The 57,316-nt window shown below is 70.9% G+C and carries 49 protein-coding genes and 1 pseudogene (1 of these 50 cut by a window edge); 26 read left to right on the top strand and 24 right to left on the bottom strand.

The genetic code is table 11. The features are described 5' to 3' along the window. Together ACFQS1_RS34810 and ACFQS1_RS34805 are read right to left on the bottom strand one after the other, a co-directional pair. Positions 1–483 carry the 5' portion of an IS110 family transposase gene (locus ACFQS1_RS34810; protein ID WP_378976268.1) on the bottom strand. It extends 39 nt beyond the left edge of the window, so only the first 483 of its 522 coding nucleotides appear in the window; the start codon lies at positions 481–483; its stop codon lies off the left edge, out of view. Between the two features lie 231 nt (positions 484–714). Next, complete coding sequence (locus tag ACFQS1_RS34805; protein ID WP_378976267.1) at positions 715–1,746, bottom strand: Gfo/Idh/MocA family protein; 1,032 nt, start codon at positions 1,744–1,746, stop codon at positions 715–717. Between the two features lie 150 nt (positions 1,747–1,896). Between ACFQS1_RS34805 and ACFQS1_RS34800 the strand changes: the two genes are divergently transcribed. Next, positions 1,897–2,721 carry a methyltransferase domain-containing protein gene (locus ACFQS1_RS34800; protein ID WP_378976266.1) on the top strand — a complete coding sequence of 275 codons (825 nt, stop codon included), beginning with the start codon at positions 1,897–1,899 and terminating at the stop codon, positions 2,719–2,721. Positions 2,722–2,728: 7 nt separating this feature from the next. On the opposite strand, the gene ACFQS1_RS34795 is transcribed toward ACFQS1_RS34800, so the two are convergent. Next, positions 2,729–3,391 (bottom strand): YqeB family protein, encoded by a 663-nt coding sequence (locus tag ACFQS1_RS34795; RefSeq protein WP_378976265.1) that lies wholly within the window; start codon positions 3,389–3,391, stop codon positions 2,729–2,731. Between the two features lie 107 nt (positions 3,392–3,498). Here ACFQS1_RS34795 and ACFQS1_RS34790 point away from each other — a divergent pair, with 107 nt between their 5' ends. Together ACFQS1_RS34790 and ACFQS1_RS34785 are read left to right on the top strand one after the other, a co-directional pair. After that, the gene (locus tag ACFQS1_RS34790; protein ID WP_378976264.1) at positions 3,499–4,635 is read left to right on the top strand and encodes a sensor histidine kinase; all 1,137 of its coding nucleotides are present in this window, start codon (positions 3,499–3,501) and stop codon (positions 4,633–4,635) included. Then, the gene (locus ACFQS1_RS34785) at positions 4,623–5,282 is read left to right on the top strand and encodes a response regulator transcription factor (protein WP_378976271.1); all 660 of its coding nucleotides are present in this window, start codon (positions 4,623–4,625) and stop codon (positions 5,280–5,282) included. The genes ACFQS1_RS34790 and ACFQS1_RS34785 overlap by 13 nt, the downstream gene beginning before the upstream one ends. A 2-nt stretch (positions 5,283–5,284) precedes the next feature. Here the strand turns inward: ACFQS1_RS34785 and ACFQS1_RS34780 are convergent, their stop codons facing one another. Then, entirely contained in the window at positions 5,285–5,638 is a 354-nt protein-coding gene (locus tag ACFQS1_RS34780) for a hypothetical protein (protein WP_378976263.1), read from the bottom strand. A gap of 80 nt (positions 5,639–5,718) precedes the next feature. On the opposite strand from ACFQS1_RS34780, the gene ACFQS1_RS34775 reads away from it, so the two are divergent. The 4 genes from ACFQS1_RS34775 to ACFQS1_RS34760 all read left to right on the top strand — a co-directional run bounded on the left by ACFQS1_RS34775 (position 5,719) and on the right by ACFQS1_RS34760 (position 7,709). Further along, positions 5,719–6,006 carry a hypothetical protein gene (locus tag ACFQS1_RS34775; protein ID WP_378976262.1) on the top strand — a complete coding sequence of 96 codons (288 nt, stop codon included), beginning with the start codon at positions 5,719–5,721 and terminating at the stop codon, positions 6,004–6,006. A 233-nt stretch (positions 6,007–6,239) separates the two neighbouring features. After that, positions 6,240–6,488, top strand: a complete 249-nt coding sequence (locus ACFQS1_RS34770; protein ID WP_378976261.1) for a hypothetical protein — start codon at positions 6,240–6,242, stop codon at positions 6,486–6,488. 37 nt (positions 6,489–6,525) lie between these two features. Beyond that, on the top strand, positions 6,526–7,407 hold the full coding sequence (locus ACFQS1_RS34765) for a helix-turn-helix domain-containing protein (protein ID WP_378976260.1): 882 nt from the start codon (positions 6,526–6,528) through the stop codon (positions 7,405–7,407). 149 nt (positions 7,408–7,556) lie between these two features. Then, the gene (locus tag ACFQS1_RS34760; RefSeq protein ID WP_378976259.1) at positions 7,557–7,709 is read left to right on the top strand and encodes a hypothetical protein; all 153 of its coding nucleotides are present in this window, start codon (positions 7,557–7,559) and stop codon (positions 7,707–7,709) included. Positions 7,710–7,786: 77 nt separating this feature from the next. Here the strand turns inward: ACFQS1_RS34760 and ACFQS1_RS34755 are convergent, their stop codons facing one another. The 4 genes from ACFQS1_RS34755 to ACFQS1_RS34740 all read right to left on the bottom strand — a co-directional run bounded on the left by ACFQS1_RS34755 (position 7,787) and on the right by ACFQS1_RS34740 (position 12,744). Next, positions 7,787–9,265, bottom strand: a complete 1,479-nt coding sequence (locus ACFQS1_RS34755; protein ID WP_378976258.1) for a glycoside hydrolase family 130 protein — start codon at positions 9,263–9,265, stop codon at positions 7,787–7,789. A gap of 8 nt (positions 9,266–9,273) precedes the next feature. Beyond that, complete coding sequence (locus ACFQS1_RS34750) at positions 9,274–10,356, bottom strand: glycosyltransferase (protein WP_378976257.1); 1,083 nt, start codon at positions 10,354–10,356, stop codon at positions 9,274–9,276. After that, positions 10,353–11,504 (bottom strand): glycosyltransferase, encoded by a 1,152-nt coding sequence (locus tag ACFQS1_RS34745; protein ID WP_378976256.1) that lies wholly within the window; start codon positions 11,502–11,504, stop codon positions 10,353–10,355. The genes ACFQS1_RS34750 and ACFQS1_RS34745 overlap by 4 nt, the downstream gene beginning before the upstream one ends. Positions 11,505–11,724: 220 nt before the next feature. Next, a complete protein-coding gene (locus ACFQS1_RS34740; protein ID WP_378976270.1) occupies positions 11,725–12,744 on the bottom strand; it encodes a glycosyltransferase family 4 protein in 1,020 nt (339 codons plus the stop codon). A gap of 82 nt (positions 12,745–12,826) precedes the next feature. Here ACFQS1_RS34740 and ACFQS1_RS34735 point away from each other — a divergent pair, with 82 nt between their 5' ends. Beyond that, positions 12,827–14,521, top strand: coding sequence for a glycoside hydrolase family 13 protein (locus tag ACFQS1_RS34735; RefSeq protein WP_378976255.1), 1,695 nt, complete (start codon positions 12,827–12,829; stop codon positions 14,519–14,521). On the opposite strand, the gene ACFQS1_RS34730 is transcribed toward ACFQS1_RS34735, so the two are convergent. Then, on the bottom strand, positions 14,503–15,381 hold the full coding sequence (locus tag ACFQS1_RS34730; protein WP_378976254.1) for a TetR/AcrR family transcriptional regulator C-terminal domain-containing protein: 879 nt from the start codon (positions 15,379–15,381) through the stop codon (positions 14,503–14,505). The two genes, ACFQS1_RS34735 and ACFQS1_RS34730, sit on opposite strands and share 19 nt — an antisense overlap. Before the next feature lie 119 nt (positions 15,382–15,500). Between ACFQS1_RS34730 and ACFQS1_RS34725 the strand changes: the two genes are divergently transcribed. Next, positions 15,501–16,697 carry an FAD-dependent monooxygenase gene (locus ACFQS1_RS34725; RefSeq protein WP_378976253.1) on the top strand — a complete coding sequence of 399 codons (1,197 nt, stop codon included), beginning with the start codon at positions 15,501–15,503 and terminating at the stop codon, positions 16,695–16,697. 2 nt (positions 16,698–16,699) lie between these two features. Here the strand turns inward: ACFQS1_RS34725 and ACFQS1_RS34720 are convergent, their stop codons facing one another. After that, entirely contained in the window at positions 16,700–18,277 is a 1,578-nt protein-coding gene (locus ACFQS1_RS34720) for a CocE/NonD family hydrolase (RefSeq protein ID WP_378976252.1), read from the bottom strand. 54 nt (positions 18,278–18,331) lie between these two features. Between ACFQS1_RS34720 and ACFQS1_RS34715 the strand changes: the two genes are divergently transcribed. Then, the gene (locus ACFQS1_RS34715) at positions 18,332–18,964 is read left to right on the top strand and encodes a TetR/AcrR family transcriptional regulator (RefSeq protein WP_378976251.1); all 633 of its coding nucleotides are present in this window, start codon (positions 18,332–18,334) and stop codon (positions 18,962–18,964) included. 117 nt (positions 18,965–19,081) lie between these two features. On the opposite strand, the gene ACFQS1_RS34710 is transcribed toward ACFQS1_RS34715, so the two are convergent. The 3 genes from ACFQS1_RS34710 to ACFQS1_RS34700 all read right to left on the bottom strand — a co-directional run bounded on the left by ACFQS1_RS34710 (position 19,082) and on the right by ACFQS1_RS34700 (position 23,061). Beyond that, positions 19,082–19,411 carry a hypothetical protein gene (locus ACFQS1_RS34710; protein ID WP_378976250.1) on the bottom strand — a complete coding sequence of 110 codons (330 nt, stop codon included), beginning with the start codon at positions 19,409–19,411 and terminating at the stop codon, positions 19,082–19,084. Between the two features lie 97 nt (positions 19,412–19,508). Beyond that, a complete protein-coding gene (locus tag ACFQS1_RS34705) occupies positions 19,509–20,573 on the bottom strand; it encodes a serine hydrolase domain-containing protein (protein WP_378976249.1) in 1,065 nt (354 codons plus the stop codon). A 262-nt stretch (positions 20,574–20,835) separates the two neighbouring features. Further along, positions 20,836–23,061, bottom strand: coding sequence for a putative bifunctional diguanylate cyclase/phosphodiesterase (locus ACFQS1_RS34700; protein ID WP_378976248.1), 2,226 nt, complete (start codon positions 23,059–23,061; stop codon positions 20,836–20,838). 252 nt (positions 23,062–23,313) lie between these two features. Here ACFQS1_RS34700 and ACFQS1_RS34695 point away from each other — a divergent pair, with 252 nt between their 5' ends. Together ACFQS1_RS34695 and ACFQS1_RS34690 are read left to right on the top strand one after the other, a co-directional pair. Next, positions 23,314–25,287, top strand: coding sequence for an N-acetylmuramoyl-L-alanine amidase (locus ACFQS1_RS34695; protein ID WP_378976247.1), 1,974 nt, complete (start codon positions 23,314–23,316; stop codon positions 25,285–25,287). A 43-nt stretch (positions 25,288–25,330) separates the two neighbouring features. Further along, the gene (locus ACFQS1_RS34690) at positions 25,331–25,696 is read left to right on the top strand and encodes a VOC family protein (protein WP_378976246.1); all 366 of its coding nucleotides are present in this window, start codon (positions 25,331–25,333) and stop codon (positions 25,694–25,696) included. Positions 25,697–25,735: 39 nt separating this feature from the next. Here the strand turns inward: ACFQS1_RS34690 and ACFQS1_RS34685 are convergent, their stop codons facing one another. Both ACFQS1_RS34685 and ACFQS1_RS34680 read right to left on the bottom strand, forming a co-directional pair. Further along, positions 25,736–26,140 carry a VOC family protein gene (locus tag ACFQS1_RS34685; protein WP_378976245.1) on the bottom strand — a complete coding sequence of 135 codons (405 nt, stop codon included), beginning with the start codon at positions 26,138–26,140 and terminating at the stop codon, positions 25,736–25,738. Positions 26,141–26,197: 57 nt separating this feature from the next. Next, entirely contained in the window at positions 26,198–27,118 is a 921-nt protein-coding gene (locus ACFQS1_RS34680) for an NADP-dependent oxidoreductase (RefSeq protein WP_378976244.1), read from the bottom strand. Between the two features lie 161 nt (positions 27,119–27,279). Here ACFQS1_RS34680 and ACFQS1_RS34675 point away from each other — a divergent pair, with 161 nt between their 5' ends. The 5 genes from ACFQS1_RS34675 (at position 27,280) to ACFQS1_RS34655 (ending at position 31,071) form a co-directional block, all read left to right on the top strand. Beyond that, complete coding sequence (locus ACFQS1_RS34675; protein ID WP_378976243.1) at positions 27,280–27,855, top strand: hypothetical protein; 576 nt, start codon at positions 27,280–27,282, stop codon at positions 27,853–27,855. Further along, positions 27,845–28,477, top strand: a complete 633-nt coding sequence (locus ACFQS1_RS34670; protein WP_378976242.1) for a bifunctional 4-hydroxy-2-oxoglutarate aldolase/2-dehydro-3-deoxy-phosphogluconate aldolase — start codon at positions 27,845–27,847, stop codon at positions 28,475–28,477. Before ACFQS1_RS34675 ends, ACFQS1_RS34670 begins: the two co-directional genes overlap by 11 nt. Further along, positions 28,474–29,403 (top strand): sugar kinase, encoded by a 930-nt coding sequence (locus ACFQS1_RS34665; protein WP_378976241.1) that lies wholly within the window; start codon positions 28,474–28,476, stop codon positions 29,401–29,403. Before ACFQS1_RS34670 ends, ACFQS1_RS34665 begins: the two co-directional genes overlap by 4 nt. A gap of 173 nt (positions 29,404–29,576) precedes the next feature. Continuing rightward, positions 29,577–30,161, top strand: a complete 585-nt coding sequence (locus tag ACFQS1_RS34660) for an isochorismatase family protein (protein ID WP_378976240.1) — start codon at positions 29,577–29,579, stop codon at positions 30,159–30,161. A gap of 7 nt (positions 30,162–30,168) precedes the next feature. Further along, a complete protein-coding gene (locus ACFQS1_RS34655; RefSeq protein ID WP_378976239.1) occupies positions 30,169–31,071 on the top strand; it encodes a GlxA family transcriptional regulator in 903 nt (300 codons plus the stop codon). A 19-nt stretch (positions 31,072–31,090) separates the two neighbouring features. Here ACFQS1_RS34655 and ACFQS1_RS34650 read toward each other — a convergent pair whose 3' ends face one another. Beyond that, a complete protein-coding gene (locus tag ACFQS1_RS34650; protein WP_378976238.1) occupies positions 31,091–31,531 on the bottom strand; it encodes a hypothetical protein in 441 nt (146 codons plus the stop codon). Positions 31,532–31,606: 75 nt separating this feature from the next. Beyond that, on the bottom strand, positions 31,607–32,044 hold the full coding sequence (locus ACFQS1_RS34645) for an OsmC family protein (protein WP_378976237.1): 438 nt from the start codon (positions 32,042–32,044) through the stop codon (positions 31,607–31,609). A gap of 114 nt (positions 32,045–32,158) precedes the next feature. On the opposite strand from ACFQS1_RS34645, the gene ACFQS1_RS34640 reads away from it, so the two are divergent. Continuing rightward, a complete protein-coding gene (locus ACFQS1_RS34640) occupies positions 32,159–32,983 on the top strand; it encodes an LLM class flavin-dependent oxidoreductase (protein ID WP_378976236.1) in 825 nt (274 codons plus the stop codon). Between the two features lie 6 nt (positions 32,984–32,989). Here ACFQS1_RS34640 and ACFQS1_RS34635 read toward each other — a convergent pair whose 3' ends face one another. The 5 genes and pseudogenes from ACFQS1_RS34635 to ACFQS1_RS34615 form a co-directional block, all read right to left on the bottom strand. Further along, positions 32,990–33,556, bottom strand: a complete 567-nt coding sequence (locus tag ACFQS1_RS34635) for an O-methyltransferase (RefSeq protein ID WP_378976269.1) — start codon at positions 33,554–33,556, stop codon at positions 32,990–32,992. Further along, positions 33,551–34,108, bottom strand: a pseudogene (locus ACFQS1_RS34630) (nucleotidyltransferase family protein); the annotation flags it as partial. The gene ACFQS1_RS34635 and the pseudogene ACFQS1_RS34630, both read right to left, overlap by 6 nt. A gap of 120 nt (positions 34,109–34,228) precedes the next feature. Further along, on the bottom strand, positions 34,229–35,413 hold the full coding sequence (locus tag ACFQS1_RS34625) for a hypothetical protein (RefSeq protein ID WP_378976235.1): 1,185 nt from the start codon (positions 35,411–35,413) through the stop codon (positions 34,229–34,231). Then, the gene (locus ACFQS1_RS34620) at positions 35,410–35,811 is read right to left on the bottom strand and encodes a polysaccharide biosynthesis C-terminal domain-containing protein (RefSeq protein ID WP_378976234.1); all 402 of its coding nucleotides are present in this window, start codon (positions 35,809–35,811) and stop codon (positions 35,410–35,412) included. Before ACFQS1_RS34620 ends, ACFQS1_RS34625 begins: the two co-directional genes overlap by 4 nt. Positions 35,812–35,953: 142 nt before the next feature. Beyond that, positions 35,954–36,127 (bottom strand): CsbD family protein, encoded by a 174-nt coding sequence (locus tag ACFQS1_RS34615; protein ID WP_378976233.1) that lies wholly within the window; start codon positions 36,125–36,127, stop codon positions 35,954–35,956. Between the two features lie 279 nt (positions 36,128–36,406). Here ACFQS1_RS34615 and ACFQS1_RS34610 point away from each other — a divergent pair, with 279 nt between their 5' ends. The 4 genes from ACFQS1_RS34610 to ACFQS1_RS34595 all read left to right on the top strand — a co-directional run bounded on the left by ACFQS1_RS34610 (position 36,407) and on the right by ACFQS1_RS34595 (position 39,675). Then, the gene (locus ACFQS1_RS34610) at positions 36,407–36,781 is read left to right on the top strand and encodes a VOC family protein (RefSeq protein ID WP_378976232.1); all 375 of its coding nucleotides are present in this window, start codon (positions 36,407–36,409) and stop codon (positions 36,779–36,781) included. Positions 36,782–36,942: 161 nt separating this feature from the next. Beyond that, on the top strand, positions 36,943–37,896 hold the full coding sequence (locus tag ACFQS1_RS34605) for a hypothetical protein (RefSeq protein WP_378976231.1): 954 nt from the start codon (positions 36,943–36,945) through the stop codon (positions 37,894–37,896). 10 nt (positions 37,897–37,906) lie between these two features. After that, positions 37,907–39,052, top strand: a complete 1,146-nt coding sequence (locus ACFQS1_RS34600; protein ID WP_378976230.1) for a sensor histidine kinase — start codon at positions 37,907–37,909, stop codon at positions 39,050–39,052. Then, entirely contained in the window at positions 39,049–39,675 is a 627-nt protein-coding gene (locus tag ACFQS1_RS34595) for a response regulator (protein WP_378976229.1), read from the top strand. The genes ACFQS1_RS34600 and ACFQS1_RS34595 overlap by 4 nt, the downstream gene beginning before the upstream one ends. A 120-nt stretch (positions 39,676–39,795) precedes the next feature. Here the strand turns inward: ACFQS1_RS34595 and ACFQS1_RS34590 are convergent, their stop codons facing one another. Next, entirely contained in the window at positions 39,796–39,918 is a 123-nt protein-coding gene (locus tag ACFQS1_RS34590; protein ID WP_127501833.1) for a ribosomal protein bL36, read from the bottom strand. Between the two features lie 185 nt (positions 39,919–40,103). Between ACFQS1_RS34590 and ACFQS1_RS34585 the strand changes: the two genes are divergently transcribed. The 3 genes from ACFQS1_RS34585 (at position 40,104) to ACFQS1_RS34575 (ending at position 43,254) form a co-directional block, all read left to right on the top strand. Then, positions 40,104–40,325, top strand: coding sequence for a hypothetical protein (locus tag ACFQS1_RS34585; RefSeq protein WP_378976228.1), 222 nt, complete (start codon positions 40,104–40,106; stop codon positions 40,323–40,325). Between the two features lie 27 nt (positions 40,326–40,352). Beyond that, complete coding sequence (locus ACFQS1_RS34580; RefSeq protein ID WP_378976227.1) at positions 40,353–41,969, top strand: S8 family serine peptidase; 1,617 nt, start codon at positions 40,353–40,355, stop codon at positions 41,967–41,969. Positions 41,970–42,219: 250 nt separating this feature from the next. Continuing rightward, the gene (locus ACFQS1_RS34575) at positions 42,220–43,254 is read left to right on the top strand and encodes a S1 family peptidase (protein WP_378976226.1); all 1,035 of its coding nucleotides are present in this window, start codon (positions 42,220–42,222) and stop codon (positions 43,252–43,254) included. A 408-nt stretch (positions 43,255–43,662) separates the two neighbouring features. On the opposite strand, the gene ACFQS1_RS34570 is transcribed toward ACFQS1_RS34575, so the two are convergent. Further along, entirely contained in the window at positions 43,663–49,836 is a 6,174-nt protein-coding gene (locus tag ACFQS1_RS34570; RefSeq protein WP_378976225.1) for a LamG-like jellyroll fold domain-containing protein, read from the bottom strand. A gap of 259 nt (positions 49,837–50,095) precedes the next feature. On the opposite strand from ACFQS1_RS34570, the gene ACFQS1_RS34565 reads away from it, so the two are divergent. Beyond that, positions 50,096–57,229, top strand: a complete 7,134-nt coding sequence (locus tag ACFQS1_RS34565; protein WP_378976224.1) for a polymorphic toxin-type HINT domain-containing protein — start codon at positions 50,096–50,098, stop codon at positions 57,227–57,229. Positions 57,230–57,316: the final 87 nt, after the last annotated feature.

The following is a 57,316-nucleotide window of genomic DNA, read 5'->3' as shown; positions in this document are numbered from 1 at the left end:
CAGGAACGGCGACCACGTCATCCGCGGGTGGGGGTCAGACCGCAGTCGATCTCGCATCCGGTCACGTGGAGCCTGCTCACGCCGCGGCCTGGGCTTGGGCGAGGGCACGGATGCGCCCGTCGCGCAGGCCGTAGTAGACCAGGGTGAGCAGCTGCGGGTGACCGCGACGGTGGCGATGTTCCGGCCCCCGGCGTCGGCGATCCGGGCCCGGGAGGAGACCAGCCGCTCGCGCAGTTCCCGCACCGCAGGCGGCGCCACGTATGCTTCCGGGAGCCGGTTCATCCGCAGCAGATCGGCCGAATCCGCGGCGTCGTGCTGGTCGTTCTTGACCCGCCGGTAGGCGAATCCGTTCACCCCGAGCGTGTGCGCGAGATGGACCTGCGCGCCGGCATCCTGGAGCACGTCGACGGCCCAGTACCAGCTGTAGGTGGCCTCCAGGACCACGTCCGGATGCTCCCCGGCCTTCGCGATCTTTGCCGCCAAGGTCAGCGGATCGTCGTCCCTCGAAAGGGGGCATCGGAGGCGGTCGGCAAGGTAACCCCGCAGCTCCAGCCCCGTTGGCTGACCCCTGGATTGCTGGTTCGGTGATGGTGGGCGTGCGCGCGGGGCCGTAGGCCTTGAGCATGTGCGCGCGGCCCGGCTTCGGCCGGGCCGCCTTTGATTACGTGAAGCAGTTCTGGACCGGGGCCGTTCGTGGTCAGATCCCTCGCCTGTTCAGAGCCTGATCGTTGTTCCGGTGCGGGCGCTTTCCCGCGCGGCGTCCAGGACGGCCATGTTACGCAGGACGTCGGCCGGGTCGACCGGCAGCGGACCGTCACCGCGTACGGCGGCGGCGAACGCCGGATAGTACGAGTCCCAGCGGCCCCGCTCGGTCGGCACCGGCGCACTGGTCGCGCCGCGGTGCAGCCGGCCCCAGCCGTGCTCGGGCTCCACGCCCCACCGGTCGCCCAGCGCCGCGGGCGACTTCCCGGACTTCAGCAGGGCCTCCTGGTGGTCCATGCCGTCGACGCCGTTCACCACGTAGGAGCCGGTGGAGCCGCTCACCCGGAAACGCGGGCCCGGGGCGGCCTGGCGCCAGCTGCCCCACAGGTGCGACTCGACGCCGCTGACGTGGTGCAGGGCCATGAAGAAGTCGTCGTCGAGGTCGCCGTTGCCGCGGATCTCGGCGAAGACGCGTACGGCCGGGCCGTGCAGCAGGTGCGCCTGGTCGACCAGGTGCGAGCCGAAGTCGAGCAGGGTGCCGCCGCCGGCCGCCGGGACCTTGCGCTGCGGATCCCAGCGCTCGAAGCGCGACTCGAAGCGGCGGATCGTGCCGAGCGCGTTCTCGGCGATCAGCTTGCGAAGCGTCAGCAGGTCGGAATCCCAGCGGCGGTTCTGGTAGGCGCTGAGCAGCACGCCCTGGGCGCGCGCCGCATCGACCACCTCCTGCGCGCTCGGCGCGTCGAGGGTGAACGGCTTGTCGACCACCACGTGCAGGCCGGCGGCGATCGCCTCGCGGGCCAGCTCGGCGTGGGTGGCGGCGGGCGTGGAGATGCTGACCGCCTCGGCGCCGGCCTTCTTGAGATCGGCGATCGAGTCGAACGCGGTCGCGGTGGGGTGCTGGGCGGCCAGCTCGGCGCGGCGCTCGGGCGACCGGGTGACCACGCCGACGAACTCGACGTTCTCCGCCGAGGCCAGCAGGGGAGCGTGGAAGATGCGCCCGCCGGAGCCGTAGCCGACAAGCCCGAACTTGACCGCGTCAGTCATGCGAAGAGCCTGCCACAACGGTTTGCCGTCCGCCGATCAAGGGTGCCCGGACGCGCATCTGCACGGATACGAGAGCGCCCGGTGATCCTTCCTGTCGGATGCGTGACCGCTGCCAGCGGAAAGCGTCGCCGGTGCGTCAACATTTGCCGCATGAAGCCCGTGCAGATGGAACGCACCCCCTTCGCCGACCTCGACGGTCTGCCCAGTGAGATGACCGCCATGCTGCTCGCGGCGCTCGAGGCGATGGGCCATCACCCCGAGATCAGGCGGGTGCGCGACACCGCCTTGCAGGCGCTGCGGCCCGAGCCGGGCGCCCGGCTGCTGGACGCGGGCTCCGGCGCCGGCGACGTGGCGCGCTGGCTCGCGGCGAAGGTGGGGCCGGCGGGCGAGGTCATCGCCCTGGACTCCTCGGCCGCGACCATCACGGCCGCCCGGCAGCGGCACGACGGCAGCAATGTCCGATACCTGACCGGCGACGTCGCGGCGACGACCCTGCCGGCCGACAGCGTCGACGGCGTCTGGTGCGAGCGGGTGCTCCAGCACGTCGACGACGCCGACGTGGTGATCGGCGAGCTGATCCGGGTGACGCGCCCGGGCGGCCGGATCTGCCTGATCGACACCGACTGGGGCTCGCTCGCCTTCGACGGCGTGCCGGCCCGGCTCGCCCGGACAGTGGTGGCCACCATGCACGGCCGGCTCACCCCGCACCAGGCCGACATGGGCCGCACGCTGCGTCGCCGGCTGGTCGGCGCGCGGCTCGCCGAGGTGACCGCGACGCCGGTGACCTGTGTCTTCGGCGACCCGGCCTCGGCCGCGGTGGTGCTGCCGATGGTCAACCCGATGGTGCCGCAGGAGGCGTGGATGACCCCGCCGGGCGTACGCGATGAATGGTTCTCCTACGTCGACGCCGCCGGCCACCGCGGCGATTTCCTGGCCATCCTGACGATCTGGGTGGTCACCGGCACGGTCGTCTGAGCATGTTTTAACCGTCGGCGGGCCGCCAGTGCTGCCGTTTCCGGTCGTCGCGGACGACGTAGCCGAGACGACCCAGCTCGGATCGCAGCTCCCGCTTGTCGGCGTCGTCGCCGGCGTCGAGGGCCTTCTGCCGGGCGGCGAACAGCGCGTGCGCCGCGGCCGGGAGCTCGGGCAGGCCGGGCACCCACCGGCGGTAGGACGACAGGTAGGGGTCCTGGTCCGCCCAGGCTATGCCGTTCGCCGCGAACGCGGCCCGCAGGCGGTGGGCGGAGAGATGGCACGGCTCGCGCGCCAGCTCGCGGCCGGTGCGGCCGAGCAGCACCAGCTGGTCGCGGTCGGGAAAGGCGACGGTCACGTCGGCGCGCGGCACCGCGACGGTGGCGCCGGGGCGGGACAGCACCACCTCGGCCAGGGTGATCCGCACGGTCAGCGACTCGCGGTCGACCAGGCCGGCCAGGATGAGCCCCAGCAGCGCGCCCAGCGCCGTCGCCGCGATCGTGGCGGCCGGCTCGGGCAGCTCCCGAGCCAGGCTGAACGGGCCGGGCAACGGCAGCCACCCGGCCACCCTGATCACCAGGTAGAGGAGCGCGGCGCCGAGCGCCGGGAGGCACAGCCACACCAGCACCCTGGCCCACCACGGTGTCGGCACGTTCGTCGTCTGCTGGAGCACGGTCCGAGTCTTCGCGACGGCGGCGCCGGCCCGATACCGACCGAGGGCGATATCCGATCGACTAAAGTCGGCTGCCCGCCGCGGGCCCGCGCCGGTAGCTTCGAGGCATGGCACGGCGGAGCGCGCGCACTTGGCTGCTGGAGGGCTCTCTCGCGGTCCTCGCGACGCTGCTCGGCCTGTTTTTCGTTTGGCAGTCGGTCGGCGAGGGCGATGGCGCCCCGTTGCCGCTCGAGGCGATCGGCGGCGCGTTCTCCTTCGCCGGGCTCCTGCTCTTCCGGCGCAGCCACCCGGTGGGGCTCACGCTCGCGCTCATCCCGTTCGGCATCCTGCTCGGCATGCCGATGGGCGCCACGCCGATCGCGCTGTTCTCGGTGGCGCTGCACCGCCCGGCCCGCGTCACGATCGCCCTCGCGAGCCTGCACGCCATCTGCGTGGCGACGGTGTACGGCCTGGTGCTCGGCCTGACCCGGCAGTATTACGAGTCCGTCGCGTTCGTGGTGCTGCTGCACGTCAGCCTCGTCGCGGTGGCCATGGTGATCCGGGCCCACCGCCAGCTGGTCGCCTCCTGGGCCGAGCGCGCCCGCCAGGCCGAGGAGGGCCAGCGGCTGCGGATCGAGCAGGCCCGGCTGGCCGAGCGCGAGCGCATCGCCCGCGAGATGCACGACGTTCTCGCCCATCGGGTCTCGCTGCTCGCGCTGCACGCGGGCGCGCTGGAGGTACGGCGCGACGCCCCGGCCGACGAGCGGCAGGCGGCCGGCGTGATCCGGAAATCGGCCCATGACGCCCTGGAAGACTTGCGGATGCTGCTGGGCATGCTGCGCGCGCCGGCCGAGGACCGCCCCCAGCCGACCCTCGACGACGTGCCGGCCCTGGTCGAGCAGTCCCGCCTGGCCGGCGCCGACATCAGCTTCGCGATGACTCCCGCCGAACGGGAGGACGACGTTCCCCCGCAGACCGGGCGGCACGCGTACCGGATCATCCAGGAGGGGCTCACGAACGCGCTCAAACACGCCCCCGGCGCCCCGGTGCGGGTCAACGTCGACGTCGTCTCGCCCCGCGGGCTGGACCTGCGGATCGACAACGACCTCGCCTGGGACGGACGGCACGTGGAGCCGATCCCCGGGGCCGGCGCGGGCCTGATCGGCTTGCGCGAGCGGGTCCAGCTGGCCGGCGGCCGGCTGGAGCACGGCCCGACGCCGTCCGGCCAGTTCAACCTGCGGGCGTGGCTGCCATGGCAGACGTGACGCCGGTGCGGGTGCTCATCGTCGACGACGACCCGCTGGTGCGGTCCGGGCTGTCGATGATGCTGGCCGCGTTCGACGAGATCCAGGTGATCGCCGCGATCTCGGACGGAACCGAGGTGGCGGCGGCGGTGAACACGTACCGGCCGCAGGTGGTGCTGATGGACATCCGGATGCCCGGGCTGGACGGCCTCACCGCGACGGCCGACCTGCGGAGGCGCCGGGATCCGCCGGAGGTAGTCGTGCTGACGACCTTCGATACCGACGAGCACGTGCGGCGGGCCATGCAGGTGGGCGCCAGCGGGTTCCTGCTCAAGCACGAGCCGCCGGGCGACATCGCGCAGGCTATCCGCCGGGCCGCCGAGGGCGAGCCGATCTTCACGCCGTCGGTGCTGCGAAAGGTGATGGGACTCGCCGGCGAACACGGCCGCAGTCAGGGGCGCGACCGTGCCTTGGAACGGCTGCGCCGGCTCAGCCCGGGCGAGACCGAGGTGGCCCGCCTGATCGCGGACGGGCGAACCAACCAGGAGATCGGCGTCGAGCTGCGGATGAGCACGGCCACCGTCAAGGCGTACGTGACCAGGATCTTCACCAAGCTCGGCCTGACCAACCGGGTCCAGGTGGCGATCCTGGTGCACGAGTCGCGCTGACCTCACCGCGGCTTCTCCAACTCCGGACACGGGTACGGCTCATTGACCGGCGCGTCCGCGGGGATGCCGGCGAAATGCTCGTTCAACTGGGCGTACGGGTTGTGCTTGGGATTGCGGGCCGCCCGCACCACCTCGCGCTCCTGACGCCGCACGGCGACGGCGAACCGCAGCGACGTCCACAGCCGCAGCCTCCGCGACGAGTCGAGCGCGGCGAGCACCCGCGCCAGCGACTCACGCTCCGGCGCCGGCACGAACGTCAGGACGAGGATGAGCGGAAGCACGGCTGCCACGATCTCGCTGAGGATGAGCAGCAAGACCAACGCAGCGATGATCCCGGCCAGTGCGGTACTGGTCATCGGCTTCTCCTGTCGCCAGAGACGAGGGCGAGGGGACCCGCCCGGCAGGGACCGGACGGCGGTGCGGAGCCGCTCAAAGTGTGCTGACCCCCGGCGGCGGCCACCAGTACGAGCGCCACCCCGACCGCGACGGTGAGAACGAGCGTCGCCATCACCATCTGGAGGACCGCGTTCAGCGGCATGAATGCCCGGCGGAGGTAGCGGAGCAGACGCAGAGCCACGACCAGGCAGACGGCGGCGACCAGCAGATAGACGACCGGCGGGCAATACGTACAGCGTCGCGGAGGTCGTTGCCCGCCGAGAGTGTGGAGAGGGAAGACAGCATGGTCAACCTCCGGTTCAGGCCGCATAGCACCGTCGGGGCCTGACCGCGTCGTCTCTTGGAAGGCAACACGCTGCGAAGCGATGCCGGCCTTTGTGCTACCTGTCCGTGACCCTTGTCTATGAATATCCATGGCTATCCACGTGATCGCAAGAGTCATGCGCATGTGTGAATACCGGAATCCCTCCGCCCTCATGCCTCCCGTGGGTGTCACCGGCCTCGGAGTATGGTTGTATAGCCTCATGCACGCCGGGCGCATAATTGCTGTATCGTCCGTCTGTGACAAATCAACCTTTAACGGTCGTTCAGCCTGCCGAATCGGCCGGCACGGGGCCGCAGCTCACCCTCCTCACCAAGCTCTGTGGCGGGACGAGCTGCCCCACCATCTACCGCACCGAGCGCGACACCTACGTGATCCAGGGTTATACCGTGACCGCCGAAACTGCCGGGTTGGATCTGCCGGCCGGCGAGCAACTGGTGGAGATTCCGGCCGACCTGCTTGCCCAGGCGGTGAAGGCGGCCGGCTGAGCACCGCAACGACGAATGCCGAGAGGGGGCGAGTCACGTGACCGACTCGCCTCACCTCGCCGGCGGCTTCGACGAGCCTGTCGGCACCGCGCTGGCTCGCTGGCGCCGGGCCAAGCAGATCTCGGGCCAGGCGCTCGGGGAGCGGGTCGGCATGAGCCAGGCGACGATCTCCAGGTTGGAGAACAACATCTCCAATCCGGACCCGCAGGTGGTCCGCCGCGTCGCCGAAGCCCTCGCGTTACCCGCGGAGGAGGTCGAGCGTCTCGTCGGGCTGGTCGATCGGCCGAGCGAGGCTCTGATCGATTGGCAGTCGACTCAACCAGGACTCGCCGATCGGCAGCATTTCGTGCGAAGACTCGAGAACGCCGCCCGCGACACACGCATCTTCCAGGCCGCCGTGGTTCCCGGTCTGCTGCAGACGAGCGAGTACGCCCGCGCCGTGCTGACGGCCCTGCGAATCGAGCTCGCCGACGATCAGATCGCCGATTCGGCGCTCGCCGTCTCGGAGGCGGTCGCGGTGCGCATGCAGCGAGCCCTTGCGCTCGACGAACCGGATCGGACGTTCCATTTCTTGATCGCCGAGGATGTGCTGGGTCACCAGGTGTGCCGGCCGGTCGACATGATCGCCCAGATCGCGCGGTTGCGGGAGGTTGCCGCGTATCCGAACGTCAGCTTCCGGATCATCCCGCAGGACGCCGAGTGGCCGATCCCGCCATTCCACGGCTTTGTTCTCATGGATGACAAGAGCTTGATCGTCGATCTCTTCAACACCGGGCTGCTGTCGCGCGGGCGCCGCATGGTCGGCCACTACCGGCGCGTTTTCGAAGGCCTTGACGGGATCGCGACCAGTGACATCGACTCGATCCTTGACGACTACGAGAAGCGGTACCTCCGGAGGCTCTCCCATAGTGTCGCTTGACTGTTTGTAACGATCTGGTTTCCTTCCGTACCGTGAGTGTCATGACGACCCAAAAGGATCCCGTCGCCACAAGGGAGGAGCGTGCGGCCACAGCTGAGTCGCCTCTCCGTGTTCTGGCCGGCCAGTGCGGCGGCGGCTCGTGTCCCACCGTGTACGGCACCGATCGTGCGACGGTCGTGGTGCAGGGCTACGTCGTGAACGGCGACAACGCCGGTGTCGAGGTGCCCGTCGGCGAGCACCTCGTCGAGATCCCGACCGAGATCTTGCTCGCCGCAGCCGACAAGATCCGTAACCAGGCCTGAGACAGCGTCGTCACCGGGCACAGCGCTCCCGGCGGCCCGCCCGCCGCCGGGTCGAGGGGGCGGCGGGCGATGCGATGTCAGTGGCCCGTCGGGACCATGCGGCTTATCAGTTGGTCGAGGGCGATGCTGGCGAAACCCACCCGCACGTCGCTGGCGCCGTACGGAAGCCAGAAGCGGCCGTCGTGGATGAGGCCGCCGCAGGAGTAGAGCACGTTCGGGACGTAGCCCTCGCGTTCCACGTCGTCGGGCTGGATCAGGCCCCCGGGGAGGTCGGCGATCACCCGCTCCGGGTTCTCCAGGTCCAGCAGCATGGCGCCGATCGCGTAGCGGCGCATCGGCCCCACGCCGTGGGTGAGCACCAGCCAGCCCTCCGGCGTCTCCACCGGGGAGCCGCAGTTGCCCACCTGGACCAGGTCCCACCCGCGGTGCGGGACCAGCAGCGGCACGGCCTGCTGCCAGCGGTGCTGGTCGTCGCGGATACTGAGGCCGAGTGTCTCGCCGTCGGCGCGGCACAGGGCCAGCTTGCGGCCGCCCACGTAGCGCGGGAACAGCGCCATGCCCTTGTTGCGGGCCGCCGGGCCGTGCAGCTGGGTGACCTCGAAATGACGCAGGTCGCGGGAGAAGATGACCCGCCCGGAGATGCGGCGGCCGTCGTAGGCCGTGTAGGTGGCCTGGTAGGCGAGCCGGCCGTCGGGGTCGACGACCTGGACGAAGCGGGCGTCCTCCATGCCGTTGCTCTCGGCGCGGGTGGCGGGCCACATGACCCGCTGGTGCAGGGGTACGGCGCAGGGGAAGGTGACCGCGTAGTCCTCGGCGACGATGTGCCGGATCCGGTCGAGCGTCTCCTGGGTCATCGGGCGGGTGTGCAGCTCGGCCGGGATGTGGGTCATCACATCCTCGAACTCCTCGTCGGTGTAGCGCTCGGGCAGCGCGGACACCACGTACGCCGAGGCCTCGTTGTCGATCTCCCCGTCGATCAGCGCGGCCGAGAGCTGGAAGCGCATGTGCATCGCGCCGACCCGGTGGCCGATCATGAGGGGGCCGCCGCGCTCCTCGAGCCGGATGGTGTCGCCGGCGCCGAGGATCGCCGAGCAGAAGCCGACCGACGAGATGTGGCCCTCGCCGATCTGGCGCAGGCTGATCGCGACCCGCAGCTCGCCGGGCTCGAGGCCGGCCTGGTCGGGGTGCGGCACCATCGACGGGTTGCACAGCGCCGCCGCCTCGACCGAGAACTCGTGGCTGAAGTACGCGCCGATCAGCGTGCGGGCCGTCGGGGCCAGCTCGATCTCCGGCGGCACGCGGTGCTGCACCAGCTCGTAGTGGTGCTGGAACGTCGACAGCAGGTCGTGATGCCGGCCGGCGAAGTTGCTCAGCACGTCGTCGAGCAGCCGGGCGGTCTCGGTCTCGTCGAGCTGGAGGATGCGCTCGATCAGGCCGGAGGCCCGGTTCTGCACCATCTGGACGTCCTCGCCGGGCACGAACAGCTTGATCACCACGCGCCGGTCGTCCGGCCGCATGACGATGTCGTGCCGGGTCACCAAGGTCTTCTTTTTCATGGTTGCGGTCACGCTAGGCCGCCTGACGGTCGGGTCGCGCTCCGGGTCGCCAGCGTGCGGGCATGCTGCAGGGTCGACACGAGCGCGAGGGTGGATTCGGCTCCTTGGTTCACATTAGGACCATCTGCCGTCAATCCGTCATAACATCCGCCGCTCAGGGGGTCGTACATGACGGTCTGCGTGTCGTTGTCACCCAGGAACCAGGCGATCGAGCGAAACAGCGGTTCATCCCATCGGTCGTCGCCGGTGATCGCGGCGGCGGTGGCGCACGCGTCGGCGGTAGCGGCGGCCTCGATCGGCTGCTGGTCGAAGCGGTGCTTCGGCTCGCCGTGGCGCCACCCGCCGACCGGGACGGTGGAGAGATGGCCGCCGTTGTCCTGCTCGCGGCACAGCCAGGCGAGCATCCGCAGGCCGGTCCGCAGCAGCGGCTCGTCGCCGAGCAGGTCGCCGGCCGCGATCACCACCTCGGCCATCGTCGGGTTGGCGTAGGTCAGCAGCGGCTCCGGCCAGACCCAGGACGGGTCGGGCCCGGGCGGCCCGACCGCCGCCGCGGCGTCGCTCAGCAGCGCCGCCGCGTCCCGGTCGCGCGGGTCGGCGCGCAAGACCTCGGCGGCGCCCAATCCGGCGTACGCCATCGCCCGTGGCCACGGCGAGCGTTGCCGCGCACCCACCCGGAAGGCCAGCCGGGCCTCGCGCGCGATCCACGGCGCCGTGGATCGCGCCGCGGCCGTGCCCAGTCCCCAGAGCGCGCGCCCCCACCAGTCGCCCAGCCCGGGCTCGTCGGTCCACCGCCGGTCGTAGCCCATCCGGTTGCGGAACGCGCCGGACGGATCCTGCGCGTGGGTCAGGAAGGCCAGGTAGCGCTCGGCCAGCGTGACCACCTGCGGCGCCGGGCGGGGCTCGCGCGCGGCGACCAGCAGGCCGCGGCCGACGTCGTCGACGCAGTAGCCGTGCTCGCGCCGCACGGTCGCGTGGCGCGCGTGCTCGAGCAGCCCGGTGTCGTCGGAGAGCCGGGCGATGTGGCTGAAGCTGGGCGGTGGGATGTCGGCGAGGCGAAGGGGCGGCGGAACGAGCCGCAAGCCGGCACTCACGCCGGCACGGATGCCGCGACGGGGGCCGCCGCCGGCGACAGCAGGCGGCCGGCCAGCGCCTGATACCGGGCGGCCACCGCCGGCCATCGCAGCGTGGGCCCGCCGGCGATCCCGGTCAGCCGGCCGGCCGGCCAGGGCGCGGCGATCAGATGCCGGATCGCCGCGGCCATCGCCGCCGGATCCTGGTGCGGCACCAGCAACCCGGGCCCGTCGGCGAGCAGCTCGACTGCGTGCGGGAACTCGGTCGCCACCACCGGCACCCCGGCGCCGACCGCCTCGATCAGCACCCCCGAGGTGACCTGCTCGGTGGAGTCGTAGGGCAGCACCACCGCGTCGGCCGAGCGGATCAGCCGGGACAGGCCGGCCTGGTCCAGGTACTCGTCGCGCCAAATCACCTCGTCGGTCACCCCGAGCGCGCCGGCGAGGGCTTTCAGCGAGTCCCGGTACGCGTCGCCGAACTGTTCCAGCACCTTCGGGTGGGTGCGCCCGGCCACCGTGTAGACCGGCGCCGGCGACAGGTCCCGCAACAGCGCCAGCGACCGCAGCGCCCACTCGATGCCCTTGCCCGGCCCGAGCAGCCCCCAGGTCAGCAGATGCGGCCGGTCGTGGTCCTCGCGGGGCGCGCTCTCGTGGCTCGCGGTCCCGTGCGGGATCACCGAGATCTTGCGCGGGTCGACGGCGTACCCCGCGGTGAGCCGCTGCCGCGCGGTGTCGGTCATGGTGACCAGCGCGTCGGCGGTCGCCCCGATGCGCTCGAGGACCTGCCGCTGGAGCGGGTCGGGGTGGCTGAGCACGGTGTGCAGCACCACGATCGAGGGGATCTTGAGGGCGCGCAGCAGCGGCAGCACCTCGGCGCCGGCGTCACCGTGGTAGATCCCGTACTCGTGCTGGATGATCGCCACGTCGAAGCGGTTGAGCGCGTTGGCGGCCGCGGCCCAGCCGCCCGGGTTGTCGGTGTGCCAGGTGTGCACCACCCGCGGCGCGTCCCGGTCGAGGTCGATGCCGCCGCTCACGTTGTCGCCGGCCAGGAGCCGGACGACGCCGGCGCCGCCGGCCGGGTCGAGCTGGGCGGCGAGTGCGGCGGTGAATGTGGCCAAACCGCACTGGGTGGGCGGATATGTGCTCAGAAAGCCGTAAGTGGCGGGCATGACAGGCCTTTCTCGGTTCGCGGCTGCCTCCCCGCAGCACGACTCTGCGCGCGCGGAGGACGAAGCCCGGCCCGCGCGCAAACGCCATTGCGACGCTCCGGGAATTGCCCGGACGAGCGCCGGAATTCAAGTGAGGGTTATTCACGCCGATGGTGATCCGAACGTTAAGCGCACCGTTGCCGCAACTCACCGCGGGTCGTGAATAGCACTCATTGTGACGTTAACAAGATTCGCCTATTGGGCTGACGATTTTGCGGTAAATTGCCAGGTAGTCGTCGACCATGCGGTCGGCGGAGAACCGTTCCCGGGCGCGCCGCGCGCACTCTCCCCGGTCTATTCCCGCGATGCCCGCCACCGCGGCGACCGCCCCGGCGACATCGGTCACCAGGCGCCCGGTAACGCCCTCGTCGACCACTTCCGGCATCGAGCCTTTCCGGTACGCGACGACCGGCGTCCCGCACGCCATCGACTCCACCACGGAAAGGCCGAACGGTTCCGCGAACCGGATCGGGTGCAGCAATGCCGCCGCGCCGCCGAGGATGCGCCCGCGATCGGCCGGCCCGACCGATCCGAGGTAGACGACCCGGTCGCCGTCGATGTGCGGCGCGACCCGGGACTCGTGGAAGGCGCGATCCTGGACGATCCCGCACAGGATGAGCCGCCGGCCGGCCCGGGCCGCGATCTCGATGGCCAGATCGGTGCCTTTGTCCGGATGGATCCGGCCGAAGCACACCAGGTCGTCCGAGGGGGAGTGCGCTATCGGCAGCGCCGAGAGGTCGATCCCGTGATGCACGGTGCCGGCGTACGACAACCGGGGGGAGCGGTCGCTGTCGGAGATCGAGACGTAGTGCGAGCCGGCTCGCGCGTACGCCGGCAGGATGTTCTGCCCCGAGAAGCCGTGGATGGTGGTGAGCAGCGGCGCCCGGCAGTGTTGCGAGAAGGCCAGCGGCAACCAGTCCAGATGGTTGTGCACGAGATCGAACTCGGCGGACCGGGACAGCGCGTGGCTGACGTGCAGGGCCTCCCAGACCCGGCCGTCGAGCTCGTCGCTCTCCTCGTACCCGGCCGGGATGACCCCGTCGAGGGCCGCCTTGGTGACCGAGTCGAGCGTCGCGAACAGCGTGACGTCGACGCCGCGCTCGGCCAGTCCCTCGGCGAGCAGGCTGGTGATCAGTTCCCACGGGCCGTAGTGCAGCGGCGGCGTGCGCCAGGCGATCGGCCCCAGCAGCGCCACCTTCACGACAAAAGCCACTTTCCGGCGGTTACCACCTGGTTAGTATGCCCAGGCGTTTCGGCCCGCGTTCTCGTGTTAGAGAAGACACATGACGGATCTCTGGTGGAAAAGCGCGGTCGTTTACCAGATCTACCCCCGCAGCTTCGCCGACGCCGACGGCGACGGCATGGGTGACCTGCGCGGGGTCATCGACCACCTCGACCACCTGGCAAAGCTCGGCGTCGACGTGCTCTGGCTGTCGCCGATCTACAAGTCGCCGCAGGACGACAACGGCTACGACATCAGCGACTACCAGCAGATCGACCCGCTCTTCGGCGATCTGGACACCTTCGACGAGCTGCTCGCCGGCGCGCACGCCCGCGGCATGAAGCTGATCATGGACTTGGTGGTGAACCACAGCTCCGACGAGCACCCGTGGTTCCTGGAGAGCCGGTCGAGCCGCGACAACCCCAAGCGCGACTGGTACTGGTGGCGGCCCGCCCGCGAGGGCCTGGAGCCGGGCACGCCCGGCGCGGAGCCGACCAACTGGGGCTCGGCGTTCGGCGGCCCGGCCTGGGAGTACGACGAGAAGACCGGCGAGTACTACCTGCACCTGTTCTCGCCGAAGCAGCCCGACCTCAACTGGGAGAACCCGGAGGTCCGCCAGGCCGTGTACGCGATGATGCGCTGGTGGCTGGACCGCGGGGTCGACGGCTTCCGGATGGACGTCATCAACATGATCTCCAAGGTGCTGCCGCTCACCGACGGCCGCCTGACCGCCGGCGCCGCCTACGGGGACGGCTCCGCGTCGTACATCAATGGCCCGCGCAACCATGAATTCCTGCGCGAGATGCACGACCAGGTCTTCGCCGGACGGCCGGGCATGCTCACCGTCGGTGAGATGCCCGGGGTCACCGTGGCCGAGGCCGTCAAGTTCACCGACCAGGACCGGCACGAGGTCGACATGGTCTTCCAGTTCGACCACGTGTGGGCCGACCGCGGCGGCGACCCGTGGACGCTGGTCCCGCTGCAGCTGACCACGCTCAAGGGGATCTTCGGCCGCTGGCAGGCCGGGCTCGGCCAGATCGGCTGGAACAGCCTCTACTGGAACAACCACGACCAGCCGCGCGCGGTCTCCCGGTACGGCGACGACTCGCCGGAGCACCGGGCGACGGCGGCGAAGATGCTCGGCACGGTGCTGCACCTGCACCGCGGCACGCCCTACATCTACCAGGGCGAGGAGCTGGGCATGACCAACTACCCGTTCCGCACGATCGCCGACTTCCGCGACATCGAGGCGCTCGGGCAGTACCACCAGGCGGTGGAGCAGGAGGGGCGCGCGCCCGAGGACGTGCTGACCGTGCTGCGGGCCCGTGGCCGCGACAACGCGCGCACGCCGATGCAGTGGGACGGCTCGCCGCACGCCGGGTTCACCAGCGGCACGCCGTGGCTCGCGGTCAACCCGAACTACCCGGAGATCAACGCCGAGGCCGAGCGGGCCGACCCGGACTCGGTGTTCCACCACTACCGCAAGCTGATCCGGCTGCGGCACGACGAGCCCGCGGTGGTCGACGGCGACTTCACCATGCTGCTGCCGCACGACGAGCGGCTCTACGCCTTCACCCGCCGGCTCGGCCACACCGAGCTTCTGGTCGTCGGCAACTTCACCGGCGAGACCGTGCGCGCCGAGATCGAGGACGCGATCGCGTGGGAGGAGGCCGAGCTGCTGCTCACCAACGTCGCCGCGCCGCCCGGCCTGACGCTCGCGCCCTGGCAGGCCGTCGTCTACCGCCGTTCGATATAGGGCACCAGGCCGTCGAGCAGCCGAGCCAGCCCGAACTCGAACAACTGGCCGAGGTCGAAGTCGAACGGCTGGGTCGTCAGGTCGCGCAGGTGCGGCAGGCTCGCGGAGGTCATCATCGCGGTCATCGTGCCGACCTGCGTGTCCATCCACTGCTCGTCGGTCAGCCCGCTGTCGCGGATCGCCTCCGCCTCCGGTTCCAGCGCGCTCGCCAGCCCGCGAACGAAGCTGAACAGCAGGATCTGGACGTACATCCGGTCGGGCAGCGACAGCCGGGTGCCGTCGAAGATGGCCAGCACCCACTCGGTGAGGCCCAGCGCGTTGGGCGCCAGCTGCGGCCGGGTCAGCGACATCGACGGCGCCAGCCACGGGTGCCGCTGGAACATCCGCCACTCCAGCCGGGCCACCAGCTCCAGCCCGGCCCGCCAGCCGGCCGGCGGCCGTGGCGGCAACCGCACCTCGCCGAGGGCCGCGTCGATCATGGCGAGGGTCAGCTCGTCCCTACTCGGGACGTGCCGGTAGAGCGCCATCGTCGAGACGCCGAGCCGGCTCGCGATGCGCCGCATCGACAGCTCACCCATCCCCTCGGCGTCGGCGATCTCGACGGCGGCGGCCACTATCCGCTCGATGGTCAGCTCGTGGTCGCGGCGCGGCGCCGGCCCGGCCACCACGGTGCCGACGCCCGGGCGGGACACGGTCAGCCCCTCCTCGCGCAGGGCCGCGTGCGCCTTGGTGGCGGTGGCGATCGCGACGCCCCACTCCTGGGTGATCTGCCGGGCCGAGGGCACCCGGTCGCCCGGGCCGAGCTCGCCGGACTCGATGCGCCGGCGCACGTCCGCCACGATCCGCCGATACGGATGCACTAGTACACCTCCCGGTTCGCAGGGCGAGCGTACTAGTGCGGTTTGCGCTGCCGCAACCGACGCTCCTACCCTCGCTAGTACACCTGATACATGGTACGCACTCACGGAGGAGCAGGGGCATGCGGGTTCTCATCTCCGGCGGCGGGATCGCCGGGCCGGCGCTGGCGTTCTGGTTGCACCGGGCCGGCGCCGAGGTCACCGTCGTCGAGCGGTCGGCGGCGCCGCGGCCGGGCGGGCACGCGGTCGACATTCGCGGGGTCGCCCGGGACGTGGTCGAGTGGATGGGCCTGCGCGAGGCGATCCGCGAGCGTCAGGTCGACGAGCGCGGGTGGGCGCTGGTCGACGCGCGGGGGCGGAAGATGGCCACGATGCCGGCCGATCTCTTCGGTGGGGAGGGCATCGTCGCCGAGATCGAGATCGCCCGCGGTGATCTCGCCCGGATCCTGCACGACGCCACCGCGGGTGATGTCGAGTGGCGCTTCGGCGACCGCGTCACGGCGCTCACGCCGGACGGGGAGGTGACGTTCGCCAGCGGGCGGCGGGAGCGCTTCGACGTGGTGGTCGGGGCCGACGGGGTGCGGTCGGGGGTGCGGGAGCTCGCCTTCGGGCCGCATGAGCAGTTCGTGCGGCCGCTTGGCGGGTGCAGTTCGTACTTCACCGTCCCCGACCCCGGCGACCTGGACAATTGGTTCGAAATGTACAACGCGCCCGGGGGCCTGGTCGCGGGCATCCGGCCCGAGCGTGGCGGGACGGCCAAGGCGAGTCTCGGCTTCCGCACCGACGCGCCCTGGGCGCGCCTCGACCGGGCCGCCCAGCTCGCGCTCATCGCCGCGAAATTCGAGGGGGTCGGCTGGCGGGTGCCCGGCTTCCTCGAGGCGATGCCGCGGGCGGAGGACTTCTACTTCGACGAGATCACCCAGGTGTACGTCGAGAAGTGGCACCGCGGCCGCGTGGTCCTGCTCGGCGACGCCGGCTACTGCGGCTCGCCGCTGGCCGGCCTCGGCACCAGCATGAGCCTGGTCGGCGCGTACGTGCTGGCCGGCGAGCTGGCCACCGCCGGCGCGCCGGAGCACGCGTTCGCGGCCTACCAGGAGCAGATGGCCGGTTACGTCGCCGAGGGCACCCAGCTCCCGCCGGGTGGGATGAAGGCCTTCGCCCCCAACAGCCGCCTGATGATCCGGATGCGCGCCGTCTCGATGACCATGATGGGCGCCTGGCCCATGAAGCAGCTGCTGGCCAAGCAGTTCGGCAAGGCCGACGCGATCACGCTCAAGAAATACGCCGGGGGTACGACCGGCCCGATAACGGTGCCTTGATTTCAGGGCACGACCGGCAGGATCAGCGACGAGGTGTGCCGGACCGTGGTGCGGGTGGGTACCAGCCGGGTGGCCTGGCCGGGCGGCTCGCCGGTGCCGTAGTTGCGCAGGAAGCGCGGGTGGGCGCCGCCGCTCACCTGCAACCGGATGCGGTGGCCGGGACGGAAGCGGTGGCCGGCGGGGCCCATGTCGACGACGACCCGGCCCGGCGCGGCGAAGCGGGTGAGGCCGTCGCACACGTTGACGGACCGGCCGGCGGGGTCGACGTCGCACAGACGGGCGAACACGTCACCGCTCGCGGCGGTCGTCGACGCGTCGAGCTCGGCGCGCACGGCCCCCATCACCTCGACGGCCTCGGGCAGCGCTTCGCCGGTGAAGACGAGCACGTCGGGACGGGCCTCGAGGGCGGCGTTGTCGCGCCGGCCCTGCGTCTTGGACTGCAACGCCCCGCCGATCGACGGGGTCGGGTGCGATGGATCGTACGCAAAGCTCGTCTCGCCCGGACCCGCGGAAAGCCGCAGCGTGCCGTCCCCCAGGAACCACCGCTGCTCTTGCCCGGCCGGAGGCCAGGACGGCAGATCGCGCCACTGCTCGGCGCCGGTGACGAAGACCCGCACCCGGTCCGGCGGAGTTTCGCCCCGCAGGCGGCGCATCGCCTGCGCGAACAGCTCGGGCCAGCCCTCGTCGGGCGCGGACGTGTGGGTCCACGGGCCGATCAACAGGTCGGGGTCGTGGCCGGCGGCGCGCAACCGGGCATAGATCTCGAGGACCTGGCCGGGCGCGAGGTCCCACCAGCCGGTGCAGAGGCTGACCGGTACGGCGAGCTTGTCGGCGACCGGCAGCAGGTCGGACTCGGCCCAGTGCCCGGGCTCGGGATGCGCGATCCACTCCTCGAACGACGGCCGGCGACCCCCGAAAGCCGCCGGATAGACGTCGAGCAACGGCACGCGGGTGATCACTCGCTTCAGGTGACGTTGCAGGCGCAGGATCGCCCACAGGTAATCGCGGGCGCGATGCGCCTGCCCGAACAGCCCGATGCCGCCGACCAGCGCGCGCTCCAGCGCGAACGCGCCGCCCGGCCAGAAGAACCGGTAGGGGTCGGCCAGGCCGACCTGCATGATCGCGCCGCGCCATTCCGGCGGCGGGTCGAGGGCGAGGGCCAATTGCGCGTACGCCATGTAGCTCGCGCCCATCGTGTACAGATCGCCGTTGAACCACGGCTGGTCGCGCAGCCACGCGACGGCGGCCTGACCGTCGCCCGGCTCGTTGTGCCAGGCGTGGAACTCGCCGCCCGAGCCGCCGGTGCCGCGGCTGCTCTGCAGGATCACGTGGAAGCCCTGCTCGGCGACGAGGGCGCCGTACAGGTAGTTGAACGGGAATCCGGAGCGTATGTAGGGCGCGCGGACCATCACGGTGGGGCACGGCTCGTCGGTGAGCGGAGCGTAGTGGTCGGTGAGCAGCGGGCTGCCGTCGGCGGCGGGCACCGGGCGGGCCGGCTCCCAGCGGACGTCGTACCGTGCGGACGGCCCCTTGCGGGGCCGCCGCATGAGCATCCGGAGGAGAAGAGGAAGTCTCTGCATGGCGCACGCTCCTTTATCGTACGGCGTACCGAAAATGCTACCAGGAGGCAGGCGATGACGCGCGGACGCCCACCGGCGCACACCCGGGACCAGGTCGTGGACGCCGCGATCCGGGTCGCCGACACCGAGGGGCTGGCGGCCGTGACGATCCGCCGGGTCGCCACCGAGATCGGCGCCGGGGCGATGTCGCTGTACACGTACGTCCCGGACAAGGACCGCCTGCTCGATCTGATGGTCGACAGGGTGGGCGCCACCATGCCGGCGACGCCGGTGACCGGCGATTGGCGGGCCGACCTGCTGGCGCTGGCCGGCGCGCAGCGGTCGCTCATGCGGGCGCACCCGTGGCTGCCGGCGGCCCTGCCGAACCGGCGGCTGACCGGCCCGCACATGCTGGCCTATCTGGAGCGGGGCCTGGCCGCGCTGGCGCCGACCGGGCTGGACGGCCCGACGAAGATGGAGCTGATCGCCCTGATCACCGGGTTCGTCGCCGCGTACGTGACGAGCGAGCTGGCCGGCGCGGCCCCGCCGGACGAGCAGGTCGCGCTGATCACGTCGGCGCTCGCGACCGGGGAGTTCCCGCACCTGGCGGCGGCGCTGGCGGAGGGCGGGCCGGGGCGGGAGCCGTCGTTCGAGCGCATCGCGAACTGGACCATCAGCGGACTGGTGGAGCAGGCGTCCCGGGAATGACCGGGCCGCGTCCCGGCGTCCGTGCGCGCCCGGGGACCGGTGTCGCCCGGCCGCTCGGGCACCCGGACACCCGGGCACCCGGACGGCTATGGGCGAGTGACCGCCGGGATCGCGCGGTCAGGTCAGGCAGAACCGGCCGGGCTGGAACCCGGTGATCGGCTGCGAGCGGACGACCTCTTGGCCGGCGGTCACCTGGAAATTCGGGTTGCCGCCGACGCAGTACGAGATCGCGGTCTGGTTGCTGATGCCGGCCATTTCCGTCCCGGCGGGGAACGCATACGACTGCCCCTCCGGCACGGCGGTGATGACGCCCTTGGCCTCCTGCACGCAGATGTAACCCTTGAAGCAGGGAACGGTCGGCGCGGCGGCTGCCGGCAGGGCCGGCACGAGCGCCGCCGTGGCGGCGAGGACGGAACCGGCCAGGGCACTCTTGACCCATCTGGACATCGTGGAACCCCCGTTTCATCGACGTTCGCCGAACCGTAACAAACCTGGAGATCAGCTACTGCCCCGCCGCGGGACGCCCGGCCGGACTGTCGTAGATCTATCGCGGCCCGGCGGCCGCCGAGGCCAGCCGCTGGAACTCGTCGGCGGCTCCGTTGAAGAGGAAGTCGACGGTCTGGGTCAGCGCGATCCCGATCAGGTCACGCCGCGGGTCGGTGAACCAGACGGTGCCGTATCCGCCCTCCCAGCCGTAGCGGCCGGGCCCCGAGATCTCGTCCGGCGTGACGCTGACGGCCATGCCGTATCCCCAGCCGCGCCCGGTGAGCGGGAACTGGCCGGCCTCGGCGAGCTGCCGCGGCGTGAGGTGGTTGGTGGTCAGCCGCCGGACGGACCGGGCCGACAGCAGGCGCCGGCCGTGGTGCACGCCGCCGGTCAGCAGGAACCGGCTGAAGGCCAGGTAGTCGTCGATCGTCGAGGCCAGCCCGGCGGCGCCGGACGGGAAAGCGGGCGGCCGGGTCCACTCGCCGGGCTGCGAGCCCGGCTGCGGCTGCAACTCGCCGGTCGCGGGGTCGGCCGCGTAGAGGACGGGCAACCGCGCGGCGTCGGCGGGCCGCAGGGAGAACCCGGTGGTGCTCATGCCGAGCGGGCGGAAGAGGCGCTTGCGCAGGAAGTCTTCGAGCGGCATGCGCGCGGCCCGGGCGACCAGCACCCCGAGCACCAGGCCGGCGGTGTTGTACTGCCATCGCTGCCCGGGCTGCCACATCAGCGGCAGGGTGCCGAACCGCCGCATCCACTCGTCCGGGCGCAGCGGCGTGCGCGGGTCGGGCTGGTCGAGCACCAGCTGCAGGTCGGCGGCCGCGGTGATGATCGGGTACGGCGGCTGGAAGGCCGGCTCGAAGATCATGCCGTGCCCCATCCGGAACGTCAGCAGGTCCTCGACGGTGATCGGCCGCGCCGCCGGGACGGTGCGGTCGAGCGGCCCGTCTATCCGGGTGAGCACCCGCCGGCCGGCCAGCTCGGGCAGCAGCCGGTCGACCGGCTCGCCCAGGGCCAGGCGGCCGTCCTCGACCAGCATCATGGTGGCGGCCGCGATGATCGGCTTGGTCAGCGAGGCGATCCGGAACGGCGTGCCGCGCCGCATCGGCTCGCCGCCGCCCAGCGACAACGTCCGATGGTGTCGACGTGCAGCCGCCCGCGGTGTGCCACGAGGTAGACCGCGCCCGCCAGCTCGCGCCGCGCGACCCGCGCCGCCATCGCGTCGTGCAGGCGGGCGAGACCGGCCCGCCACGCCCCCGAGTGGCCGGCGCCGGCCGAAGCGGGCGCACCGCCCGAGCCGGCCGACGCGGACGTGCATGTCGGATCCCCTCCATGGTTGGGATACCAGTGGAGACCGTGGCGATCACGCGAACTCATCGGTGGCCGGGCGGTCAGGCCGGAACCGGGCGCTCGATCCAATGCGTCAGGTTGGCGGGCCGGTCGGCCTTGCCGTAGAACCAGCCCTGCACCATGTCGCAGCCCTGGTCGCGGAGCCAGTCCCGCTGCAGCTCGGTCTCCACGCCCTCGGCGACCACCCGGTGACCCATGGCGTGGGTCATCGCGAGCACCGCGCGCACGATCGGCTCGTTCGTGCCGGCCTGGCCCACGTCGTCGACGAACGAGCGGTCGATCTTGACGATGCCGACGGGCAGGCGGTGCAGGTACGACAGCGACGAGTAGCCGGTGCCGAAGTCGTCGATGCACAGCGTCACGCCCAGCGCGTGCAGGGCGTTGAGGGTCAGCAGCGCGGCCTCGATGTCCTCCATCACGCCGGACTCGGTGATCTCCAGCCAGAGGGCGTCCGGCGGCAGGCCGGTCTCGCGGAGGACGTCGTCGACGTTCTTCACGAGGCTGCCGTCGCGGAGCTGGCGGACGGCGACGTTGACCGAGACGTGCAGCGGGCGGGCGCCCGGGCCGCGGATGCCGCTCCAGGCCAGCAGCTGGCGGGCCGACTCGCGGAGCAGCCAGGCGCCCATCTCCTCGATCATGCCGGTCTCCTCGGCGATCGGGATGAACTCGATCGGCGAGACGAAGCCCAGCTCGGGCGAGTGCCAGCGCATGAGCGCCTCGAAGCCGTCCAGCTCCTCGGTCGCCAGGTCGACGATCGGCTGGAAGTGCACCGCCAGCTCGCCGCGCTCCAGCGCGCCGCGCAGGGCCTGTTCCAGCTTCACCCGGTCGCGCACCAGCTCGCGCAGGGAGGTGTCGAACATGGCGTACGCGTTGCGCCCGGAGCCCTTGGCCTTGTACATGGCCGTGTCCGCGTCCCGGATCAGCTCGAGCGCGTGGGCGCCGCCGGTGGACTTGGCCACGCCGATCGACGCCGAGATGACCACGTCGCCGACCGAGAGCTCGAACGGCCGGGCCAGCTCGTCCAGCAGGCGGTCGGCGAGCGACTCGGCCAGCCGCAGGTGCGACGGGCTGGCCAGGGCGATCACGAACTCGTCGCCGCCGATGCGGGCCACCACGTCCTCGGCGCGGACCTGCTCGCCGAGCCGGCCGGCCACCGCGCAGAGCAGCTCGTCGCCGACCTGGTGACCCCAGTGGTCGTTGATCATCTTGAACCGGTCGAGGTCGATGAAGAGCAGGCTGATCTCGAGGTGCTCCGCGGTCGCCCGGTCGGCCCAGCGGGCGACGGTGTCCGACAGCAGCTCGCGGTTCGGCAGGTCGGTGAGCGCGTCGTGGGTGGCGCGGCGGCGGGTGGCGCGCTCCGCCCGTACGCGTTGATTGTTGGACCGCACCACGCGCGCGAGCGTGAGCAGGACGAGCAGCGCGCACAAGGCGGCCCGGATCAGGTCGTTGGCGAGCGAGCCGAGCGGCATGAGCGACGTGATCACGGTCGGCACCGCGACCACCAGACCGATCACCACCAGGCGCGCGTGGCTCATGTCCCGGACCGCGATCTGCTGCGGCTCGACCAGGGAGCGGCTCGACGGATGCAGGGCGGACGCGGGGATCAGCACGAACAGCGTCAGGAACAGCGCGGTGATCGTCGCCTCGGGCGCGTCGACGATCAGGGCGTCGCGCAGGCTGAACAGCAGGTCGCCGGCGAACATGGCGGCGGCCGCGACGATCAGCATCCACAGCGCGGGCTGGCGCACGCCGCCGGCGAGCATCAGCTGGGCGACCAGCACCAGCAGCATGACGTCGATGATCGGGAACAGCGCGTCGAGGATCTGGAACGGGGTCAGGCCGGCCGAGTCGATGGCCGGCGCGATCACGAAGGTCCAGGTCAGGAACGCCGCGGCGAGGCCGACGAGCAGCGCGTCGATCCGGGCCGGGTCGTCCTCGCCGGCGCGGCGGCGCCGCAGCATCACCGTGAAGGCAAGACCGATGCACAGGTACGCCGGGAGCACGAACGAGTTGGGGATGAGCGACATGGCGGTGATCGGCGTGGCCATGGTGGCCGGCACGAGCGCCCGGATCACGCTCGCGACGATGAACAGGAAGCCGGCCACCCGGATCAGCCGCCAGGGCAGGCGGTCGGCCGGCCGGAGGTTGCGCCGGGGGCCGGCGTAGAGGGCAACCATGCCGAGGATCATCACGAGCACCGAGACCGGCGCCTGGACCCACTCGGGGCCGAGGCCGAACACCGCGAGAAGGCCGAGACCGATCGCCACGTGGAGCCACGCGAAGCGCGCACGCAAGCCCGCTGGGCGCGCGGAAATGGCGTCGACTCCGGTCACGCCCTTCCATCGGCGGTCCCGGCCGGATCTTTACCGCTTCCCGGCTGAGAATTTCTCAACAAGTTGGGCGTTTCCGGGACGGCGGTGGCCTGACCCGGCAACCTGGCACACGGCCGAGCAATCAGCACCACGGGGGTTCACGTGCGCCGGAATCGGGCGACGCGCCGCGTCGTCATGCTGCTCTCCATGACCGTCGCCGCGAGCCTGCAAGCCGGCCCGCCCGCCGCCGTCGCCGCCCCGGAGCCCGATCCGGCGCTGCAGATGGTCGGGCTGGGCCGGGCGGCCACGCCCGATCCGGCGCTGCAGACCGTCGGGCTGGGCCGGGCGGCCACGCGGTCGTTCAGCCTCGTCGGCGTCACCTGGGACGACCCGAAGGCCGCGCTCGACGGCACGGTCCGGGTGCGGACCCGCAACCTCGGCGCCGCCGCCTGGACGCCCTGGCAGACCCTGGAGGCCGACGGCCCGGCGGCCGGCGACCGGCGGGGCGCGACCGACCCGTTGTGGGTGGGCGCCTCGGACGCGATCGAGGCCCGGGTCGACGGCGGGCGCCGCCCGCTGCCGGCCGGCCTGCGCGTGGACCTGATCAACCCGGACGCCGGGCCGGCGCCGACCGGCCGGAGCAGCCGAAGCACCGAAAGTAGCCGCACCGAGTCGGTCGCCATGCCGGCCCGCCCGGTTCCCCGGATGATCACCCGGGCCGGCTGGGGCGCCAACGAGGCGATCGTCAAGGCGCCCCCGGAATACACCGGCCCGGTCCAGGTCGTCTTCGTGCACCACACGGCGACCGGCAACGGGTACTCCTGCGGCGACTCCGCCGCCATCGTCCGCGGCATCCAGACCTACCAGGTGCGCACCAAGGGCTGGGACGACATCGGCTACAACTTCCTCGTCGACAAGTGCGGCACGATCTTCGAGGGGCGCGGGGGCGGGGTCGGACGCAACGTCCTGGGCGCGCACACCCTCGGCTTCAACGTCGATGCCAGCGCCATCGCCGTGATCGGCACCTTCGACGCGGCCGGGGTCTCGCCCACCGTGCGCACCGCCATCGCCACCGTCGCCGCCTACAAGCTCGGCGCCGCCGGCAACCCGCCCAACGGCAAGGTCGTCTACACCTCGGGCGGCAGCGACCGCTACCCCAAGGGCACGCGGGCGACGCTCTTCCGGATCTCGGGCCACCGCGACGCCGGCCGCACCGAGTGCCCCGGGGACTCGCTCTATCGGCAGCTCCCGCAGATCCGGGCGATCGCCGGCGCGGCGCCGATGGGGTTGCGCCTGCTGCGCATGTCCGGCGCCGTCAAGTACGGCCCGCTGCTGTACACCCGCGGCCTGATCCGCCCGCTCTGGAACGTCGACACCCCGAGCGCGCTGATCGCCCGGTTCGAGGTGTGGGTCGACGGCCGGCTGACCCTGGCCGCGCCCGGCTGGCACCGTACCGCCGCCCTGCGCCTCACCCCCGGCGGCCATCTCGTCGGCGTCCGGGCGGTGCACCTCTCCGGCCGCACCACCATGACGCTCAGCAAGATCGTCTCGGACCCGCACGCGCCCGTGTTCACCGCCGGCCCCGACGTGGCACTTCGTCCCGGCTCGCTGAACGGCACCGTCCCGATCCGGCTCGGCTGGACCGTCACCGACGTCAACGGCCTCTCCGCCGTCACCCTGCTGCGCCCGACCGCGGTCCGGCTCGGGATCACCGCGCACGCCCGCAACGGCACGATCAAGCCGGGCGTGCCGACCACGTTCGGGATGCGGGCCACCGACCGCGCCGGCAACCAGGTGAGCGCCTCGGTCACCCGTACCCCCGTGGTCCTGTCGGAGGCTGTCGCCCAGCGCGGCGGAACCTGGCGCACCCTGCGTGACCCTCGCTATCTCGGCGGTGTCGCGCTCGGCGCGACCGCCGCCGGATCCACCGCCACCTGGACCTTCACCGGCCGCTCGGCCGCCCTCGCGGTCGGCCGGGGCGCGTTGTCCGGCCGGGTCCGGATCTGGGTGGACGGCGACGACGCGGGCGTCGTCGACCTCGGCAACCCGCGGACGGTCTATCGGCAGGCGATCTGGTCACGCTATTGGCGCGGCGCCGGCGAGCACACCATTCGGGTACGGGTGGAGGGCACCGCCGGACGGCCCGGGGTGATTCTCGACGGCCTCGTGTATCTCAAGTGATTACTGACAGAAGGTGTCAGCCTCTGCGGGCAGGATTCACGGCATGACTGGTTTTGCGACTCTTGCCATGATCAGCCTCGACGCCGCGGACCCCGGCGCGATGGCCACCTTCTACTCGCGCGTGCTGGGCTGGGAGGTCATGCACAGCGAGGACGAGTACGCCATGATCGGCGACGGCACGGTGAGCCTCGGGTTCGGGCGCGTGCCGGGCTACGCCGGGCCGGGCTGGCCCGACGAGGCCACGCCGAAGCGCTACCACCTCGACTTCTACGTCGACGATCTGGACAAGGCGGAGGAGCTGGCGCTGGCCCTGGGCGCGACCAAGCCGGCCGAGCAGCCCACGCCGGACCGGTGGCGGGTGCTGCTCGACCCGGCGGGGCAGCCGTTCGACATCTGCCTGCGCAGCTGAGGCAAACGCCGGCCGCCGTCGATGGACGGCGGCCGGTGCTCAGTCGAGGCAGAACTCGTTGCCCTCGACGTCCTGCATCACCATGCACGACTCGTTCTCCTCGTCGGCGACCAGCAGCCGCACCCGGGTCGCGCCGAGCTCGATCAGCCGGGCGCACTCGGCCTCGAGCACGGCCACCCGCTCGGCGCCGACGAGCCCGGTCCCGGTCCGCACGTCGAGGTGCACCCGGTTCTTGACCACCTTGCCCTCGGGAACGCGCTGGAAATACAGCCGCGGCGTCACCCCGTCCGGGTCGGCGCACGCGAACCACGAAGCCCGCTCCTCGGCCGACGCCTCCTCGACCGACGGCGGCACCACGTACCCCAGCACCTCGCACCAGAACCGGCCGACCCGCTCGGGCTGCGCGCAATCGAAGGTGACCTGAACCTGCCTGACCGACGCCATGAGATCACCGTAAAGGCGGCGCCCGCCGCCCCGGCCCGCGCCCTCCCATTCGGCGCTTCAAGGCTCGACAATCAAGACAACCTTGCCGCGGCCGTGGCGGGACTCGACGGCGGCGTGCGCGGCGGCCACCTCGGCGAGCGGGTAGGCGCGCACCGGCATCCGGACGCTTCCCCGGGCGGCCAGCGCGATCACCTCGGCCAGGCGCTCGGGGCTGCGGCCGGCCCGCACGACCAGGGCGCCGTGTTCGACGGCGGCTTTGTCGTCCACGATCGTGCCGACCCGGGCCGGCGGGATCCCGAGCGCGATCGACTGGGCGACGGCCGCGCCGCCGGCCGCGTCCAGGGCGACGGTCGGGGTGACGTCGAGCGCACGCACCGCATCGACCAGGCCATCACCGTAAGCAACCGGAAGGGCCCCGAGCTGTCGCACGTAGTCGTGGTTGGCCGGGCTCGCGGTGCCGATCACGGCGGCGCCCCCCAGCCGGGCGAGTTGGGTCGCGACGGTGCCCACGCTGCCGGCCGCGGCGTGCACGAGCAGCACATCCCCGGCGGCGACCCCGAGTTCGCCGAGCGCGCCGCTCGCGGTCTGCGACGCCGCGACGAGCGCGGCGGCGGTGGGGAAATCCAGGCGGTCCGGCTTCCGCACCACATGGTGTACGGGTACGCAGAGCAACTCCGCGTACGCATTGAGCATCGTCGAACCCTGCACCGCGTCACCGACCGCGAGTCCCGCCTCGCTCGCGCCCGGCCCGAGACGATCGATCACCCCCGAGTACTCCTGGCCGATCTGCCGCGGACCGGTCTGCGGCGAGCCGGGCAACCCGGGCATCTCGCCCCGGCGCACGTAGACGTCGAACGGCTGCACCCCGGCGGCCCGCACCCGGACCCGCACCTCGCCAGGCCCGGGCTCGGGATCGGGCAACTCGGCGACGCGCAGCACGTCGGGCGGACCGAAGCGGTCGAAGACAACGGCTCTCATGCCGCCACTCTGCAAGGTGAAGTCAGGTTGAGGTCAACACCGAACTCGTCGCTGCGGACCGTATTCGTGACCCATCAGGTTGTGTATCGCGGTACGAGCGGCCCCTGATGCGACCCCTGCTACCGTGACCCCGCCTCGCCGGCACTCGCTACGGTTAGCGCGTGTCTCAGATCCCGTGGTGGGGGCTGCCCCTCATCGCCGTGGTGTTCGCCCTGGGTGGGGCGGCCACGGCGCAGTTCGTGACCGCCCGCGAGGACTACCTGCGCAGCCGCCGCAAGCGGACGCGGCGGTGGTACGAGGAGCGCAAGGACGCGTACGTCGGGCTGCTCGCGGTCTTCGAGCGCGACACCTACCGCCTGCGCGCCGCCTACGACGCCGGGGAGAAGCCGACGCCGGCGCTGGCGTACGTGGACGAGGTCGGCCCGGCCCTGATGCGGGTGCGGCTGCTCGCCTCCGGCCCGGTCCGCAGCGCCGCCCTGGCCGTACACGTCCTGCTCCAGAAGCTGCACGGGGAGATGAACCCGGCCGCGGTGCCGGGGGTGCAGCCGCAGACCCACTTCCGTGAGCTGCTCACCCAGGTCCCGCTGGTGATGCAGCAGTTCGAGGCCGCGGTCCGCGAGGAGCTCGGCATCGACATCGAGCCGCCGGCGAATGGGCGCCCCCGGTTCTCGCTCCGCCGGTCACCGCCCTTGGATGATCTTGCTGGTATCGGGCAGGATCTAAGTCGTGACCGATGACGATGTAACCGCCGCTGTCATCCGCAGCGGGATCGTGGCGATCCTGCGCGCGTCGACCGCGGACTCGTTCGCCGCCGTCGCCGACGTGCTGGTCGGGGCGGGGATCACCGCGCTCGAGATCACGCTGACCTCGCACGGCGCCCTCGAGGCGATCGCCGGGCTCCGGCGCCAGCTCCCGGGCTCGGTGGCGATCGGCGCGGGCACCGTGCTCACCGCCGACGAGGCGAAGGCGGCGGTCGACGCGGGCGCCGCGTTCCTGGTCTCCCCGGTGCTCGACGTCGACCTGGTGGCGAGCTCGCCGGTGCCGTTCTTCCCCGGCACCTCCACGCCCACCGAGATGTATGCGGCATATCGGGCGGGCGCGCCGATCGTGAAGTTGTTCCCGGCGGGCGGCCTCGGCCCCACGTTCCTGCGCGACGTGCGCGGCCCGCTCCCGCAGATCAGCGTGATGCCCACCGGCGGCATCAAGATCGAGGACATCGCCGACTGGCTGTTCGCCGGGGCCAAGGCGGTCGGCGTGGGCGGCCCGCTGATCGGCGACGCGGCGTCCGGCGGCAACATGAAGGCGCTGGCGGCGCGTGCCCGGCACGCGGTCAGCGCCGTGGCGTTCGCACGATCATGAGCGGCGGGCTCTTCACCTTCGGCGAGACGATGGGTGCGGTCGCGGCGGACGGCATCGGTCCTTTCCCGTACGCGAAAAGCTTCTCCTTCGGCATCGGCGGCGCGGAGAGCAACGTGGCGATCGCGGTGGCACGGCTCGGCGGCAGATCCACCTGGCTGGGCCGGGTCGGACCGGACACGACCGGCGCCCTGATCTCGCATCGGCTGGCGGACGCGGGCGTGCGGGCGATCGCGATCGAGGACGAGTCGTTCACCGGCCTGATGGTGCGGTTCCGCCGGTCCGGCGAGTTCATGCACGTCGACTACCACCGTGCGGGCAGCGCCGGCTCCCGGCTGAGCCCGGCCGACCTCCCTCTCGCCGAGCTGCGCGCGGCCGGCATCCTGCACGTCACCGGCATCACCCCGGCGCTGAGCGAGACCTGCCGTGCCGCCGTCTTCCACGCGGTCGAGACGGCGCTGGCGGCCGGCGTCCCGGTCTCGGTCGACGTGAACTACCGCGGCAAGCTGTGGTCGCGCTTCGACGCCGCGCCGGTGCTGCGCGACCTGGTGTCGATGGCCGACATCGTGTTCGCCGGCCCCGACGAGGCGGCCCTGTTCGTCGACGGCGAGGACCACCTGGCCGGCCTGACCAAGCTCGGGCCGACCGAGGCGATCGTCAAGGACGGCGCCCGCGGGTGCGTCGCGCTGATCAACGGCGAGCGGCACGAGGTACCCGCGCTCCCGGTGACCGTGGTGGACCCGGTCGGGGCGGGGGACGCGTTCGTGGGCGGCTATCTGGCCGACCGGCTGGCCGGCGCGGACGCCGCCCAGTGCTTGCGGACGGCGATCGCCGCGGGCGCGTTCGCGGTCACCGTGCCGGGCGACTGCGAGGGCCTGCCCGACCGCGCCGAGCTGGCCGCGCTGACCGGTGGCGACATCCGGCGATAACGGCGTCCCCAGCGTTCGCGGCGCGACCAGCCCGGCGGTAGCCGGCCGCCGGTCGCCTCGGAAGCCGGGTGCCGGGCCGCGCCCGTACGATCGAATTTGAGTGACCGGATCGTTCCGCCCGCGGTCGCGATGGTGTCTTTCGGCCGGCGAGGCGGGGCGCGCAGAATTCGCTCATGACCAATGCTCTGATCGTGATCGACGTGCAGGAGTCGTTCCGGGCGCGGCCGTTGTGGCGGACGCTGAACAATCCGGAGCTCATTGCCAACGTGCATCGGCTCGTGGAGGCGGCGCGGGCGAACGGCGAGATGGTGGTGTGGGTGCTGCATGCCGAGGCCGGCACCGGCGGGGAATTCGACCCGGTCAATGGGTACGTGCGGGTGGTCGGCGAGCTGGAGCCGGCCAAGGACGAGCCGCTCGTGACCAAGACCTCGCACAACGCGTTCACGACCACCAATCTCGGGCAGATCCTGACGGCGGCCGGGGTCCATTCCGTGACGGTCTGCGGGCTGCGCACCGAGCAGTGCGTGGAGACCACCGCCCGGGTGGCCTCCGATCTGGGGTACGAGGTGACCTTCGTCGTCGACGCGACCGGGACGTTCCCGATCCCGCACTGGGACGCCCCGGCCGGGCAGACGGTCGAGGAGCTGCTGGCCGACCCGCATACGCTTTCCGCGGCGGACGTGGTGCGCCGCACCGAATACGCGCTGGCCGGCCGATTCGCCTCGGTCCGCGGTACGGACGATTACCTGGGGGTGTGACCGGATCGTGAGCCGGGTGGTGTTCGTGCTGACGCCGCAGGTGCACCTGCTCGACCTGGCGGGGCCGGCGCAGGTGTTCAGCACGGCCGACGGCTACGAGCTGTGCTACGTGGCCGAGGCGTCGCCGGTGCCCACCTGGCAGGGGGTCGCGCTGCAGGCGTCGCTCGCCTGGCCCGCGCTGACGCCCGACGATCTGGTGCTGGTGCCCGGGTGGCGCGACGGCTTCGGCGCGTTCGGCTCCGCGACGCTGCGGAGGATCGCGGATCACCACGCCGCCGGCGGCACCGTGGCCAGCGTCTGCGCCGGCGCCGACGCGCTCGGCCGGGCGAGGCTGCTCGACGGCCGTCGCTGCACCACCCACCACGACCTGCAGGACGCGCTGGCCCGCGACTACCCGCGCGCCACGGTCGTGCGCGACGTGCTGTATGTCGCCGACGACCGCGTCGTCACGTCGGCCGGCATCGCCAGCGGCATCGACCTGGCCCTGCACCTGGTCGCGCGGCGGCACGGCCCGGCCGCGGCGGCGCGCGTGGCCCGCGAGATGGTGGTCTACGCCCGGCGCAACGGCGACGAGCCGCAGGCGAGCGCGATGCTGCGGCACCGCGCCCACCTGTCCGAGGTGGTGCACCGGGTGCAGGACCGGATCGACGCCGATTTCGCCTCGACCCTGCCGCTGGCCGACCTCGCCGCCGGCGCCGGCGTCAGCGAACGCACCTTGACCAGGCTGTTCACCGCCGCCACCGGCCGCACCCCGCTGCGCTACCAGCAACTGCTGCGGGTCGAGCGGGCCGAGTACCTGATCGGGCACGGCTCGACCGTCGACGCCGCGGCCCGGGCCGTCGGTTTCGGCGACGCCCGGATGCTGCGCCGGCTGCGTTCCGCCGCCACCAGCCCGGCCCTGCGCGGCTGAGCTTGCCGGCGCTGCGCCGCTACGAGCCCGAATTGCCGCTGAGGAGCGCGCTGCCGCACACGCACAGGATGATGAACAGCACGAAGACCAGCAGGATGATCTGCAGGACCACGCCCGGGTACTTCTGCGGCGGCGTGCCGAGCGCGCCCTTGAAGAAGACGGCCAGCGGCGCCTTGTACTCCAGCTCGACCGTCTGTCCCGGGTAGACGTTCACCGGCAGGTCGGCCGCGCCGAGCCGGGGCGGCAGGAAGTACGGCACGTGGACGTGCAGGTGGTATTGCCCCGCCGGCACCGGGATGACCTGGCGGCCCCACGCGTTCGCGGCCGGGTGGCCGTTGAGCTCCACGACGGGCTTGAAGAGCCCGAGCATGAAGGCCATCCAGTGGTACTTGAGCGTGATGGCGATGGCGCCACCCGGCTGCTGGGAGTACGGCTGCTGCGGCGGCTGCTGTGGGTACAACGGAACCCTCCCCGGTCGTTGATCGGCACCGAAGGATAAGGCCGGGCCACCCGGGGCAGCGCGCAGGGTCGCCGGCTAGCCGGCCGGTGGCGGCGCGGTGCGGGTTTCGACCGGAGTGCCGAGCTCGACCGTCCGCGAGACCGTGCAGAGCCGGTCGTGCGACATCCGCGCCGCGCGGGGCAGCATCTCGCGGGCTGCGTCGCCGGCGTCGCCCTCCGGGAACGTCACCCGCAGCTCGATGGTCAGATCGGCCATCCGGTTGCCACCGCCCTCGTCCCGGATCTTGTTGCCGGTCACCTCGACGACGAAGCTTTCCGGCTCCGCCCGCTTGCTCGTGATGTGGTCGACGTCGGCGCCCGTGCAGCCGCCGAGCGCCGCCAGCAGCAACTCCACCGGCGTGAAGTCGGCGCCGCCCCCGCCGATGGTTATCGTGCCGCCGCGGGCATTGCTCACCTCGTACCGGCCAAGGCTCGTGCGCCGCAGGGTCACCGAGCGCCGGGGATCGTCCGCCATAGCAGCGAACCTATCTCACGCTCGGCCGCGGCCCCGCTGTCGGATCCGGGGCGAGCCGTTCGTGGAAGGGTGGAGAGTTCGGCAGCGGGCCGGGCGTGAGAAAGGCTGATCATCATGACTCGTACGTCGACACAGGCCAGGTCGCTGCGGTTCGGCGTCGTTGCCCCGATCACCACCGACGTGCCGACGTGGGCCGACCAGCTGCGCCGGCTGGCCGGCACCGGGTACTCCACGATCTTGATGCCCGACGTGCCGCAGTGGCAGCCGGCACCGGCCCCCGCCCTGGCCGTCGCGGCGACGGTCACCGGTCTCCGCGTGGGCACCTGGGTGTACGCGTCGCCGGTGCGGCCGGCCTGGAGCACCGCGTGGGAAGCGCACTCGTTGACCGTGCTCACCGGCGGTCGGTTCGAGATGGGCATCGGCACCGGCCGGCCCGGGATCGCCGAACAGCTGCGCGAGCTGGGCCTGCCCACCGGGCCCGCGAGCCGGCGGCTGGACCAGGTTCGTGAGGTCGTCGCGGCCCTGCGCGAAATGGACGGCCCGGACGTGCACACCCCGGTGGCGATGGCCGTGGGCGGCGCGAAGGCGCAAGCGGTGGCGGCCGAGCTCGCCGACACGGTGACGTTCGTGATGCCGCACACCGAGACGCGGGCCGAGACGATGCGACGGGTGCGCGACTTCGGCAACCCGCGCGCCGCGGAGCTCGCGCTGCACGTGTCGGTGATCGGCGACGGGGTCGCTCCGTTCATGGCGGCTCCCACGACGGATCCCGCCGCCCTCCGCGCCGCCGACTCGGTGGCCTGCCTCCCCAGCGATCCCGGCGCGGCCGCCGAGGAGATCCTCCGGCGACACGAGGAGATGGGCTTCTCGTACTTCGTGTTCGGCGCGGACGTCGCCGGCGACCTCGCTCCGGTCGTGGCCCGGCTGGCCGGCCGATAGCGCCCGCTACTCCCTCAGGACGGCGAGGTGCAGTCCCTTCCCCACCGCGACGGTCGAGGCGGTGAAGTCGGGATCGCCGGCGATCAGCCGCAGGAAGGGCGCCACCTCGCCGGGGTGCGACAGCACGTTGTCGATCGCCAGGACGCCGCCGGCGCGCAGGACCCGCTTGGGGTGCGGCCACCAGCCGGGGTACTCCGGGCGTTCGGCGTCGAGGAACAGCAGGTCGACGCTGCGGTCCGGGCGCGCGGCCAGGAAATCGCCGCCGTCCGCCGTCTCGAAGACGATCTTGCCGGACAGGCCGGCGCGGGCGGCGGTGGCCCGCGCCTCGGTGGCCGGGGCGACGTCGACCGTGGTCACGGTGCCGGCGGTGGCGTCGGCCAGCCACAACGTGGAGTAACCGTTCGACGTGCCGATCTCGACGATGTCCCGGGCGCCGGCGATGCGCAGCACCATCGCGAGCAGCTCGGCCGCGTCCGGCTCGAGGTTGCGCCGCCGGTCGCGGCGGTCGGACTGCCGGGCGTCGAAGTCCTGGCCCTCCGCATACAGGTCGTCCAGCAGCGCCCGCAGCGGCACGTCCAGGTCGAAATCGTCGGCCACGTCGCCGACCGGCACGACGCGCACCCGATCCGCGTGGGCCCGCAGATACTCGCGCGCGCCCCGATCGCCGTTCGCCGTCGCGATCACGCCGGCCCAGTGGTCGCGCCCGAGCAGCACCGGGTGGCCACGCCGCGTGTCGTACCCGCCCATCACCAGAGCGTCACGCGAGGCGAGGGCCGCCACCCTCCGCACCGACGACGCGGTCACGTGCGGCATGTCGACCAGCAGCACCACCGCCGCCGCGGCCGCCGTGCCCTCCAGCGCCTGCAGCCCGACCCGGAGCGACGACCCGAGGCCGCTCGGCCACTCCGGATTGACCACCGTCGCCGGCAGACCGGTCGCCGCCGCGAGCACGCGCGGGGCTTCCGCCCCGAGAACCACCACGCTGAGTGCGACACCGGCGTCGCGGAGGGTTTCGGCCGCGCGTTCCACGAGCAATTTCCCCTCGTACGCGACGAGCGCCTTGGGCATCCCGTACCGGCGCCCGCCGCCGGCCGCCAGCACAAGCCCCGCGATCTCCTGCCGCATCGGCCGAGCCTATCCCCGGCACCGGCTTCTGCCCGCGCCGCTTTGTGCCGCGCGGCCGCGGGGATCGAGCCGGCGGGCCGGCCAGCTAGGCCGCATCCGCCGCGGCAAGACCACCAGGCTTCAGCTGGCCGCGAAGATGTCCGTCATTGCTCTGCGGCTACGCCGGCTGGGTTTGGTGCCGTTGCTGAAGAGGTACGGCCATTGGGGGCCGCCGTACGAGCCGGCCACCAGGCCGTAGGCGGCAGCCGCCGCGCCGCCGAGTGTAATCGCCTCGCATGCGACGCCGAGGATGTTCAGCGGGCTCTGATCCTGCGCCAGTTGAGCGGTCGCCCCGGTTGTCGCGACCGCGCCGACCAAGGTCATCAGCCGGGCGAATCGGCCGTCGAACGCCTTGCCGAATCCGCTGCGCCGAGCCTGCCCGAGCTTCCGCGCGAGGTCACGCATCAGCGCGTTGTCGTCGATCGTGGATCCGTGCTGGATCATCAGCTTGTACGTGACCAGCCACTCGATGAGTTCCCGGTGGCCGTCGCCCGCGATGAACTTGGGCAAGCTCGGATGATCGCGATACTCGTCGAGCCGCGCCAATACCGTGAGTAGCTGCTCGGCCAGCGCATCCGTGGACGCAAATCGCGCTGGTTGTTCGGTCGGCGGGCCGGCGTTCCCCGACCGGCCGGCGGTCAGAATATCGAGAAAGCGGGTGTCGGTGCGGCTGAGCAGAAATGGCGCCTCGGCGTCGGCGTCGTTGACCGCTTGGCCGTGGTTCCGGGCGTCGCGCAGGATACGGAGCGTCGCGGCCTCCGGGTCCATTCGTTCCCGGTTGATCGCCTCGAGGGTCCCGCCCGGCACGTAGTCCTCCACGTTCGGCCGGCCGAGCACCTCCTGCCAGAAGGCGATCTGTCCCGGGTCGGCGGACAGTGTCTGTTCCGCCCATGCCTGCCCAGGTTCGTCCGCGGCGATGATCACCCGCCGGTCCGCAGCCGGAACGTGTAGATCGTGGATGTACGTTCGATAGATCGCCCCGTCGATCTCGTCATCCCAGGCCGCTGCGTCCCACTTCCGCGCTCGCATCTCGCGGTAGGCGCGGTCCAGCAGCCACTGTTCCCGGCCGACGATGCGTACCTGGCCGTCTTCCAACAGGTGCAGGAAGTCCTCCACGAAAACGCTGCTGTGCTCGCGGAACAGCACGCTGGAAGGCGCCCACAGGACCACCGGTTTGCTTCCGGCGATCAAGCGGTGCAGATTCGCGTAGCCCGCGGCTTTGTAGTCGCTGATATGACAGAAGGTGCGGAAGCCGGCGTCGCTCATGTCAGCGGCACCGCCACGCTGTCCGGGTCGTCCGGGTCAAACGGCAATGACGACAGTCCCGCGACGGTGAGGTTGACCTTGCCGGTATTGCGGATCGCGTGCGCGACCCCCGGCAGTATCGTCAGACTGACTCCGCCGGCGCCCCGGAAGGTCCGGCTCCGCGGCGCACCGTCCGGTTCGCTCCAATGGAGCTCCCAGTCGTCCTCGTGCAACACCACGAGCACCTCACGCTTCCGCGGGTGAAAATGATTGCCGCGGACCGCACCTGGTCGCACGGTCATGAGGTGGACGTCCTCGACGCCGCCGAGCGCGGCGAGGGCGGTCTTGGGCACGGCGAAGGCAGGTCCGCGTGGGTCACCTGCGTCCGCCTGGGAATCGACTTCGATGCCGGACGTCATGGACGGACTCTGGCAGCTGCCGTTCGGTCGTCACAAGAGCCCGATCGGATGCTCGAAGTGTGCCGAGGTGGTCTCGCGCGTTGCCGCACCGCTGCGGGCCGCGACGGCTCGTCGCGGCCCGCCCGACCGAGCGGTTCGCGGGTCAGGACTTGAAGGCGTCCTTGATCTTCTCGCCGGCCTGCTTGAGGTTCGAGCTGGTCTGGTCGGCCTTGCCCTCGGCCTCGAGCCGCTCGTCGTCCGTGGCCTTGCCGACGCCTTCCTTGACCTTGCCGCCCATTTCCTCGGCCTTGTTGTCGACCTTGTCATCGAAAGCCATGCGAGCCTCCACATCGTCGTGCGAACGACTGGTATGTACCCACCGCACCCCGCCGCATTCCTCCCGCGCCGTTCCGGCTGGGGCGGTCACCGCCGGGCTCGGTCGGGCGCGTCGACGGGGTAACGTGGGCGTCGTGAACACCGGACCGGCGCCGAGCCATGCACGGATGGGTGACCCGGTGGACGGCTGAGCCGCCCGACGTCGGCACGTGGGCCTCCGCGGCGAGCGCGAAAGCGAAGAAGCAGCGGAATCCCGTACTCAACGTGTCAAAGGAGACGTATGGCAGTCAGCTTCAACCACACGATCGTGGCCTCGACGGACCGTGCGGAGTCGGCTCGGTTCTACCGTGAGCTGCTCGAAGTCGCGGCGGCGCCGTCGTGGGGAGTCTTCACCAACATTCAGCTGTCCGACGGGGTGCTGATCCAGTTCGCCGAGCCGCCGGTCGAGATCCAGATGCAGCACTACGCGTTTCTGGTGGACGACGAGCTCTTCGACCGGGCCTACGCGCGCCTGCGGGAGTGGGGCGTCGTGCACTGGGCCGATCCGCAGATGCGCCGGCCGGGCGAGATCAACCACGAGCACGGCGGGCGCGGGGTCTACTTCAAGGACCCCGCGGGGCACGCGATCGAGCTGATCACCCGGCCCTACCTGTAGGCGCCCAGGGTCTGTGTCGAAGTCGCAGCCCGTCTCCGACTTCGACACAGACCCTTACGGATCGCGCCTCCTACCCAGGGAGGAGGCGCGGTCCTCCCGGCGGCCGCGGGTGCGGCTCGCGGGTGGGCGAAATGACCGCGGTGAATGCGCAGGCTGCGGTTATGACCAACACGATCGCAGCAAAGCAGTCTCGATGGAATCGGCCCCTGCTGGGGCTGACGGCCGTCATGGCGGGGCTCGTGGTGCTCACGGCCCTGGGGATCCTGGTGGACCAGCGCATCGTCACGGGGGCGCCGGTCTGGCTCAAGCCGTTCAAGTTCGCGGTCTCGTTCTCGATCTACGGGTTCACGCTGGCATGGATGCTGTCGGTGCTGCCGCGACGGAGCCGGACGGCCGAGCTGGCCGCGGTGGCCATCGTCGGGGTGGGGCTGATCGAGCAGGGCATCATCGTGGTGCAGGCGGCGCGGGGGACCACCAGCCACTACAACGACTCGACGCCGTTCGACGAGGCGCTCTGGCGGGCCATGGGGATGTCCATCATGGTGCTGTTCGTCGCGCATCTGGTGATCGGGGTGGTGGCTCTGGTGCAGCGGATCGAGGACCGCGGGAACGCGTACGGGATCCGGCTCGGTCTTGGTCTCTCGCTGCTGGGCATGATGGCGGCGATCCCGATGGTGACCCCGATGCAGGACCCGGGAATCGAGGGCATCACGGGCGCGCACAGCGTGGGGGTGCCGGACGGTGGCCCGGGGCTGCCGATCACCGGGTGGAGCACGGCCGGCGGCGACCTGCGGATCGGGCACTTCGTCGGGCTGCACGCCCTGCAGGCGCTGCCGCTGCTGGCGTTCTTCCTGGCCAAGCGAGGGCTGGACGAGCGCACGCGGGTGCGTCTGCTGCTGGTCGGCGGCGGTGCTTACGGCGTACTTGTCATGCTCTTGACCTGGCAGGCACTGCGCGCGCAACCGTTGCTGCGCCCGGACGGACTCACCCTGATCGCGTGGGCCGCGCTCGTGGCCGGCACGGCCGCGGCCACCGCCCTGGTGCTGCGCAAGCGCGCCGCCGCCGCGCAAGAGGGCGACGTGACCGGCCCCATCCGGACGCCCGCGAACGCCTAGGCTGACCGGCATGGGCTGGGTGGTGCGCCTCTTCGACCGGCGGGACGCTTGGGCGCGCATGGTGCTGCTCGACCTCAGCGGCGTCAGCTATCTGGTCTTCGGCCGGGACGGGGCACATCCGGTCGCGGCCCAGTGGTTGCTCGCGGTCGCCGCCTTCGTCGCCGCGATCGCGCTCTGCCGGTGGCCGGTGGTCAACTTCCTGACGCAGGTCGCGCTGCTGTGCGTGGCGGTCTGCGTGCTCGACGACACCACGATCAACCAGGTGGGCTCGAGCTGGGCGCTGGCCGAGGTGGCGCTCTGGTCCCGCCGGCCGCGCACGATCTGGCTGTCGGCGGGGCTGCTCTTCGCGGTCTACCTCGGGTTCGCGGTCGTCCTGTCGCCCGGCTCGGTGGGCCGCGAGCTGTTCGGGGTGATCGTGCTGCCGGTCGGGCTGCCGCTGCTGCTCGGGCTGGTCATCCGCACCACCCGCGAGCTGGGCGTGCAGGCCGAGCTGCGGGCCGCGTCGGAGAGCCGGGCGGCCCGCGCCGACGAGCGGGGCGCGATCGCCCGCGAGCTGCACGACGTGGTGGCGCATCACGTGGCGTCGATGGTGCTGCGGGTGGGCGTGGCCCGGCACGTGATCCCGGGCCTGGACCCGCGGGTGGCCGAGGTGCTCGACGACGTGCACGGCACCGGCACGACGGCGCTCGCCGACCTGCGGCGGCTGGTCGAGGTGCTGCGCGCGCCGGGCGGCGTGGAGTCCGACGCGGCGCTGACGGCGATCGAGCCGGGCGCGCTGCCGGCCGCTCTGGGCGCGGCCGTCGACACAGCCCGGCGGACCGGTCTCACGGTGGAGGCGGACATCGACGAGGCCGTGGGTGGCGTGGATGCGGTACGCGGGCTCGCGGTGCTCCGCCTGACCCAGGAGGCGCTGACCAACGTGGCGAAGCATGCCGGCCCGGCCGCGCGGGCGCGGGTCCGGATCGCCGTGCAGGACGGCGCGGTGAGCTGGGAGGTGGCCGACGACGGCGGTCCGGCCCAGCACGGCACGCCGGGCGGTGGGCATGGCCTGATCGGGATGCGGGAGCGGGTCGAGGTGCTGGGCGGCAAGCTGACCGCGGGGCCGTCCGGCGCCGGATGGCGGGTCGGCACGGTGCTGCCGAAGGCGGCCGCGTGATCCGGGTCCTGCTGGTCGACGACCAGCCGCTGATCCGGGCCGGGCTGCGGATGCTCTGCGACGCCGAGCCGGATCTCGAGGTGGTCGGCGAGGCCGGCGACGGCCGGGAGGCGATCACCCTGGCCGAGCGGCTCGCGCCCGACGTGGTGGTGATGGACCTGCGGATGCCCGGCGTCGACGGGATCAGCGCGACCAGCCGCATCCTGGCGAGCCGCCCGGCGATCCGGGTGTTGGTGCTGACCACGTTCGGCGACGACGACCACCTCTACCCGGCGCTGACCGCGGGCGCGTGCGGCTTCCTGCTCAAGGACGCGCCGCCGGCCGACCTGCTCGACGGCATCCGGCGCGCCGCGGCGGGGGACGGCGCGTTCAGCCGGGATGTGTTGCGCCGGCTGGTGGATCGGGCGATGAGCAGCCGGGCGCCGGGCCCGAGGAACGACAACCTGACCGCGCGGGAGCGGGCGGTGCTCGATCTGGTCGGTGAGGGCCTGTCCAATGCCGAGATCGCCGAGCGGCTGCACATCGGCGTGACCACGGTGAAGACGCACATCACGGCGCTGATGACAAAGACCGACAGCCCCAATCGGGTACGTCTGGCGTTGTACGCGCATCAGCCGCGCTGATCCGGGAAAGACAAGAAAGGCCGGAGATCCGTGGCGGCGGGTCTCCGGCCTTCGCCGGTAGAAGTTATCGCGTGAACGCGGTTTTTGCCCGGTGTTGGCTACGGCGTGGCGTGGCGCGGGTCAGCCCTGACGGCCGTTCCACCGGGGGTTCTTCTTGTTGATGACCACCTGGCGGCCGCGCCGGCGGGTGACGACCGAGCCGGGCTTGCTCTTCAGCGACCTGAGCGAGTTGCGGACCTTCATCGTGGAACCTCTCTCCGCGCCGTGGCCGGCTTGCCCGGCGCGACCTGAACAACGACAGCTCCTGCCGGGATATTTCCGGTCCGGCACGGCCTCGGCCGTTCGTCATGAGGGCATGGAAACCTTTCGCATCGACGTCCCGCAGGCCGACCTCGATCCACTGGCTGACCGGGACGGCGGGGTCGGCGATGCGGATCTACCGGGAGGCCCGGCTGGAGCCGCCGCTGGAGTGGCCGAGCGCCGTGCCGGTCGGGTATGCCCAGTTCGCCGACGACTACCAGCCGATCCGGCGCCTGGCGCCCGCCGTGAAAACCTGGCACAAATACGACAAAGGCGGCCACTACGCCGCCAGGCAGGCGCCGGGGCTGCTGGTGAAAGACCTGACGGACTTCTTCGCGGACCTCAAGTAGGCCGGGCCGCCGGCCGATCCACCAGCCATGCGAATGCGAGTCCTCGGCACCCTGCTCACCGCGGCGGCCGTCACCATGGCCGGCACCGCCGTTCCCGCCCAGGCCGCCGAGGGCAACGTGCTCGGCGCCGGCGCCGCGGGCGCGATCCCCGGCCGGTACATCGTCACGATGCGGACGCCGGGGATCAGCGCGCAGGGTGCCGGCGGCGGCGTCTCCTACACCCGGCGGATGAGCGCCAAGCAGGCCCGCCGCCTCGCCGCGACGGCCGGGGTCCAGTACGTCGAGCAGGACCGCGTGCTGCACACCGAGGCCACCCAGCGCAACCCGGTCTGGGGCCTGGACCGCATCGACCAGCGCGCGGTCCGGGCGTCGAGGACCTACACGCCGACCGACGACGGCAGCGCGGTCACCGCGTACGTGATCGACACCGGCATCCGGATCTCGCACAGCGAGTTCCGCGGCCGGGCCGCCTACGGCTACGACTTCGTCGACGGGGACGCCATCGCCGCCGACTGCAACGGGCACGGCACCCACGTGGCCGGCACCATCGGCGGCGCCCGCTACGGGGTGGCCAAGAAGGTGCGGCTGGTCGCGGTGCGGGTGCTGGACTGCGCGGGCGAGGGCACCCTCTCCGGGGTGATCGCCGGCGTCGACTGGGTGACCAGGCACGCCGCCCGGCCGGCCGTGGCCAACATGAGCCTCGGCGGCGGCCGGAGCGCCTCGCTCGAGGCCGCCGTCCGCCGATCCATCGCCAGGGGCGTCACGTACGTGGTGGCGGCCGGCAACGAGAACACCAACGCCTCCGCCGAGTCGCCGGCCGCCGTAGCCGCGGCGATCACCGTGGGGGCGAGCGACAGCAAGGACCGGCGGGCCGCGTTCTCCAATTACGGCAGCGTGATCGACCTGTTCGCGCCGGGGGTGGGCATCCGCTCCGCGTTCGCGAGCAGCGACACCGCCGCCGTCACCGCCAGCGGCACCTCGATGGCGGCGCCGCACGTGGCCGGGGCGGCCGCGCTGGTGCTCGACGCCGCCCCGGGCTGGAGCCCGCGGCAGGTGCGCGACTACCTGGTCGCCCGGGCCACCACCGGCAAGGTCAAGGGCGCCAAGGGCTCGCCGAACCGGCTGCTGTTCGTGACCGCGCCCCCGGCCGCACCCAAGATCACGTCGACCGGCGTGGTGCTCACCGCCGGGAAGGCGTATGCGGGCAGACTGTCGGCAAGCCGCCGCGGCAGCTGGAGCCTCGTCGCCGGGAGACTGCCGGCCGGGCTCAAGCTCTCGCCGAGCGGTGTCATCTCGGGCACGCCGACCGCCCCGGGCACGGCGACGGTCCAGGTGCGGTTCACGGACTTCGTCCCGTACGTGATGTCGAAGAGCCTCACGATCACGGTGCGCAAGAGCGTCCCGTCGATCTCCACCACCGTTCCGGCCGGCACGGCCGGCCTGGAATACCTGGCCAAGGTGTCCGCCGACCGCGCGGGAACCTGGGCGGTGACCGACGGTGCGCTCCCGGCGGGCCTGACGCTCGGCGCCGACGGCACGATCGCGGGCGTGCCGGCCGAGGCCGGGAGCTCGACCGTCACCGTCACCTTCACCGATGGCTGGGGCAGCACGGCGACCGCCTCGATGACGCTGGAGATCCGATAGCGAATGTCAGGACGCCGTCCGCGGTAAAGGAGATTCGCTCGCAAGCCCGCGCATTGATCCACAGACATAAATAATTCATCCCGGTTCGGTCATATGGTCGCGGTATGACGCGGTCGTTTGCGCAGGTCAGGGCTGAATTGATCGCGGTCGCAGCAACAATGTTCCATCTTGTGTGCATATTGAGAACTCTCGATACTGCGGGGGCACGGTACGCCACCGGCGTACCCCCCACCCCCCTGGGAGGAACCAAGTGCTCACCCGGAAGCTGCGCCGACCGATCGTCGGCCTGGCCGCCTGCATGCTCGTCGGCTCCGCGTTCGTCGCGTCACCCGCGGCGGCGGCGCCCTCGGCCGGCGACGCCTCGTTCGCCCCCTCCGCCCTCGCCTCCAAGCTCGATGCGAAGTTCGGCAGCCAGACCGCCGGCTCGTACGTCGACGCCTCGGGCAAGGTCGTCGTCAACGTCACCGACGCCGCCACGGCCCGTTCCGTGACCGCGTCCGGGGCCACCGCCCGCTTCGTCGCGAACAGCGGCGCCGCCCTCGCGGCCGCCGACAACGCGCTGAAGGCCTCGCTGAAGACGCCCGGCACGGCGTTCGCCGTCGACCCGATCAGCAACCAGGTCGTGGTCAGCGTCGACAGCACCGTCACCGGCGCGAAGCTGGCCGCGGTCCAGGCGACCGTCGCCAAGCTCGGCGACAAGGCCCGCATCGAGTCCATCCCCGGCACGCTGAGCGTCGAGATCTCCGGCGGCGACGCCATCTACGCCGGCGGCAGCCGGTGCTCGCTCGGCTTCAACGTGCGCAGCGGCTCGACCTACTACTTCCTGACCGCCGGCCACTGCACGAACATCGCGTCGACGTGGACCAACGGCTCCACCACGCTCGGCACCCGCGCCGGCACCAGCTTCCCGGGCAACGACTACGGCATCGTCCGCTACACCAACACGTCGATCACCAAGTCGGGCGCGGTGGGCTCCCAGGACATCACCTCGGCCGGCACCCCGGCCGTCGGCGCCACGGTGTACCGCCGCGGCTCCACCACCGGCACCCACTCCGGCCGGGTCACCGCGCTCAACAGCACCGTGAACTACGCGCAGGGCTCCGTCTCCGGCCTGATCCGCACGACCGTCTGCGCCGAGCCCGGCGACAGCGGCGGCCCGCTGTACTCCGGCTCGACGGCCCTGGGCCTCACCTCCGGTGGTAGCGGCAACTGCCGCTCCGGCGGCGTGACCTACTTCCAGCCGGTTGTCGAGCCGCTGAGCGTCTACGGCGTCTCGGTGTTCTGATCCTTCGCTGAGGGGGAACGGCCTCGCCGACCGGCGGGGCCGTTTCCGTGCGCCCGGGTCCTCGTCCCGCCGCCGGTGTCCCGTCGACCGGACACCGGCTCACTCGATCAGGATCCGGTCGGCGGCGCTGTCGAGCGTGACCATGATCCACTGGGTGATGTCGACGCCGCTCTGCCCGGCGGCCTCGCCCCAGTGCCGCGTGGTCGCCGGGGCAGCTCAGCGCCAACGTCGGTCACGTTGGAGAACAGACGTTGTTGACCCTTGTCGTGCGGATGATCGCAAAAATGCCTTGTGGCCGCAGGCCGCGCCGACGCGTCTCGGCGGGAACTGCTCCGACGCGATGTTTCGTCCGAGCGAGACGGCGGCCACCCGCAGAACCCGGGTGGCCGCCGTCGGAGCCTCTCGGCCCTACGGTGCTTCCTTGCGCCCCAGGTTGTCCACCGCCTCGGCGCTGAGGACCTCCTGGTAGGCGTAGACATCGTCGATGTCACCGGCGAAGTACTCCGTGCTCGCGTCGTTGCGCAGGGTTCGGCCGACGGTGAACTGGCCGGCCGCGTTCCACGTCTGTGCCGCGACCGTCACGCTAGGGACGGGCGTTCCGTCGACGTACAGCGTTGCTGTAGCGGCCGTGGCGTCGTAGACCGCGGTGAGGTGCGTCCATGTGCCGGCCGCCGCGGCGGCGCCCTGGGCGACCGTCGTGGCAGGGTTCGTGCCGTCCGTGGCCGGGAGCGTGAACCTCCAGCATTTGCAGGTGGCGCCGTAGCCCAGCTGGAAGCCCGAGGCGTGGGCGCCGTACTGGCTCACGACGGTCTGGTCCCGGGCGGTGTCGGTGAGCCGTGCCCAGCCGGCCACGGTGAACGACTGGTCGGTGCGTACCCGGGCACGGGTGGTTACCGCGCCGGTCGCGCCGTCGAGGGTGATCGCGCCGCGGTCGACGTCGATGCCCCCGGAGTCGCCGTCGGGGTTGGGATGCCCCTCCGTATTCCAGGTCACGCCCCCGGTGAAGGTGCCGGGCGCGTCCGGGTCGCGCAGCGAGGAGTCGGTCGCGGTAGTGGGCAGGCTCTGGTCCTCGAACTGCCAGATCACCGTCGCGGCATTCGGCGACGCCTCGCCCTTGACCTCGGCGTCGTCGACTACGCGCTGCCACACGCGCACATCTGCGATGTCGCCCGCGAACCAGCTGACGCCGCTGCGGCCGATCCAGCTGGCCCCGTCCGGGTCGTGGAACGGCGTGACCTCGTCGGCGCGTCCCTGTGGGTCGCCGTTGACGTACAACTGCAGACCGCTGGCGCCGGCGTCGTAGACAGCCGCCAGATGCGTCCATACCCCGACCTTCGGCGCCTCGTCGGATGTGGCGTTGAACCACAGGATGGAGTCGCCGGAGGTTGCCGAGGGCATCTGGGCCAGCCACCGGTCGGTAGACTTCTGGTACTGGAAGTACAGCGACGCAAACCCGCTGGCATCGCGGGTGAAGACGGTCCGGTCGGCCGACTTGTCGGTCAGCCGAACCCAGGCGCTGATGGTGAAGCTCTTCCCGGTGTTGAGTGCCAGCTTCGTGTCGGCGTAGCTGCTCGTGCCGTTGAACGCGCCGGCCTTGGTGTCGGCCTGCCGGCCCAGCGGCGCCCAGGCCACGTTGTAGAGCCTGGCGTCGTGGTAGGTCGGGCCGGCCGGGTCGCCGGTGCCGGTGCCGGTGTCAGCGGCGGTGGTGCCGGAGCCCTCGCCGAACTTCCACTCGGCGATGGGGAAGGTGTCGTCGCCGCCGGTCACCGCGCCGTCGCCGGCGATGCCGTCGACGCTGTCGGAGTCCATGACGTACTGCTGGGCCAGGCCCTGGTAGTAGGCGTCGTTCGGATAGGAGTTGCCGTTGCTCCAGGTGGACAGAAACTCGGGCTTGACCGAGTCGCCTGTGGCGGTGCCGTCGGCGGAGACCGCGGCGGCGAAGTCGATGACGCCGTCGGCGTTGCCTTCCATGTTCGCCGGCCCGCCGCTGCCCAGGATGTGGGCGTTGACCAGCAGCCGAGCGCTCTCCTGAGCGGCGGTGTGCGCTCCGTAGAACGGCGGCAGCGTGGCGACGTATACCTTCAGCCTGCGGCCGGCGGTGGGCAGGTTGACCGCGTAATCGAGGGCGTCATCGGCGCGGTACTGCTGCAGTTGCCCGGCCAGAGCGTTCAGCTTGTCGTTGACGTTGCTCGCGCAGTTTGCCGCGGTGTCGGTGCAGGCGAGCAGGTCGCTGCTGCCGGCCGAGATCAGCGCGATCCGGGCGTTGCTCTGGTTGAGGATCTGCCGGTCGATCGCGCCATAGGAGTTCTGCGGATACGAGGCGTTGACCAAGCGCGGAAGCTGGGCCGCGGTGCCCAGAGTGCTGCTGCCCTGGTTGAGCACGCCGGCGCGGACGGGATACCGGTTGCCGTACTCGTCGCTGGAGAGCGCGGTGGTCAACTGGTCGCTGAGGCGGCTGTGCCCATCCGCGGTGGCCGTCTCGGAATTGACGGTGTGGTCGCCGTAGAGCACGACCGCGCCGGCCGGGTTGTCCGCCGGGGTGGCGACGTCGACGCCGGCCAGGAACGGCACGCCGTTCATGGTCGATTTGGTGAAGCCGCCGCCGGTGTCGCCGGTGTGGTCGGCGTTGTCCGAGGCGCTGACGTAGATCGGGGTCGCACCATCGCGGTGACCGGCGACGGCGGTGAGGTCTCCCTTGACCTTGATGCTGACCAGCACGGTGGCCTGGTCGGTCGCGGGCAGGTCGACCGGGTCGCTGATTACGTCGGTGCCGGCCGGCAGGGTGACGCTGCCGGCGCCGTTGAAGGTCAGCTTCACCGGCGTGTCCGTCGCCGTCGCGCCGCCCGAGCCGGGGTCCTGCAACGCCACCGAGGCCGCATCGAACGTGACCGGCGTGGCTCCCTGCCGGTTGGCGAGCCGGATGCGTACCCGTCCGGGGTCGGCGCCGATGCTCAGGTGCGCCGGGATCCGTACGGTCTGGGCGTGGAGAGTGGCGTCGGTGGACGAGAACGTCCGTACCCGGTCGGTGTCCTGGGCGGCGGACCAGCTGCCGACCCAACGGCCGCCGTCGGCCGTGCGCGACGTGGGGCGAATACCCAGCCCGAGGATGTGCAGCGCGTTCGGGTGGTTCTCGACGGTGCTGGACACCAGGGGCAGCGAGACGGCGGCGATCGCCGCGCCGGGACAGACCAGCGGCACGCTCATCGCCATGATGTTCGGGGGCACGTCGGTGTGCCCGGTGCCGTCGCCGGTCTTGTTGCGCCAGCTCAGCCGCACCAGCTTGTCGTTGGCCGGGACGAACGCCCAGTCGCCCGTCCAGTCGATGGTGTACGCCTGCGAGGTGACATTGCAGCCGCTGTCCTTGGCGTAGGTGATGCGGCCCGAGGCGTTCTTGACGTCGCCGTTGACGGCGAAGCCGACAAATACCACAGCGTTGCCCTTGTTCACCACACCGCTTGCGGGGACGGTGATCAGCTGTCCGGCGGCGAGCATGTTGTCGTTGTTGCCGTCGCCCCACGTTGCCGGCAGCTTGATCGCGGCCCCGTGCACGGTCACGGTGCTCCCGGCGACCCACCCGGCGTCTCGCAGGTTGCCGGCGTCGAGGCTCCAGCCGGATCCGTCGGCGTCCGCGGTCGTGACCGGCGGGGTGGCGCCGGGTTGCAGGGTGCTGATCGCTTTGTTGTTCAGGCACGTGCGGGTGTCGTTGATAGGGCAGGTCGGCAGCGGCGCCAGGCGGATCAGGTCGATTCCCGCCTGGTATCCACCCGAGGCCGGGTTGGTGCCGGTCATCGTGATGGTAATGGTGTGCACGCCCTTGGTCAGCACCATCGGGTTGTCCGAGGAGTCCTTGACCACCCCGAAGTTCACGTACTTCGGGGGGAGTCCGGTGCTCGCGGGCAGGTAGGCGTCGAAGCCGGTGAGCAGGGTCCGGGCGGTGGGCCGGCCGGCGTCGAGCGTCAGATCGTAGATGCCGTCGAGGGTGCCGGAGGTGAGGTTCGCCCCGATCTCCCAAGCTCCGGTGGCCGGGATGTTGAACGAGAACGTCGCCTTGTCGCCCTTGGCCACCTTGGTCGTGCTGTTGGTGTTACCCAGCACAGCCTGGAAGCCGTCGCCGAAGTAGACGCCGGCCTGGCTGGCTTGGCTGACGAGCACGCCGCCTGCGCTGATCTTGGTAGCCGGCGGGACCACGGTGGTGGTGCCGTCGTTGTTGGTCGCCGTCCACCCGCTGATCAGTTTCGAGCCGAAGGCGTAGGTCGGCGTGCTGGTGCCGGCGTTGAACTCGTACACCGTCTGCCCGGACGTGGAGCCGGCCGCGTCCACGGCCTTGGCGACCAGTTTGTGCGCGCCCGCGGTACGCGGCGCGAAGACTGGCGCCGCGTTGCCGTTGGTCACGACAGTGCCGGTGCCGTCCTTGTTGTCAGCCTTGGCGTAGTAGATCGTGCCGGGGTTGATCGTGGTACTGGCGGTCCATTGAGTGCCCTTGTTGTTGGCATATATCACGTTGTTCAGGTCGCCATCGAGCGTGAACAAGTAACTGGTGACGTTGTTCTTGCGGTCGTTGCCGAGCACGAAGACGCCGTTGTCGGTGAAGCCGGCACCCACTTGGTTGGGCGGGAACTGCGACGAACTGATCCTCGGAGGGCTCGGCGCAGTGGTGTCGACCGTGAAGTACATGTACGGGCCCCACGCGGGCGCCCATAGACCGTCTTGGTTCTTTGCCGTGACCCGCCACTGGTAGTCGCCGTCGGGCAGCTGGACGTTCACCCGCCAGTCGGAGCCGTTCTTGTTGTAGGTGGTGGCGCTGGGTCCGTAACCGTACGCGATCTGCTTGCCGGTGCTCCGCTGCACGACCTGGTAGTCGATCAGCAGGTTGCGCTCGTAGCCGTTGGGGAAGCGGTTGGTGGCTCGCCAGGACAACGTGGGGGTTCGGGACGTGGTGATGACCTTCCCGCCGTCGGTAATCGACGGGAACACGTGTTGCTTGCCGTCGTTGGCGTTCAGCGTGGGCGGGTAGCTGTAGTGGACGGTCAGGCTTGCGCCGCCCTTGTAGCCCAACTGTTTCCACGAATACTTGTCGTTCATGTTCTGCGCCTCGACCAGGAAATACGCGTAGTCCTTCTTGCCCTTCGCCAGCGATGCGATGTTGCCGGACACGTCGAAGGTGAAGGAGCCGGGCGAGGCGGAGGGGCTGGCCGTGCCGCAGTTCAGCTCGGTGCCGGCCTGGGTGCTCAGTTGGGCGCCGCGGCTGGGCTCCTTGCCCCAGTACAGGCTCGACGAGCTGAAGCCCGCGGGCGCGCCGGTGGCATACAGCACAGCGTTGGTCTTGTAGCAGGACGCCGACCAGCGGTGTGTGACGTACAGGTAGGCGTACTTGACGGTGGCACCCTTGACGCCCGAGATGTTCATCTTGTAATAGGTGCGCGCCTTCTCGCCGCCGCCGGTCGGCCAGTCGTCCAGGCCGATGCGGGCGCTGTTGGAGCCGCTGGTCGCGGTCGAGTTGTAGACGTTCCAGCCGTTGCTGGAGATCCGGGCCCAGGCGGACTGGCTGCCGTAGTACTTGACGCCCCAGTCCGGGTCGACGAAGACCGGGAACTTGGTGGTCTTGGCGGTCAGCAGCGTCCGGTCCAGCGTCAGCGACTGCCGTCCCTTCCCGAGACCGACCTTGACCCGAGCGTGATTGCGGCCGAGGTACGAGGCCGCGTTGTGCGCCGCCTCCGGGCTGGTCAGCGCCTTGCTCATGGCAGCCTTCTCGGCGGGTGCGTCGGTTGCCGGGGTGCTGTCCCACATCAGCGCGGTGTTGGCCTGGAACACCGTGCGGCCGGTGGCGGTGTCGGTCGCCTCGGCGCCGCCGTCGCGGGTCGTAGCGAGCTTGACCCGGGTGCCGGCCAGCCCTAGATCGAGCCGACTCACCTTCGGGTTGGCGGCCGCCTTCGCGGTCTTCACCACGAAGATCGACGAGTAGCCGGTGGCGTTCGCGGTCACCTGCAGGTCCACCTCGGGCAGCAGGCTGACGTACGTGGCGGTGTCGCCGGTGATCACCGGCTCGGGCAGCTTGCCGTTCCAGGTGAACGTCAGCGCGTTCCGGCCCTGTTTCAGCGAGACCAGGGCGGTGTTTCCACCGCCACCGAATGACACGTCGGCCGCCGCTGCCTTCGGCGCGTAGCTGCCGTCCGCCCGTTTGATCAGGGTCGTGTCGATCGGCGTCCACCTGCCGTTGCGCTGCACCCGCTCGGGCGTGACCGAGTACGTGGTGGCGAACGTCCCGTCCGGGGCCGCCGTGGTCGTCGAGAACTCGTCGGTCAGCGACGGGATCGGCACCGTGCGGCCGGTCTTGCGGGCCTCGGCGATGGCAGACGCGACCGCCTTGGCCGTGCCGGAGGCCGGCGCCGTGGTGGCCGGTTCCGGCGTGTACGGCTCCGCCGTCCGCACCGGCGGCGCGGCGGGAGGTGTGGTGGGCTGGGGTCCGGGAGCGGGGGGATCCGCTTGTGCCGGGGTGGCTGCCCCGAGCGCGATCGTGGTGAGCAACGCGGCGACAGCCGTGAAGATCGGCAGACGCCCCCGTCGCGTCGAGCGTGACGACATGGTGCCTCGGCAACCCTTCCTGGGTGATCGCGATCATCGATCGCGCGGGCGCACATTGTGACCGTCCATTCGGCTCGCTGCGACCCCGTGGCGGCGATTCCGGCTACTTATGTGTCGCACCACGCAACGGTGAATTCAAGATCGTCTCTTTTCGTCACGAACGTCGCGGTCGCTCCACGCAGTGTGGGCTTCACTCGTAGTATGTGGCCGCCCCGGTTCCAAGATCGACGGGGCGTTTGCTCACGGGGAGGGCTGTAGCATGATGCTGTCCGAAAACGGCTGGGGCCCGCGGTTGGCAGCGCCGTGGCGGCGCGCCGCGGTAACCCTGCTCGTGGTGGCAATTGGCCCCGCGCTGATGAACGCGGTAGCCGGGGAGCCGGCGTTCGGCGCGCCGAAGGTGCCCGAGCCGGTCAAGCTGGAGCGGGTCAAACTCGGCAAGCGCAAGGTTACGTCCGCGGCCAAGGCGCGCCCGAAGGTCGCCTCCTTTGACGCCTCGGCGCGCGCGTCGCTGCCCGAGGCTCAGACGGCGATCGTGCCGATCTCCGCCGAACCGGTCCGTGCCGGGTCGTTGCCGATCAGGGTGGCGAAGGCGGCCAAGGGCACCACGCCGGACCGCGTGCGGGTGCGGGCCGCCGACCAGCGGACGGCGAGCGCCACCGGGGTCCACGGTGTCCTGTTCTCCATCGGCAGCGCGGCCGGAGCCGGTACCGTGCACGTCGATGTCGATCCCTCGACGTTCGCGAACGCGTACGGCGGCAACTATGCGTCCCGGCTTCGACTGGTGCGTTTACCCGCCTGCGCGCTCACCACTCCCAACGTGCAGAGCTGCCGGACGCAAATGCCGGTGACCAGGACGGCCGGCTCGCTGCTGTCGGCGGAGGTGCCGCTGAGCGCGGCAACCGCCGACACGACGGTGCTCGCCGCGACGTCCGGCACCAGCGGGGCGGGCGGCGACTACGCCGCGACCAGCCTCTCGCCCGGCGGTACGTGGTCGACCAGCGGAAACACCGGCGCGTTCACCTACAGCTATCCGATCTCGGTACCGCCCCCGATCGGCAGCGTGGCGCCCAGCATCAATCTGTCCTACAGCTCCGCTACCCAGGACGCTCGGACCGTCGGCACGAACAGCCAGTCCTCCTGGATCGGCGACGGCTGGTCGATGGGCGACAACTTCATCGAGCGTACCTACCGCAGCTGCGACGACGTGGACGGCTCGGGCGCACCCGAGCACTCCGGCGACCTGTGCTGGGCCGGCCAGATCCTCACGCTGTCGCTCAACGGCGAGTCGACGCCGATCGTCTACGACGACAGCACCCACACCTTCCGGTCGCAGAACGACAGCTCCACGACGCAGATCGACAACCTGTTCGACACCACGAACGGCACGAAGAACAACGAGTACTTCCGGGTCACCCAGAACGGAACGCAGTACTACTTCGGTCTCCACCGCTTGCCAGGCTGGACAACGGGCGCCGAGGAGACCAACTCGGTGCAGACCGTTCCGGTCTACAAGAGCCACAGCGCGGTCGGCGCCTGCCCGGACGGATCGTTCGCCGGCACGGCCTGCACGCTGGGCTACCGGTTCAACCTCGACTATGTGGTGGACCGCAATGGCAATGCCATGGCGTACTACTACAACGAGCCGGAGACCGGCTACTACGGCGCGAACATGAAGGACATCGCGGTGTCTTACGTCCGGGCCAGCACGGTCAAGCGCATCGACTACGGCATGACGGCGTCGACGGTGTACTCGGCACCACCGCCCGAGCAGATCATCTTCACCACCGGAGAGCGGTGCATCGTCGGCCAGCCGGCCGGCAACACTTGCGCCGCCGGCGACTTCAGCGTGTCGCATCCGGAGTACTGGCCGGACGTGCCCGTCGACCTCAACTGCACCGGCGGCGCGGACTGCACCATCCACGCGCCGAGCTTCTGGTCACGGCGGATGCTCACGTCGATCGTCACGCAGGTACGGGTGGGCGGCGTGGTCAAGCAGGTCGACCGCTACGATTTGGCGCACTCGTTCCCGGACAACGGCGACCACTCGCCCACGCTGTGGCTGGGATCGGTCACCCGCACCGGCCTGGACCGGCTCGGTGGCGCCGGCGCCGACCAGTCCGCCGGCACGGTGACGTTCGACCCGATCCAGTACGCCAACCGGGTGGGAGCTCTGCCCGGTCCGAAGATGTACTACAACCGGATCCGGGCCGTCTGGTCCGAGACCGGCGCCGAGACAGTCGTCGAGTACAAGACCCCCGCCTGCTCCGGCCTGCCGCCGGCCAACCCGTCCGGCGACGACGCGATGGACAAGGCCGCGCAGGCGTTCGCCGCGGCGAACACCACCGGATGTTTCCCCGTCTACTGGGCGCCGGAGTACCAGCCTGAGCCATTGATGGACTGGTTCTACACGTACCCGGTCACGTCGGTGACCACGTACGACAGCGCCGGCAACCACATGCAGGATGGCTCCCAGCCGAAGGCGATCACCCAGTACGCCTACCGTGGCAACCCGGGCTGGCACTACGACGACAACGAGGTGGTCAAGAAGGAGAACCGGACCTGGGGACAGTTCCGCGGCTACCCCGAGGTCGACGTCACCACCGGCGACCCGAGCTACTTCCACCTCACCAACAACCAGCAGGTCTTCGACCAGAAAACGTTGACCAAGACCTACTACTTCCTCGGCATGAACGGCGATACCCTGCCGGACGGCAAGACCCGCTCGGTGCCGGCGCTGACGAGCACGGACGGCACGATCAGCGTGCCCGACCGGAACGAATACGCCGGGCAGGTCTTCGAGAAGGTCACCTACACCGGCGCCGGCAGCGGAGACACAATCGACTCGGCGACGGTCACCGTCCCGACGATTATCGGCGCGACCGCGTCGCGGGCCCGGGACGGCCTGCCGGCGTTGAAGGCGAACCTGAGCGGCATCGCGAGGACCCTCGGCCGGCAGAAGGTCTCGTACGGCTGGCGGCGGACCGAATCGGACACCTTCTACAACACCACGCTGGGCCAGGGCACGAGCGGCCGTCCGGTGCAGTCCGTCGACCGCGGCGAAGTCGGCGCGGCCGGCAACACCGCCAAATGCACCTTCACCTCGTACGTCGAGACCAGCGTCACGCTGCCCGGCGGCAAGACCGCCCCGGTCGTGCAGCCCGCCGAGGTCATCACCACGGACCAGGACTGTGCCACCAGGACCTCGCCGGCCGGCACCCTGCTGTCCGACGTGAAGACCACCTACGACGGCCGCGGGAACCCCACGAAGGTGCAGCAGGCATCGGCCGCCACCGGCGTGACGGTCAGCGCTTGGCTCACCAACGCCACGACCACATACGACAGCTATGGCCGCGTCACGTCCGTGACGCGAACGCCGGACTCGAAGGCGGCCGACGGCACGACCAGCTTGGCGCAGACCGTCTACACCAAGATCTCGCCGACCGGCGGCGCTTTGCCGAGCTCGATCACCAAGATCGTACAGGTGACGCCGGGCGTCGCCTGCTCGGCGGTGATCAAATCCAGCAAGGACTGCCAGCTGGCCACCGTCACCATGGACCCCGCCCGGCAACTGCCGACCGCCACCACAGATGTCGCCGGGGCGCTGACCTCGCTGACCTATGACGCCCTGGGTCGTACGACCGCAGTGTGGCTGTCGAACAAATCCAAGGCCGCCGCGGCGCCCGCCAACGTCCTCCACAGCTACAAGCTGGCGTCCACCGGCCCCAGCGTGGTGACCACCATGTCCCTGCTGGAGGGCGATGCGGGCAGCACGACGCCTGCCTACAGCGTGAGCAAGACGCTCTACGACGCCATGTTGCGCCCGTTGGAGACCCAGCAGACCGGGGCAAACGGCAGCTCCGTCGTCTCCGACGTGCAATACGACACGCACGGCTGGACCGTCATCACCAACAACTCGTATGCGGTCTCCGGCGATCCGGTCGACACGCTGCTCACCGATCAGCTGTCGCAGGTGTCGATCCCGTCGACCACGGTCACCGATCACGATGCGATGGGGCGGGCCACGCAGACGACCGCGGAGCACAACGGCGTGGCGAGGTTCCACAGCCGGAATGCCTATACCGGCGACAAGGTCATCTCCGTGCCGCCCATCGGATCAACCGCGACCACCACGGCGACCGATGCCCGCGGCCAGCTGACCGAGCTGATCCAGCACACCACCGCGCCGACGTTGACCGGCAGCGTCACCGGCGGCTTCACCGCCACCGGTGGCGCCGGCAACAGCGTCCGGTACGGCTATACCGCGACCGGAAAGCCGGCCACCGTCACCGGCCCGGACAACGCCGTGTGGCGCGAGACGTACGACCTCCTCGGCCGGCGGACCGCCCATGCCGACCCGGACACCGGCACCAGCTACAGCGGCTTCGACGACGCCGGCAACCTCATCGCCACCAAGGACGCGCGCGGTGCCGAGCTCACCTTCACGTACGACCTGCTCGGCCGCAAACTCACCGCGGTCGACAAGACCGGTGGCAACTTCAAGTTCGCCTCCTGGACCTACGACACGCTGCGGATCGGCAAGGCCACGTCGTCGACCCGGTACGTTCCCAACGTCACCGGCGGCTACACCGTCGCCGTCACCGGCTACTCCTCGCTCGGCAGCCCGCTCGGGCAGACCATTACCCTGCCCAGCGTCGAGCGGCCGCTGCCCACCTCGTACACCACGAAGTTCACCTACACCCCGAACACCGAGCTGATGTCGACGCAGCAGGACCCGGCGGTCGGCACCCTGCCCGGCGAAACCATCACTTACGGCTACAACCTGCTGGGCGCGCCCACCCGGACGTCCGGCATCGACCTGTACCTCTCCAGCGCCGTGTACACCGATTTCGGTCAGCCGTCCCGGGTGACGATGGGTGACTCGACGAACGAGGTGCAGGCGCTCTACACCTACGACGAACACACCCTGCGGCCCACCTCGCGGTCCATCCACCGCACCCAGGCGCCGGGGTCGGAGATCGACAACACCAGCTTTACGTACGACGACTCCGGCAACCCGCTGTCGGTCGTCGACAAGCAGTCCGAGTCCGGCAACACCGTCACCGACACCCAGTGCTACCGATACGACACCCTGGCCCGGCTGGTCAACGCCTGGACCGCGGCCGGGGACTGTCCGAGCGCCGGAACCGTGGCGCCCGCAAGTGGCGGCGTGGCCAACGCCGCCGGCGCGTACTGGCAGACGTTCGCCTACAACGCGATCGGTAACCGAGAGCAATCCGTGGAGCATTCCACGAACGGCGGTGCCGACGTCACGACCACGTACGTCAACGGCACCAGCACCGGCGCCCAGCCGCACACCCTCACGGAGACCAAGGGCGGCGCCGATCCCACCAAGTTCGTCTACGACCTCGCGGGCAACCTGCTCACCCGGACCGCGAACAGCGCCAACAACCAGACGCTGAAGTGGGACAACAAGGGCCGGCTCACCCAGGTCACCACGACCGGCGCCACCCCGGGAACAACCAAGTACCTCTACGACGCCGACGGCAACCAGCTCATCCGCCGCGATCCCGGCCGCACCAGCCTGTTCGCAGGCGACACCGAGATCGTGGTCAACACCGCCGTCAGCCCCGCCGTCCTGATCGGCGCCGTCCGTTCGTACGCCGGTGCCGCCATCCGCTCGACCCTGCCCGGCGGCGGCACCCACTACCTTTTCGGTGACCCGCACGGCACAGCGAGCCTGTCCATCGACACCACCACACAGGCCGCGGCCCGGCAGCAGTACAAGCCGTACGGCGAGGACCGGGCCGGCGCGAACACCACGCTGTGGCCCGACCTGACCCGCGGCTACCTGGGCAAGCCGAAGGACACCAGCACCGGCTACACCGACGTAGGCGCCCGTAAGTACGACCCCGCCCTCGGCCGGTTCATCAGCGCCGATCCGCTGCTGCAGACAACCGACCCGGCCCAGCTCGGCGGCTACACATACTCGGGCGACAACCCGACCGGCAGCTCCGACCCGACCGGCCTCATCCAGGACCGCGACCGTCCCGGCTGCGCCGCCGGCAACGGCGGCAATTGCGGCGGGTATGTCCTTCCGGACGAGAAGGATCCCGACAGCGACAGGTACCGGGGCGGCGCTCCCAATGCAACCCGTCATAGGACCGACCCGGCCGAGATTCAGGCCGACGGCTACGGCGTGGGCAGCGTCGGCGGCGTCACCGTCACCACCGACCAGGTGGACGACATTTACGCGTTCGGCACCGTGGTCAACGCCGGCTATTACTACCACCGCAATCAGATAGCGAACTGGGACGCTCTCGACGACAATCTCAAGATCCTCAAGATGCTGGATTACGCGTGCCAGCAGATCGACAACCACTGCACGCCGATCTACGCCAATTCTGTCCACGATGCCATCAACAACTACTACGGCAAGATCCTCAACGGAGGAGACGGCGACTTCGCCGGCCGCGTTCGTCTTGCAGTGAACGAGGACGCCGGCGGCGCAGAACCCGCCGCGGCGGCCCGCATTCTCGCGTCCTCGCGTGCCTCGATGCGAAGCCTCGACATGCTGGACGAGTTGGTCGACGGTGTCGGACAGGCGTGCATCCGGGCGAACAGCTTCTCTCCCGACACCCAAGTCCTCCTGGCCGACGGCACCACCAAGCCGATCGCGGAGGTCCGGGTCGGTGACAAGGTGCTCGCCACCGAGCCGGAGACCGGCACCACACGGCCCGAGGAGGTCACCGCCCTCCACGTCAACACCGACACAATGCTGATCGACCTCACGGTGGACACCGCCGACGGCCATGCTGTCACGATCCACACCACCGATGAACACCCGTTCTGGGTCCCGGAACGCCAGCAATGGATCGATGCCGGCGACCTGGAGCCCGGCCAGTTCCTCGGCGCCGAGAAGTCCCACGGCACCGCCACTGTCGGGGACCTGCGCGCTTTCACCGGCCTGAAGACCATGTACAACCTGACGGTCGCCGACCTGCACACGTACTATGTGCTCGCCGGCAACGTGCCGGTGTTGGTCCATAACGCTGGGTGCGGGCCGTCGTCGTACTACCGTGGCGCCAGGGACGGAGCGCCGAGCTTTGTGCCGAGGCCGAACGATTACAAGGTCGACCCTGCGACTGGATTCGTGAAGGAAACACACGGTGTGTCGCTCTTCGATAACCCTGGAAGCATTTCCAGTAAGGGTTTCGAGCCGCATGGACTTGACATGGATTCGGTGCCCAGCACGCTACGTATCATCCAGCGGGGAAGGGACCTGAACCATTACGAAATCGTGCCTGCGCCGGGGGCGAACCTGACCCCAGAGAGGTATACGGAGGAGCTATCTAGTACGGCAGCCGCCATTAGCAGTCTGACCTGCTGGGATGTGGTGGGGGCGGTGTCCAACATGGACGCAGCCGCCTGTTGATCATGTGTTTGTGAGGACAACAAGATCAAAGGCGGCTGCTGCTGCCAGGATAGAGGCTGCCCGGACCGCCCGGACCGCGGGTGAGCT

The organism is Paractinoplanes rhizophilus (assembly GCF_042664765.1).
GTDB classification, from domain to species: domain Bacteria; phylum Actinomycetota; class Actinomycetes; order Mycobacteriales; family Micromonosporaceae; genus Actinoplanes; species Actinoplanes rhizophilus.
This window is presented reverse-complemented; position numbering and strand designations above follow the sequence as displayed.

Bases quoted from the DNA above. Each gene is read 5' to 3' on its own strand.
- ACFQS1_RS34805 (WP_378976267.1), bottom strand. From the start codon at position 1,746: ATGACTGACGCGGTCAAGTTCGGGCTTGTCGGCTACGGCTCCGGCGGG.
- ACFQS1_RS34800 (WP_378976266.1), top strand. From the start codon at position 1,897: ATGAAGCCCGTGCAGATGGAACGCACCCCCTTCGCCGACCTCGACGGT.
- ACFQS1_RS34790 (WP_378976264.1), top strand. From the start codon at position 3,499: ATGGCACGGCGGAGCGCGCGCACTTGGCTGCTGGAGGGCTCTCTCGCG.
- ACFQS1_RS34785 (WP_378976271.1), top strand. From the start codon at position 4,623: ATGGCAGACGTGACGCCGGTGCGGGTGCTCATCGTCGACGACGACCCG.
- ACFQS1_RS34780 (WP_378976263.1), bottom strand. From the start codon at position 5,638: ATGACCAGTACCGCACTGGCCGGGATCATCGCTGCGTTGGTCTTGCTG.
- ACFQS1_RS34755 (WP_378976258.1), bottom strand. From the start codon at position 9,265: ATGAAAAAGAAGACCTTGGTGACCCGGCACGACATCGTCATGCGGCCG.
- ACFQS1_RS34745 (WP_378976256.1), bottom strand. From the start codon at position 11,504: ATGCCCGCCACTTACGGCTTTCTGAGCACATATCCGCCCACCCAGTGC.
- ACFQS1_RS34735 (WP_378976255.1), top strand. From the start codon at position 12,827: ATGACGGATCTCTGGTGGAAAAGCGCGGTCGTTTACCAGATCTACCCC.
- ACFQS1_RS34725 (WP_378976253.1), top strand. From the start codon at position 15,501: ATGCGGGTTCTCATCTCCGGCGGCGGGATCGCCGGGCCGGCGCTGGCG.
- ACFQS1_RS34720 (WP_378976252.1), bottom strand. From the start codon at position 18,277: ATGCAGAGACTTCCTCTTCTCCTCCGGATGCTCATGCGGCGGCCCCGC.
- ACFQS1_RS34715 (WP_378976251.1), top strand. From the start codon at position 18,332: ATGACGCGCGGACGCCCACCGGCGCACACCCGGGACCAGGTCGTGGAC.
- ACFQS1_RS34710 (WP_378976250.1), bottom strand. From the start codon at position 19,411: ATGTCCAGATGGGTCAAGAGTGCCCTGGCCGGTTCCGTCCTCGCCGCC.
- ACFQS1_RS34695 (WP_378976247.1), top strand. From the start codon at position 23,314: ATGACCGTCGCCGCGAGCCTGCAAGCCGGCCCGCCCGCCGCCGTCGCC.
- ACFQS1_RS34690 (WP_378976246.1), top strand. From the start codon at position 25,331: ATGACTGGTTTTGCGACTCTTGCCATGATCAGCCTCGACGCCGCGGAC.
- ACFQS1_RS34685 (WP_378976245.1), bottom strand. From the start codon at position 26,140: ATGGCGTCGGTCAGGCAGGTTCAGGTCACCTTCGATTGCGCGCAGCCC.
- ACFQS1_RS34680 (WP_378976244.1), bottom strand. From the start codon at position 27,118: ATGAGAGCCGTTGTCTTCGACCGCTTCGGTCCGCCCGACGTGCTGCGC.
- ACFQS1_RS34665 (WP_378976241.1), top strand. From the start codon at position 28,474: ATGAGCGGCGGGCTCTTCACCTTCGGCGAGACGATGGGTGCGGTCGCG.
- ACFQS1_RS34660 (WP_378976240.1), top strand. From the start codon at position 29,577: ATGACCAATGCTCTGATCGTGATCGACGTGCAGGAGTCGTTCCGGGCG.
- ACFQS1_RS34645 (WP_378976237.1), bottom strand. From the start codon at position 32,044: ATGGCGGACGATCCCCGGCGCTCGGTGACCCTGCGGCGCACGAGCCTT.
- ACFQS1_RS34640 (WP_378976236.1), top strand. From the start codon at position 32,159: ATGACTCGTACGTCGACACAGGCCAGGTCGCTGCGGTTCGGCGTCGTT.
- ACFQS1_RS34625 (WP_378976235.1), bottom strand. From the start codon at position 35,413: ATGAGCGACGCCGGCTTCCGCACCTTCTGTCATATCAGCGACTACAAA.
- ACFQS1_RS34620 (WP_378976234.1), bottom strand. From the start codon at position 35,811: ATGACGTCCGGCATCGAAGTCGATTCCCAGGCGGACGCAGGTGACCCA.
- ACFQS1_RS34615 (WP_378976233.1), bottom strand. From the start codon at position 36,127: ATGGCTTTCGATGACAAGGTCGACAACAAGGCCGAGGAAATGGGCGGC.
- ACFQS1_RS34610 (WP_378976232.1), top strand. From the start codon at position 36,407: ATGGCAGTCAGCTTCAACCACACGATCGTGGCCTCGACGGACCGTGCG.
- ACFQS1_RS34605 (WP_378976231.1), top strand. From the start codon at position 36,943: ATGACCAACACGATCGCAGCAAAGCAGTCTCGATGGAATCGGCCCCTG.
- ACFQS1_RS34600 (WP_378976230.1), top strand. From the start codon at position 37,907: ATGGGCTGGGTGGTGCGCCTCTTCGACCGGCGGGACGCTTGGGCGCGC.
- ACFQS1_RS34590 (WP_127501833.1), bottom strand. From the start codon at position 39,918: ATGAAGGTCCGCAACTCGCTCAGGTCGCTGAAGAGCAAGCCCGGCTCG.
- ACFQS1_RS34585 (WP_378976228.1), top strand. From the start codon at position 40,104: ATGCGGATCTACCGGGAGGCCCGGCTGGAGCCGCCGCTGGAGTGGCCG.
- ACFQS1_RS34580 (WP_378976227.1), top strand. From the start codon at position 40,353: ATGCGAATGCGAGTCCTCGGCACCCTGCTCACCGCGGCGGCCGTCACC.
- ACFQS1_RS34570 (WP_378976225.1), bottom strand. From the start codon at position 49,836: ATGTCGTCACGCTCGACGCGACGGGGGCGTCTGCCGATCTTCACGGCT.
- ACFQS1_RS34565 (WP_378976224.1), top strand. From the start codon at position 50,096: ATGATGCTGTCCGAAAACGGCTGGGGCCCGCGGTTGGCAGCGCCGTGG.